Source organism: Paenibacillus marchantiophytorum, assembly GCF_014640555.1.
GTDB classification, from domain to species: Bacteria; Bacillota; Bacilli; order Paenibacillales; family NBRC-103111; genus Paenibacillus_E; species Paenibacillus_E marchantiophytorum.
Genome location: NZ_BMHE01000033.1, coordinates 1 through 57671 on the forward strand (window position 1 = coordinate 1; position 57671 = coordinate 57671).

Genomic DNA, 57671 nt, shown 5'->3' on the forward strand with positions numbered 1-57671 from the left:
CGGTGTGACGTATGTGTTGGAAGATGCAATGCACGGCGCTAACAAAGTCAACAGTGTTTCCGTAGATGCAGTGACGGGTGTGATCTCAGGCGCAGTAGCTGGAGACAGCTTCGCACTGAAAGCCATCACGGCAAATGGGAAGTCCGTAACAACCTTCATCAACGTAGTAAACTAAGCCTATGCAAGAGAGAAAGAGACCCGAGGGGGTCTCTTTTCTTATGTCTATCTATAGTAATAAAAAAGTTCAAATAAGCTGAAAAAGAAATTTTTAAAAACTTTTGTTTAAACCGCAACTTTTTTTTGTGGATTGCGTTTAATACTTTGAAAGAAACAAAAACCTAAATTATTCGTTTTATAAATTAAATACTAAGTGCTGAATTGCAAAAATAATCCTTTACGACGCAATTCGACCGTTGTATAATATGTACTGGTATGACTGTCAACTCTTATTTAACTAGTTTACTAGTTTCTGCGTGACTTTTTTGTGTCACAAACGAACTTAGTTATATTATGCTCTAACTCTGGAAAGGGGGTGAACCAAACAATGAGTAAATCGAGCTCAAATATTGTTAGATTCGAAATAAAAAATAATAATAAAGATATTCAAGGAGGAGAAAAAAAGGTTATGAAAAAAAGTTTATCCGTAATTCTCACTACAGCAATGGCATTATCCATGTTTTCTTCCGTAGCATTTGGTAAAACATCTGCTGATTTCACAGATCTTAAGGATCTTGACGCAGCTACAAAAGCAAAATTTGATGCACTAATCAGCGCAGGTATCTTCGACGGCACAAGCGAAACTACTTTCGGTCTGAAAGAAGAAATGAACCGTGCTCAATTCGCGAAAGTCGCAGCTTTGATCACAGGTATCGAAGTTAACAAAGATTTGAAAACTTCAAGCTTCTCCGACGTTAAATCCGATGATGCAGCTAACGGTTACGCGCTTCCTTATATCGAAGCTCTTAAAACTGCTGGAATCACTGATGGTTATGGCGTAGGTACTTACAACCCAGCTGGTAAAGTAACAAAAGAACAACTTGCAACTTTCTTGGTTCGCGTTCTAGGTAAAGATGCTGATGCAAAAGCAAAAACAGGAACTGATACAACAGTTACTGATTGGGCTCAAGGCTATGTAGCACTTGCTCTTGAATTGAAACTTCTTCCAGCTGGCGCTGACAGTAAATTTGGTGGCCAAGCAAACGCAACTCGCGACTTGCTTTTGACTGGTGCGTACGAAGCAAAAGCACAATACGTAGCTCCAGGTAAAATTGCAGTAACTAGTGCAAAAGCAACGGGTGTTCAAAAAGTAACTGTAAGCTTTAATAAACCAGTTGATACTGACAAAGCGACTTTGACTTTGAAAAAAGGTAGCGTCGAAGTAGCAGTTAATAAAAAATTTGCTGATGATAAAAAATCCGTTGAATTGACTTTAAAAGACAACGCGAAAATCGGTGCTGCTGACTATACAGTAACATTGGGTGGTTTAGATGCTGCTTCCGTAGGAACTGCAGAAGCAAAATTCACTGGTGAAGCTGAAGTTCTAAAAAGCATTGACTTTGGAACAGCGAGCGATACAATTGCTCAATCCGAAAAAGCAAGAGTAAAAATCCTTGCTAAAAACCAATACGGTGAAAATACATCTCTCTCTGCAGGAAGCTTTACTGCTGTTACCTCAGGCTTTGATTCTTCTATTACAAAAGACAATACAGGTACACTTGTAATAACAATCGATACCGCTAAGTTGAATGGCACTAATCCAACAACACTTCCTGGATCAACAATGATTCCTGTATATGTATACGAGAATGACTCCCGTATTTCTGCACAAAAAACATTTAAACTTGGAACAGCTCCATTTGTTTCTAAAGTTGAATTCGGAACAGTAAAATATGGTGAAGGCAAAACTGGTCTTTCTGCTAGCGGTGACGTAGCTACAATTCCAGTAACTGAATTTGATCAATACGGTAATCCTGTAGCAAAAGATTCCAAAGCTGTTTCTAATGAAAATGTAATCGTAACTCCATACGCTGAAAAAGTGAAGGCAGAATACGATGATTTCGATCACGACAATTTCGGAGAAGTTCGTGTTTCCTTGACAGGAAATGTAGAAACATCTGGCGACTACACAATTACAATTTATGCTGGTTCCTCATCTGCAACTGCAAAAGTTTCTGTGAAATCAACAAAACTTGCTACAAAAATAGCGTTTGGTGAATTTACAGGAACATTGGCTGAAGGTGATACTACAAAAGATCAATACATCCCAATCGATGCTTACGATGCTGACGGCAACAAATTGTCTGCAGATGATATCGTTAGTGAAGACAACCTTAAAAGAATTAATGTATCTGCTACAGGCGTAGCTTTAACAAAAGCTGGTGTAGACGGCAACGTTGAGATTGTTAAGAGTGGCGAGCATAAAGGACAAATCTATCTGAACAAAGTTACTGGAATTAATGGTAATTCTGCATACTTTACTGCTTACATTGCGACTGCTGGTGCAAACAGCTATGTAAACAAAAGTATTAAAATCGATAGAGTCCGTACACCTGATGCTTTTAAAGTAGATACTGAAGCGGATAAAAAAGGTATTAATGGCGCTAGTGATGACTTCAAAATCCTTGTTGTTGACCAATATGGCAGCACAATGGATTCCGTTGGAACAGTTAACGAGGGTGGTAACACAGTAACATATCAAGTTTATGTTGAAGCTACTGCAACTAAAACTAAAGATGCTAGCAATGTTGATCAGGCTACATTCCTTAAAATCAATGGTCAAACTGATAATACTGTTGCAACTGATTTAACAGGTGAAGTAGGATCTAAAGATCAAACCTATACTTCCGCTCAGTTTGCTAAATTCAACAAAGGATTTAACTTTACAGCTACTGGTACAACCGGTAATGGTGGTAAAGTCGAGTTCAAAGCTACTCTTCAAAAACATCTTTCAAGCGATGCTGCAGGTAAATGGAGAGACGTTTCATCTATTAGCAGAGATTACACATACTTGAGCAATACTGCCGATTTAACGTACTCGGTTAATAGCATTACAACTCTGTTTGCTGCAAAAGATAGCGGAATTGTACCTACTGACAAAAAAGTTGCTGCTGATAGTACTGTAGCCAAGAAGATTGCTGTAACAGCTAAGGATAGTTCCGGTAACACTGTTCATCTTCCTAACGATCGCATTGTTTCAGTAACAAGCTCTAGCTATGATGCAGCATTTGCAGATATAGTTGGAACTCCTGGTACTGCTACTGGATGGGTACTTGGTAACAAAGCAGGTACTGCTAACGTTAATGTTATCTACCAAACAATTAAAGGTGATCAAAAACAAACTAGCGTAGCTATTACTGTTAAGAGCGATGCGGTTGTTGTTGACAAATTTACCGCTGGTAACAGCTCCAAAGATTTCTTACTCTCTGCAACTACACCTTTAACAGCTGCTGAGTTGATCGATCTTAAAGTTGTTGACAACTATGGTATCGAGTATAAAACAACTAAAATCACTAGTTTCTACAATTTGATCGGCGTATCTTATGTTCTTGAGAAAGTAGATAAAGCAGCTGGTAAAGTTGGTATAGTAACTGTAGATTACAAAACTGGTGTTATTGCTGGAGCAGAACTTGGCGATATCTTAACACTGAAAGCAGTTTCTGCTAACGGTAAATCCGTAACAACGTTTGTAACTGTTAAATAATAATATTTTCAAGCAGAAAGATGACCCGTAAGGGTCTCTTTTTGCTTTTAATTAATAGAGGGGTGAAAATATCTATGTTGAAAAAAAAGTTTTATAATTGCGGTATCATAATTTGCATCTTTTACATAATTGCATTACCTACTTCCCAAGCCGAAGCTCCAACCCCCGGCTCATCCACCGATCCAGTAATCACCAAAAGCTACTTCGACCAGAACACCTTAAGCGAAGCAAAGGTGAAAGAGCTTGTCGCAGCGGCGCTAGCTGCCAATGGTGGCAGCCAACCGAGCGCAGGAGGCACTGGTTCTACGCCAGCGACAATGAAGGTTGTCCAGTTACAAAATGGACAAACACTTTACGCCGGTGCTGGCGCTGAGTTTATCGTGCGAACCGGCAGGGTACTCGCCGTGAGCAACGATGACAACGGCATCCCGGATGTAACGGGAGGCAAGGATCTACCAGCGGGGACTGAAGTCGCGCTGAATCATCTCATGATTTTCCCAGCCGAGGGCCGCGGTATTAAGCCATCGCCTAAGAATACGGCGGATATTTACGTCATGGTCCGAGGTAGTTATCTAATTTTGAATGCTGATGGTAGTAAAGTGACGCAATAGATGTATGACTCTACTCCTCCATAATTTTACCCATTATGACAACTTCTTATGCGGTTTGTGCCCAGCATTTTAGCCATACTAGAGATGTGCCCATTAAGAGCACAGCCTTAATAAAGCACTAAAAAGCACTTCTGGGACAACACATACTCTAAGGAGGCGAATAGTATGGCTAGAGGTAATAAAGTGGTTCCTGAATCAAAGAAGGCACTGGATGTTCTAAAGTATGAAATCGCTGCAGAGTTAGGTTTGCCTGTAGGTAAGCAAATGTCGTTGAACGCCGACACGGAGTTTGCAACAGAACTTGGGGCTATTCCATCGAGCTCGATTAAAGAAGATTACTGGGGCCACATCTCCTCTAGAGATGCAGGTGCAGTAGGTGGGACTATTACGAAAAGACTAATTCAACGTGCAGAAGAAGTGCTCTTTTCGCTATAACTACGGGCTTTATTCATAATATCTTTATGTTTCATGCATTGACACTAGACGACAAATAAAGTAAGATAACTAATTGAAGGTCAATATTTAATTTAACCTTTTCCAATCGGGAAAGGTTCATTTTTTTGTTGTCTTTATTCATGATTTACGTGTTTTTATTATTTGTTGTACTAGTGCGGAATTCAACAATCTTGTCAGCGCTTGAGCGCAAAAGAGGGATTCCGTTTGGCGTGAAAAGCTGCCGAGAAAGCCGGGCCCACTTTTTTTCATATAGAGGCATCGAGTAGAAGCTTTTCAAACATACTAAATAGATATTAGGAGGATGAATATTATGGCGCAAGTACGTGGACGTCGTTTATTTACATCCGAATCCGTAACAGAAGGTCATCCAGATAAGATTTGTGACCAAATTTCTGACTCGGTATTGGATGCTTTTCTTGCCAATGATCCGAATGCTCGTGTAGCATGTGAGGTATCTGTGGCAACTGGTTTGGTTTTGGTAATCGGTGAGATTACATCAAGCTCTGAATATGTAGATATTCAAGCAATTGCTAGACAAACGATTAAAGAAATTGGGTACACACGTGCGAAGTACGGTTTTGACTCCCAAACATGTGCGGTTCTCGTTTCATTGAATGAACAATCCCCTGACATTGCACAAGGTGTTAACAGAGCACTTGAAGCAAGAGAAGGTTCTATGTCCGATGAAGAGATTGAAGCAATTGGCGCTGGTGACCAAGGTCTAATGTTTGGATTCGCGGTTAACGAAACTCCTGAGCTTATGCCGCTTCCGATCTCCATTTCTCACCAACTGGCTCGTCGTTTAACAGAAGTTCGCAAAAACGGTACTTTGCCATACCTGCGTCCTGATGGAAAAACACAAGTAACTGTTGAGTATTTAGATGATAAGCCTGTTCGTGTTGATGCAATTGTTGTTTCTACACAGCACAGTGAAGATGTAACTTTGGAGCAAATCCAAAAAGACATCAAAGAACATGTTATCAACCCGATCGTTCCAGCTCACTTATTGGATGCGAACACAAACTACTTCATTAACCCAACTGGTCGTTTTGTTATCGGCGGACCGCAAGGGGATGCTGGTTTGACTGGCCGTAAAATCATCGTTGATACGTATGGCGGTTATGCTCGTCACGGCGGCGGTGCTTTCTCTGGTAAGGATCCAACAAAAGTTGACCGTTCTGGTGCATACGCAGCTCGTTATGTTGCCAAAAACATCGTAGCTGCTGGACTTGCGGAAAAATGTGAAGTTCAACTGGCTTACGCAATTGGCGTAGCTCGTCCGGTTTCCATTGCTGTTGATACTTTCGGAACAAGCAAAGTTAGCGAAGAGAAGCTCGTTGAGCTTATCCACAAAAACTTTGACCTTCGTCCTGCAGGCATCATCAAAGAGCTTGACTTGCGTCGCCCAATCTACCGTCAAACAGCTGCTTACGGTCACTTTGGCCGTAATGACCTGGATGTTCCTTGGGAGCGTACAGACAAAGCTGAGACTTTGAAAGCACAAGCTTTGGTTTAAAATAGATTAGCCGTCCTTCAGGGGCGGCTTTTTTTATTCTTAAAAAAGGGAACAAACGTTTGATTGTTTGGTTAATATATGGTATATTTTATAAGTAATCAACACAAAGACATATTGCTATACAAAATGTGATATACTTGGCTAACAGAAAACTTGTTTAGGGACAAGCAATGGACGGGAGTGATGATATTGGATAATGATTTGAAAGAGATGCTTTCTACTTTACTTAAGGCTGAGTTGTCACCGGTGATAAAGCGGTTAGATGGGATAGACTCTCGATTAGATGGTATTGATTCTCGACTAGATGGGATAGACTCCCGACTAGATGTAATCGATTCTCGACTAGATGCGATCGACTCCCGACTAGATGTAATTGACACTCAACTAGTTAGTATTGATTCTCGGTTAGACAGACTGGAACTAGTACAGTCTCAAATCAAACAAGCTGTACTCGAAACCAATGAAACGGTTAAGAGGATGGAAGTTATTCAAGAACAGCAGCACGAAATTATCCAACTGTTATCCGCACGTTCCATTGAACATGAAGCTAAAATAAAACGCATCCTTTAATATATAGCCCCGCATCTCAAGCAGAGAGCAACTCCGGATAGGAGGAGCTCTCTTTTTGTTTATGTTCACTATTTTGTGACGTATAAATACAACTTCTCTTCTATCGTAACTTTTTCCATAGTTTTAGAGTCTATATAGATATCGCTAAAAAGATAGATACTAGACTTAGACTGAAAGAGGAGAGTGGAAAAGCAACATGACGGTACAGAGGCAAGTAGGGTTAGGTGCGCTGGCTTGCGCATTGGTGTGGCAATTGGTTGCAGGAACGACGGTCTACGCGGCAAGTCCGACGTTGACACTTAGTTCACAGGAAACAATTACATCAGGTGCAGTAATGAAGAATTACATTTGGACAACAACGAGAAGCAATAAGGATGTTTCGGTAAACGCCAATGTGGTAGAGGTAGATTTGACGAATCCGAACGTTAAGATAGACGCGATGGCAGGGACGAAGAATCAATTTACGAAAAACCAGAGTGTGCTTGGTATGGTGAAGGATACTGGAGCTGTAGCTGGTGTGAATGGGGACTTTTTTAATACACAGGCGGAAGGTGTGCCAGAAGGCGCACAAATTACGAATGGGCAAGTGATGGCGACGCCAGCGAAGATATCCGGGTTATATTCATTTGCGATTACGAAGAGTAATCAGCCTATCATTGATATTTTTGACTTTCAAGGCAAGGTAACGGCCAAGGATGGTACTTCATTTGAGCTTGGCGGTGTGAACAAAACGTATTACTGGGATGATAATGATGTCGCGATGATTGCAGACGGACTTTTTCTTTATACGAGTGCCTGGGCAATGACACAGCGTGCTGTGGATGGGACGCATGTTCCAACAGAAGCACTTATTCAGAACGATATCGTTAAGGAAATTGCTGTGGATACCAATGTAAAAATGATCGCTCCCGCAGATGGATATATTCTCAGAGGTTCAGGACTTGCCAGGGAGTTTATCGTTAATCACCTCAAAGTTGGAGATAAAATCACGACCAAATATGATATGATTCCGCATGATGCTTCTCAGACCTATGATTGGAGAAATTTCAAAATGCTAATCGGCGGAAGTACATTACTTATCGATGAGGCGAAGCCTAGTTATTTTACGCGTAATATTGGTGATTTCAGTGGGTACAGCCCTAGATCTCGTACAGCAATTGGCTATTCGAAGGACATGAAAACAGCATATATTGTTACGTCTGACAGGAGCGCAGGCAGCGCAGGAATGACGCTTCCTGAGCTTCAGCAATTTATGATTGGCGCTGGGATTTGGAAAGGGATGGTTTTGGACGGAGGCGGATCTACACAGATGGTATCGAGACCGTTGGGGGACTTTGATCCTAAGCTTGTAAACAAAACGGAGAACGGTAATCAGCGATCTGTAGTGAATGGTGTTGGTGTATATTCGACAGCGCCAAAGGGTGATTTAAAGGGACTTATCTTAAAGGGCCAAAACATTTTATTCATGAATGAACCCAGCACTTATCAATTCAAAGCTTATGATGATTATTATAATCCAATTTTAGTAGATGGGATTGTTCCACAGTGGAGCACCTCCACAACCAACGGATCTTTTAAAGACAATGTTTATACACCATCAACGACTGGTAAAACTCAAATTACCGCAAAATCAGGTAAAGGTTCAGCATCCATTGATGTTGAGGTCGTGGGTAGAGATCAAATTACAGCGATGACTTTCAATGCAGGGTCGTTTTCGCTAACTGAGGGCGGAGACTTCAAGCTGCCTATCGGTGTGACCACAAGAAGTGGAGCAACTCGGGATTTACCCGCGGCCTCTGCAACATGGGAACTTAGTGGGGTTAAAGGGTCACTGAAAGATGGGGTTCTCCATGTAGATAGTGCGTCTGGATCACAGGCAGCTCAAGTTATCGCCAGATATGATGGGTACAGCACGATGGTGACATTGCCTATTGGTCAAGAGAAGTCGTGGTACGATGTAGATAAATATGCAGTCATGACGACAGGGGACAAATACCCTGCAGAAGTAGTTTCTGCGGTGAATATTGCACAAGATAACGGGAATAAGAATCTTGAGATTGCTTATGATTTCACAAAAGGAACAGGAACGAAAGCGGCATACGCGAGATTTAATGGAACGAGCGGTGCTCCTATTGAAGGTGAACCAGAGTTTATTACAGCGAGAGTGCTTGGTGATGGAAGTTTTAACTGGGTACGAGCAGAGGTTGTTGACGCGAACGGCGTTACGAATTTAGTGAGTTTTACAGAAAATATGAACTGGACTGGCTGGCGCAAATTAACAGCGGACGTGTCGGATCTCAAATATCCGCTCAAAATCAAAAGTGTTTATGTGGCCAATCCGGCTAATGGGCAGGATGAAAGAGCTTCAAAAGGGAAAATTAATATTGATGATATTTCATTTATTTACAAGGGCCAACTGACATCGTTGCCGAAAAATACCGTAAAGTTGACTGTAAATAAAAAGCAAGTGACATTGAATGATAAACCTCTTACATTAGAGCAAGCGCCTACCATCGTAAATGATAATACACTGATTCCGCTCCGTTTTGTTACAGAAGCGCTTGGTGGAAACGTAAAGTGGGACGAAAAAGAACGTAAAGTTACGGTCATTCGCGGGGATAAATTAATAGATCTGTGGATTGATAATTCAGACCTAATCGTTAATGGGCAGCGTGTGACAGCAGAAGTAGCACCCAAAATTATGAATAATGTGACAATGGTCCCATTACGCCTCATTTCTGAGAAATTAGGCTTTAAAGTAGGCTGGGAACCCAAAAATTATGGGATAACATTGGAATAAATAGTGCTAGAAGTACACTTCAAATTGTCAGAACTATGGTACAATAATGGGTAGACTAATTTCTAATTTTGTTTATTAAAAGGAGCTCGTTTCATTTGCAGCCAGACGCTATAGATCGTGTCATAAAAAACGCAATTAACGTCATGGAGAGCAGCAAGTATCAAATGTTTGAAATCGCTGAAGCCTCTCGCTTCGAAAAGGAATCACTGATTCGGGAACTCGAGGAAATTAAATATGAGACGAGTGTAACGATTGAGCTGGTCGATAAGTTAGAGAAGGATTACAAGCGGTCTCGCATTCGACTCACAGAGGTCAGTCGTGACTTCAATAAATATCGTGAGGAAGATATTAAGATCGCCTATGAAGCAGCTATTGCATTTCAATTACAGCTTACAATAGCTAGGGAAAAAGAAAATAACCTGAAGACCAGACGCAACGATCTACAGATGCGCACCAAAAATGTGGACAAGCAGGTGGAGCGAGCCGAAACGATCGTTTCACAGATGAATGTCGTCCTAGAGTATTTATCGGGTGATCTTAATCAGGTGACTCGTATATTGGAATCTGCTAAGAACAGGCAGTTACTCGGTTTGAAAATTATTTTGGCGCAAGAGGAAGAACGAAAGCGTATCGCACGTGAAATTCACGACGGGATGGCTCAAACGTTAGCTAATGTTGTGCTTCGTACAGAAATTGCTCAACGTATGCTTGTTAAAGACGACATTCCCGCCGTCAAGGAAGAATTGGTTGATTTAAAAGGTCAAGTCAGAGGGGGGCTTGAAGAGGTTCGTAAGATCATCTTCAACCTCCGCCCAATGGCGCTGGATGATTTGGGTATCGTACCGACTTTACGTAAGTATGTGCAGGATTTTGAAGAGAAGTATCGCATCCGTACACAATTTAATCTCGTAGGCAAGCAGACTCGCATTCCATCTGGGCTTGAAATTGCTATTTTCCGACTGGTACAAGAAGCTTTATCTAATGTAATTAAACATGCGAAAGCTACTTTCTTATCTGTTGAGCTCACCTTGGAACCTGATCAAGTTCAAATCTACGTGGTAGATAATGGGATCGGATTTGACGTGCCACAGACAGAGCAGAGAATAGCCAAAGGGAATAATTTCGGATTGCTGGGCATGCGCGAGCGTGTTGAGTTATTGGAAGGCTCAATGGTTATTGAGTCCGAGAAGGATTCAGGAACCAAAATTACGATGCTAATCCCTATTGGCGGCGGTGCAGAGAACAAGGAGGAAAATCAGAATGGACAACACGGCGAGTCATAAACGCAATGTACGTCTCGTCATTGCAGACGACCATCAATTGTTTCGTGAAGGTGTTAAACGGATTATTAATATGGAAGATGATATGGAAGTCATCGGTGAATGTGGTGACGGGATCCAGGTTATCGAGCTTTGCAATCAAATTACCCCTGATATTGTACTGATGGATATCAACATGCCTCTGGAGAACGGTGTTGTTGCGACGGAGCGGTTGAAGTTGATTTTTCCAGATATCAAAGTTATTATTCTTTCCATTCATGATGATGAGAGTTATGTATTTGAAACTCTCCGCAAAGGAGCATCAGGCTACTTGCTCAAAGACATGGAGGCAGAGTCGCTTATTAATGCGATTCGTTCTGTTGTGGCGGGTCATGCCTATATCCACCCTAAGGTTACGGGTAAATTGATCAATCAGCTCAGACGGATGACCTATTTGGACGATGTAGGGGTAGTAGGAAATGGACAAGGTGTGAAAGATTCAGCTTTAAAATACATACATAATGCAAATAGCCCACTAACCAAGCGGGAAGCAGAAGTGCTTCGACTTATGGCCGAGGGGAAAAGTAATAAACTGATTGGTGAATTCCTCTTTATCAGCGAGAAAACGGTTAAAAATCACGTCAGCAGTATTCTTCAGAAAATGGAAGTAGATGATCGGACACAAGCTGTTATTATCGCGATCAAAAATGGTTGGGTAACTTTGTAGACTCCTCTTGTTGGAACCCCTATTCCTTATTTCGCATACATTGCAAATAAGGGAGGGATCCGTTATGTGGATTGGATTACTTTGGATCTTGGGATGTTACGGAATCAGCATCGCTGTGCTCCACCTATTGATCGGAAACCGCAAGGGCAAAGGCAAGAAGCCGACTAAAATTTTACTTGTTACCAAAAATAATCAGAATCAGATTGAATGGTATATTCGCTCTTTGTTTTTCTTCTCGCGAGTCAAAGGGAATGAAGTGACGGCGACGATTTTCGATGAAGGGTCGTCCGACGATACGAGAAAAATCATTGAGCGGCTGTCCCACACACATTCGCTAAAGCTAAACCAGGGGGCGGATAGTAGTTCTGTAGATGACTACTTAAGCCGAAATGAGCATGAAGCTTTGATTGTGGTGCATCTGAGCAATCGTGAGGATCTCGTTAAGTTTCCAGTTGGTTTGCAGTAATCGGTTACAAGTACTTAGTTAAAAAGAGAGTAAGGTGAGCAATGAAGGTTCAACTTTACGCAGTTTGTTTAGGGACAACGTGGAAGTGGCAATTTTCCATTCACACGAAGACAGACATCCACTTTTGGTTCGAGCATTACGCAGCCGACGCCGGCCTCGTACTGTTCGAACCTTTTATTTCGTTAGGGCAGGGTGTGCGGTTGCTGCAGAGCCTCGGAAAAGAAGAATCATTTGTAGTAGAGAGTGTTGAAGTAAAAGCAGAAACTATGTTGAAAAGGCTTCGCACTCATGCGTATGAGTCTGGTATAACGCTGAGTAAGACACTCGATATGTCTATAATTAATTATGAATCTTGGAAACAGGCGAGCGCATTGTTAATTCTGGAGGTGGGCGTATATAACAGTATTGTTGAAGCATGCAGCGGTAGATCGCTACTCGTGGATGAAATCCATCAGGTATTAGAGGGTATTGGGGTAAATTGCGAGGCAGAAGACGTGTGGTTGTCTTATTTACAGTTAGCGCATCTTAACGGTGATTTGGATTTAGGAAATGGTCTGAAAATTGTCGACATCCGAGAATGGCGTCAATGGTTTAAGAAGAGGATTATTTATAGCTGCAATCGTTGTGGGAGTGGAGATGAGCGGATGTTTTGGTCGGCCTGCATCCATTGCGGACAAGAATGTCCTTATTGCGAGGAGTGCCTTACGATGGGGCGTGTTCGGTTTTGTTCTTTGCTCGTTAGCGGGAGGTCATCGAGAGAAACGAGAGTTGTAGTTTCGGAAGATTTCTATGCCTATATAGAGCCATGGGGGCTAAGCAGTCCACAAGCGAGAGCATCGCTGGAGGGTTTGCAATATATTAGCGGAGCAGGAGCTAAGGTGCAAGAACGAGGCGCGAGGAGCTTTGTGGATCCTAAGCCATCAGCTCCGCGTAAGTTTTTGATCTGGGCGGTTACTGGGGCTGGGAAGACGGAGATGATTTTTCCCTTTATCCACTATACGGTGGCCAAAGGTGGACGAGTTCTTATCGCAACACCACGCAAGGACGTGGTGTTAGAGCTTCAACCGCGTATCGCGCATGCCTTCACGGGCTACAGCGTTGTTACGCTGTATGGAGGAAGCGAGCAGCGATGGGAGCAGGGCCAGATCACGATCGCGACAACGCACCAACTGCTGCGTTTTCACGAGGCCTTTGATCTGGTTGTTATTGATGAGATTGATGCGTTTCCTTATCACAACAATCCCATGCTTGCCTACGCCGCGTCTAAAGTCTGTAAGCCTAGTGGCGTCAACATTCTACTTTCGGCTACACCGCCGAAAGCAATCAGACGTGCTGCTGAGCGAGGACAGCTGCCGCATGTTCGGGTGCCTGTTCGTTACCACAGGCACCCCCTGCCAGTACCTCAGCTAATCGCTGTACCCAGTTTGAGGAAATCACTACAAACACAGTCCATACCGAGGACATTGTTTAATAAAATAGAGGTCTCCGTTGATCGAGGAGCACAAGTATTTATTTTTGTGCCTAACATCCAATGGGTAGAGCCTTTGGTCGATCTACTAAGAAGCTTATGGAAAAGTACTACTGCCATACGCATAGAGGGGACCTCATCCAAAGATCCCTCTCGAAGCGACAAAGTGCAAAGTTTTAGAAACAGAGAGATTCGACTGCTTGTGACTACGACGATTTTAGAGCGGGGTGTTACTGTACCTAAGTCTGATGTGTTCATTCTAGACGCAGATTCGAGACTGTTCGATGAAGCAGCACTCGTTCAGATGGCAGGACGAGCGGGAAGATCGAAGGATGATCCCGCTGGGATGGTCTATTTTGCAGCAAAAGAAATGACACAAGCACAAAAGGAGGCAATTCGACAAATTCGACATATGAATCGCATCGCGAGTAAGCAAGGATATTTAGTTGGGGGATGAATGATGAGACGGAAAAGTAAGTCAGGTATATGGATAAGAAAAGTATGGAGAGCTATTGGGACCATGAAAACTGTGATTAGTCCGTTGAAGGAGGAGTGTTTGTTATGTAAGAAAATCAGTGTACTTCAATCCAGGCAAATGGCATTATGCAACTCATGTTACGAGTATATTCCATGGATTCGAGATGTACATTGTCTAACATGCGGACGCTCAGTGAGATGCGCGGACTGTCAGCGCAGGCAGCTAACTTATTTTTCGAAAAGTCGCAGTGCTGTAAAATATGATGATAGGATGAAGGAGTTGCTGGCCCGCTACAAGTATCGAGGGGACGAACGTATTAAATCAGTGATAGGCTGCATGTTGGTTCACGCATATCACCTCTTATACATGGAAGAACTATCCGAGAAATCAAATCCTAAACGGGGGATTATTACTTTCGTACCTGTGAGCAAGCTTAGAATGCAGGAGCGGGGGTTTAATCAAGCAGAACAAATGGCAAGAGAGTTGGGTCTTAGATTGAGATTGCCTGTACAGGCTCTTCTTCAACGTGCTAAGCATACGGATAAGCAAAGTTTCAAAAGCAGAAATGAACGTTTGGATGATTTGGAGCATGTGTTCGAAGTGGATTTATCGGTGGCATATCAAATAGACCTGAAATCAATTGATGTCATTATTCTCTTGGACGATGTGTATACGACAGGCAGCACGATGAATCAATGTGCCAAGGTACTGAGAGAGAACTTCTCGGCAGAGGTGTACGGCTTAACGTGGGCTAGGTAAAGAAATACGTTCCCGATCAATAAAATATTATTGTGCAAACGCTGTCGAATTACTGTAAACTGGAATTATTAACTTGGTAATGGGGAATAATAGAAGGAGGTAATACAAATGGGAATGAACGTCGCTAATTGTCCACGCTGTGGTAAAATATTTGTAAAAGGCTTCGCTGAGGTATGCCCGCACTGCGTGAAAGATCTGGAACAGCAGTATGATAGATGTCTGAAGTTTCTTCGTGAGAATAAAGGGATCAACATCCACGATTTAAGTGAAGCAACGGAAGTTTCAATTAAACAAATCACGAAATTTATTCGCGAAGGTCGTATTTCCATCGTGCATGCACCTAATATGTCCTATTCTTGTGAAGTTTGTGGAATATCGATACGCGAGAATACGATTTGTGAGGGCTGCCGTAGTAAGCTTGTGAAGGATGTTAAGAATAATTCCGAAGACGAGCGGCGCAGACAAGAACAAGCGAATAGGGACAGCAAAGTGAGTTTTAAAATTCAAGAACGCCTGAAGGATCGGCATTAATTTAGAAATAGGTCTGTAGAGATATAAAGTTTCATATATGAGATGCCGATAATAGTTCTAACGATTATCGGCATTTTATTTTTTAGGTCAGAGAACATAGGAGTGTTACAGTATGAAAATTAATGACAATCAACGAGTCGGAGCCATTAATCCTTATAAAAAAGCAGGAGATGCGGCCTTCACTCAAGCTGCTGGCAAGAAAGGCAAGCCAAAGGACCAAGTTGAAATATCGGCAGAAGCCAAGGAACTTCTTGGAGCATCTCGCACAGAAGAACAAACACTTCGCATCGAGCAGTTGAAGACATCTGTTGCTTCTGGAACATATCATGTTGATGCGGGCAAAATTGCAGAGAAACTTCTTCCCTACTTGAAATAGTATGTTAACAACAGATAAGAGCAGGTGACGATCATGTCCATACAACCTTTGTTAGACACGATGGATAAGCTTCAGGAAGCGCATGAAGCCTTGCTTGAACTTGCCAAGGGTAAGACGCCGGTTCTGATAAGCAATGACATCGATCAACTGAATATGATTGTGAATCGGGAGAACAAGTGGGTAAGAGCGATTACGGAAGCGAACCAGCAACGGATTCAAATCATCGGCTCTTACTTAATATCTAGAGGATATAATCCTAACCCTAAGATTACGGTCGGCGATTTAATTAAAGTTATTTTTAAAGCTGAAGAGAAACAAGCGCTTATGGAAGCTCAGCATAAGTTGCTTGCTACTATAGAAGATCTGAAAGCGAATAATGTTATCAATCAGCAACTTATTGAGCAATCTTTGTCATTCGTCAATTATTCGCTCGACCTAGTTATGGGTCCGCCGGAAGATGATTTGGTATACCGAAATCCGAATCAGGCAAGAAGCGGGAACAGGCTGGGGATGTTTGATCGAAGAGGTTAACAATAAGAGGTAGTGAATTAAATCAGAATACCCAAGTAGGGCATAGGAGAGGGAAACCATGAGATCGACTTTTGGCGGAATTGAAATATCCAAGCGGGGGATCCTTACACAGCAAGCTGCACTAACAACGGCTGGACATAACGTTGCTAATGCCAACACGCCGGGCTTTTCACGCCAGGTTGTCAAAATGGTTGCTGCCGAACCTATCGAGGCGCTGAGCCTTCAACGTTCCACGATCCCAGGTCAAATGGGACAGGGTGTCGAATTTACAGAAGTAAAACGAATTCGCGAAGCGTTTCTCGATAAGCAATATGCGAATGAGAATAAGAGTTTAGGGGAATGGACCGTTAAACAGGATACTTTGGAAAAGTTGGAGGCTATCATTAATGAACCCTCCAATACAGGCCTTCGCCAAGTATTAGATAACTTTTGGAATTCTTGGCAAGAGCTGAGTAAACAGCCGGACAATCTTGAGACTCGGGCTGTTGTGAAGGAAAGTGCTCTAGCTGTAACGGATGCCTTTAATCATGCGGCGAAGCAACTCAAAGATCTTTCTTCCGATTTGAACGACAATATTACCGTTAAAGTAACCCAAGTGAATACAACTTTGAAACAAATCGCGGGTTTGAACAATGAGATTTTTCGAGTAGAAGGATTGGGCAATAACGCGAATGACCTTCGTGATCAACGGGATTTGCTTGTAGACGAATTATCCAAAATTATAAATGTTTCTGTACAAGAAGAGTCCAGTGGCTACCACGTCAAAATGGGGAATCAGGATCTGGTTGTCGGTGATACACCAACGGATTTCACGGAAGCTGTTGCAACAGGTGCGTATCCAACTGATTTGGCGAGCGGAGAATTATACGGTCTGATGTATTCCAACGTTCGATATGTAGATGAATACCGAAATCAACTGAATTCTATGGTTTCGACGATTGTAACTAATGTAAACGATGTTCATAAGCAAGGTTACACATTGAAGGATACACCGCCTACTAAGGGAGGCGAGTTTTTCACTCCAGTTGCTAATTTTGCGACAGCTGCAGAGACGATGAAAGTTAGTGCGAATATTACGGATAATGTGGAGAATATTGCTGCATCATCTAGAACATATACAGATGCCAGTGGTGTGGAAAGAGTTGTAAAAGGGAACAACGAAAATGCGCTTGCGCTTGCCGGCATCAAAAATACAAAGTACAATTTCGACGGTTCTGGAGTAACGAAAATTATCCTCAACGGTGGCACGTTCGACGAGTTTCTTCGTGCGGTTGTATCGGAAATCGGTGTTCAAACACAAGAAGCAAAGCGTCAAGTATCGAACCAGAAGATTCTAGTCGATCAAGTAGATGCAAGACGTCAATCGGTGAGTGGTGTTTCTCTTGATGAAGAAATGGCCGATATGATCAAGTATCAGCATGCATACAACGCTGCAGCTCGTTCTCTAACCACATTCGATGAAATGCTGGACAAAGTTATTAACTCAATGGGTACAGTAGGCAGATAGTCTACTGGCATACTTTAGATACGGGGTGAAATTGCAATGGCATTACGCGTAACGCAAGGCATGCTCAATACACAACTCCTGCGTAATTTGAACGGGAATTTGTCACGTATGGATAAAATGCAAGATCAACTCTCGACTGGTCGTCGAATTAACAAACCTTCGGATGACCCGGTAGGAATCAGTTTTTCGATGCGCTACCGTAGTGATCTTGAAACGAATGATCAGTACCAACGGAACGTAGATGCGACAGTTTCATTTCTTGATTATACGGATACGATGTTGGATCAGACGGGCAGTGTTCTCCAAAGAGCTCGCGAACTTGCTGTTAACGCGGCTAACGGAACGAACTCGGAAGAGTCCTTGAACGCAATGAAAACCGAGATCGATCAGTTGTATAATCAACTTACGAATATCGGGAATAGCCAATTCAATGGAAAATTTGTGTTTAATGGACAAATCACGGACAAAGCTCCATTTCCTGACCCAGACAATGCAGCTAAAGCGATAACCGATAACGGTGAAATTAAGTTCGAAATTGGTGCTGGAGTTCAAATAGCAATGAATAAGACGGCTGAACAGATCTTTGGTAAATCTGGGGATCAAAATAATGCCTTTCAGATTTTGAAGGATCTATCAACTGCCCTTTCATCTGGCACTCAAGCGGGTATTCAAAAATCAATTGAACTTATGGATCAACGTTTGAGCGGTGTACTGGGGGCGAGAGCTGATGTCGGTGCTAAAACCAACCGAATTCAATTGGCTGAGGATCGTTTGAAAGACATCGGAATTAACTTACAGAGCTTACAATCGAAGACTGAGGATGCTGACATGTCCTTAGTAATAACTAACCTCAAAATGGAAGAGAATGTGTATCAAGCTTCCTTATCAGCAGGATCCAAAGTTATTGTACCGACTTTAGTTGACTTTCTTCGCTAAAATATTTCGTTAGGAGGCGGTTGTTATGCCTAGTATTCCCCAAATACAAATTAGCCAGCAACCGGCTCTTATTGGTATTGATGCCGATTTAGGTACACAGGATATCAGGCAGCCGCGTCCAACCTATGAAATGCAGGTCGAACGGCCCAAACAGGATATCCGTCAGCCTCGAGGCGAGCTAGAGATTGACCAGAGTCGTGCCTGGGATGCACTTGGTCAGGGACCGATTCTAACTGCGCTTAGCCGAATTTACTCTCAGTGTCATGAAATCGCCATGCAAGGGATCGCGCGTCGAGTAGAAGATGGCAATCGTATGGCAGCTATTCATCTTGGTGGGAACGCTATTGCGGAAATCGCCAAAGAGCTTAGTGTTAGCCGCCCACAATTCGACTATTATGGAGAAGCTGGTTATGACAACGTGGATATTACGTATACAGCGCATAAAGCCGAAATTAATGTCACAGACGGCAAAGTCAATGTCAACGCACAAGTAAACAAACCGGAGATTGAATACAACCGGGGTAAGCTTGATATTTATATGAGGCAGTACCCTAAGGTGGATATTACAGCGCCACAAATTGATTTCAAAACATAAAGAGGTATAATCAAGCTATAGATGAATTCTATGGCTTTTTTTATTTGATTACTTCTAAGAGAAGGAGTTAAGATCATGAAAATTTCCACCTTATTTTTTGGCGAGTTAGAGGTTATAGACGAAGAAATTGTTACCTTCACACAGGGTGTGCCCGGATTCGAAGAGTTAACGCAATTTACATTGGTTCAACCTGAGGATAGTGCTCCTTTCTCATACATTCAATCCGTCCAGGAAGGGGATCTTTCCTTTGTAGTGACGGATCCTTTCCTTTTCTTTAAAGATTACGATATCAGCTTACCTGAGGCTCTGCAGGCCGAACTCAAAATTGAGCAGCCTGAGGATGTCCTGGTATGGACAGTTGTTACGGTGAATCATGATTTTTCTAAAATTACACTTAATCTATTGGCGCCGATTATTTGGAATGTGAAGACGAAGATGGCCAAGCAAATCATTCTGCATGACTCCGAATATAACACGAAGCATGAAATTGTGTTGAATGCTGACAGTGATGAAGCTAGTGAACCAACACAAGTGGAGGGGTGAGGATATGCTCGTACTAGCCAGGAAAAAAGGCGAGTCCATTATGATCGGAGATAACATTGAGATCGTTATTCTCGGAAGCGAAGGGGACACGATTCGTGTCGGCATCAGTGCTCCTAAACAAGTTGAGGTTTATCGGAAAGAGATCTATCAGAACATTCAGGAATCGAATAAAGAGGCGACAGCTAATAAAATTAGTCCTTTAAACCTAAGTAAATTACTCAAAAGAACCAAGTAAATCAAGGTGTCGGCCATAGGTCGACATTTTTTTTATTTTAGCTATAAACTTTCGAATACGCTGCGACGATATATATAACAACGGGCCAACAAGCTGGGCGGCCGACCCGCTTGTAACCTAAAATAAATCCACATGGATGTGGATCAAACGAACCTTCAGGAGGAAGAAAACAAATGAGAATTAATCACAATATCGCAGCAGCGAACACTCACCGTCAATTAACTGGTAACACAGCTAATGCAAGCAAATCCCTTGAGAAATTGTCTTCCGGTCTTCGTATCAACCGCGCTGGCGACGATGCAGCAGGTCTAGCAATCTCCGAGAAAATGAGAGCTCAAATCCGCGGTTTGGATATGGGAGCTAAGAATGCTCAAGATGGTATTTCCTTGATTCAAACAGCTGAGGGTGCATTGAACGAAACTCACTCCATCCTACAACGTATGCGCGAATTGGCTGACCAATCCGCTAACGGAACGAACACAGCTGACGACCGTGCAGCTCTTAACGAAGAAGTTAAGCAGTTGAAAGGTGAAATTGACCGTATTGGTAATACAACTGAATTTAATACACAGAAATTGTTGAACGGCGCACTGAAATCCGCTTCCGGAGCAGGTGTTGGTCAAAACACTACTACAGGATCACAAGTTTCTAAACTTACAAGTGGAGTAGCAACAGCAACAGCTACAATGGCTTTAACTCCATTGACAACAACTGATTTTGCTAAAGAGACTTTGAATATTGATGGTAACGATATTGAAGTAAACTGGCAGAACCTAACAACTGATGAGCAAAATCTCATTACAAGTGGAACGGGACCAGGAGCCACTGCTACATCTTCCAATAAAGCTAAAGATCTTATTGTTCAAAAAATCAATGAGGCAATTGATGCTTCTGGTAAAAGCGTAGCGCACATAAACGGATATGTTACTGGCGGTAGTCTTGTTCTCGAGAGTGGAAGTGCCGGTACGGATTCTATCGTTAAGACAGCCGCTCCTACATCTATCGTTGGAAAATCTTTAGCTGCTGGTGGTACTGGTGCTACTGCGGGAACTAACAATTATAATTCAGGAGCAGTTATTGCTACCGATAAATTCAACTTTGATATTAATGGTGTAACTATGCAAGCGACAGGTGTTGTTGCTGGCACAGGTAATACAATGGCTGCAGTTGCAACTTCTCTCCAAACTGCTCTTAATGCGGCTATTGCTAAAGCAAATACAGCAGCAGGTGCAGCATCAATTAATGATAAAGGCTTTATCTCCGACGTTAAAGTAAACGCGACTAAAGACGGTCGTTTGGAAATCATTAGTGAAACAGGTCCTGTTAACGTCTCCGATCTTCAAGGGACAACAACTGCTAAAGACCTTGGTATTAGTTCTGCACAAACGGATGCATCCGGTAATGGTGGAGTAACGTTCCAAATTGGTGCTAATAAAGGTCAAACTCTCCAATTCGGAATTGGTGACATGCGTTCCGCAGCACTAGGAGTTGCTGGTGTAGACATCACTACCTCTGCAACTGCTTCCAATGCGTTGACTCAGTTAGATACTGCTATTAAAAATGTTTCCTCACAACGTTCCAAAATGGGTGCTGTTCAAAACCGTTTGGAGCACACGATCAATAACTTGCAAACAGCTTCTGAGAACTTGACTGCAGCTGAATCACGTATCCGTGACGTAGACATGGCGAAAGAAATGATGGATTTCACTAAAAACAACATTCTTTCTCAAGCAGCTCAAGCAATGTTGGCTCAAGCTAACCAACAACCACAAGGTGTTCTTCAATTGCTACGTTAAGTTATAACAAAAAGGGATTTCGGTTTAACCGAAATCCCTTTTTTAGTTATATTTATATCTGAGGTAAATACAATGCGACAGGTGGTATAAACATTGTGATAAGAAAAATGAGTGCATTAGTGCAGGATGGAATATTGAGATTGATCGCAAAACTTAAAAATATAGTAAAATTAGAGAGATACTTCGTCAACACGGATTATCGAATCTTTTATTAATAAGAAATCTTGGAAGCTCATCTGATGAAAATTATGCAAAAATCTTAATGACTGAAGATAAAAGGTGTCCATTCCTAGATTCCGAAAAATTATGCGGTATACAAAAAAAGGTGAAGATTACCTATCGGCTACATGCTTCAGAGTTTCCACTATACAATAACAAAATTGATGGAGTTATAGAGCAGTCGGGCACGATGTCGTGTCCAGAAATAGCAAGACTAGCCCTTCTTAGATACAAGAAACCTCCAACTGAACAATAAAAATAAAATACTACCTATTTTTGGGATATATGCATTTTTTCAAGAGAAAACACAATTAAAACAATATAACGAGATTAATGGGGTAATAATTAAATATACAAATCTAACTTTATTAAGATTTCAGGGCGGTAATTTTAATCAAAGATTTTTAGAGTGTTATGCAGAGAATAATTATCAAGAAGCATATAATGGTTTATATTTGCCATTCATGTCTAGTCGGGAATATATATTAGAAAATTATCATGTTAATTATATATATAAGAATATGTTTCCAATTTGGAGTATTTAAATGACGTCATGAAAATACTTAGTAAGAATCAATATACGAGTATGTCATATATGGAAATTTTAATCAGAAACTAATAAATACTGTGTTCTTTTAAACCGAGCAAATCATGAAAAATATTTTTGAAAATTCTAATATAAATAGTTCCTCCTTCCGATATAAAAGATATATGTATATCTTCGGATGGGGGTTTATTCTATGAGTATCAATAGCCCAATTGGTGGGTTTGGTAATTCTGGCGGAGACAGCAGGCCGGTTTCTGAACCAGTTAAGGTTCACAAAGTGGATGAGATCGGGACAAATAATGCAGCAGCATTTATTGCATCCAGTATAACGAATACCTCTGAACTCAAACAAGCGGAGATGCAAGGAGAAAATGTGACGATTAGTGATGCTCAGGTAGTAAAAGCTATCGAACATGCAATCAAAGCAATTCAGGGCCGAACGACATCACTCGAATTCTCTATTCATCAAAAAACAAAGTTGATCTCAGTCAAAGTATTAGATAAAGATACGGGTGAAACTATTCGTGAGATTCCACCGGAAAAGAGTTTAGACTTTGTCGCAAAGCTTTGGCAAATGGCTGGAATTCTGGTAGACGAAAAGAGATAAAATAAGAGCAATGAGGTGAAAGTATGGTAACTCGTTTAAGTGGTTTCTCGAATTCCGGTATTGATATCGACGATACAGTTAAAAAGCTAATGAAAGCTGCTAAAATTCCGCAAGATAAATTGAAACAGCAAAAGCAATTATTAGAGTGGCAACGTGATGATTATCGTGCGATCAATACGAAAATTTTGACTTTTCGTAGTGCAGCTTCTGATATGACTCGTCAAGCGGCATTTCAGACTAAAAAGTCGACTTCGGCCGATGATAGTGTAGTTTCGGTGACTTCAACGGCTACAGCTCCAGAAGGAATCTATTCTATTAAGGTTAACAAATTGGCAACTTCAGCCTCAGTGACATCGGAAGCCGTTGGCAAGTCATCAGATAAGGCACTGCTCAATACGATTGACGCAGCCTTCACCAAAGCAGCAACGTTGTCGATTGGTGGAGAAAAGGGTACGGCTACTGTGGTCATAAAGCCAACCGATACGATTGCTGGCTTAGTGGCTGCAGTTAACGGTAAAACAAGCACAACAGGTGTAACGATGAGTTATGATTCTACATTAGACAAATTCTTCTTTGCCTCTTCATCAACAGGCAGTAAAGCAGGCATAGATTTAAAAATGGACAGTGAAGAGAACGGCCATAATCTCCTAACGTCTGTAATGAAGCTTACAGCAGCTTCAACACCACTATCAACAGACGTGGTAGATAAAGCTAAAGTAATTACTGGTACGCAAGCTTTTGCAACGGGTTCTGCTACATTAATAGATGGTTCAATGGCAACGCCTCAGAAATTTCATATGGAAGCTAACGGTCAGATATTGGATTTCGATGTTAGTAAAACAACAACAGTAGGTCAGTTAATTGACCAAATTAACAGCTCTGATATTGGTAAATCTGGTGTGTCTGCTTATCTAGATAAGAATAACAAGCTTGCTTTTAATAATCCCGATAAGACTAAGCCGGTTACATTTACAGACGGTACTAGTGATGCTTACAATTTACTTGATAAGCTAGGGGTTAAAACACCGACTGAAACTACGGATTTAGACTTTTCATCGTTTAAAATTACCGGTCAAAAAGCGGAAGTAGAATTTAATGGTGCAACTGCTCAGTATGATACCAATACTTTCTCTATTAGCGGTATGAATATTACCATTAAGAAAGCCCAGGCTACAGGTGCGACTGCCGTTAATATCACGAATACTCGTGATGTGGATACTGTCTTTAACTCTATCAAATCTTTTGTTGACAAATACAATGAATTAATAGATACAGTAAACACAAAATTAACAGAGAAGAAGTATAAAGACTTTACACCTCTTACGGATGATCAACGTACGGCTATGAAGGATGATCAAATTACGACTTGGGAAGCTAAAGCAAAAAGTGGAACTCTTCGCAGTGATTCGTTGCTAACTAGCGGGTTATCTTCTTTTAGATCTGCTTTCTCAAGTGCCATCGAGGGACTGCCAGTAGGAAACGCCAAAACGTTATCCCAAATTGGTATCTCCACTGCAAACATCAGTGGTACTAGCGTTTCAGGCAGTTATCTTGAGAACGGTAAAATTTATATCGACGAGGATAAACTGAAGAAAGCAATTGCCGAGAAACCGGACGAAGTTATGGCATTATTTATAGCTAATGATGGAGTGAAGGAAACGGATAAAGGCGATGGCTTGGCTAGGCGCTTATCCGATAAAGCAGATGCTTTGTTTAAAAATATTTCGGCTAAAGCAGGAATAACGAGCAGTGTAGATACAAGTTACCTAATGGGCAAGACCTTAAAAGATATGAACAAGCGTATTGATAATTTCAACGATAAATTGGAAGATCTTGAAAAACGTTACTATAATCAATTCACATCCATGGAAAAGTACATGAATCAAATGCAAGCACAAAGTGCGAATTTAACCAAACAAATGGGCGGCTAATAAGAGTCCTACTTTAAACTAGGGGGAAATAACCATGATTCAAGCCCAACGCAATAAATACTTGGAGAATACGGTACAAACGGCAAGCCCAGCACAGTTATTAATTATGCTTTGTGATGGAGCCATTCGATTTTGCCGTGCAAGTATTGAGGCTTTGAAAAGTAACAACTACCAGGACGCTAACACCAACCTAGTCAAGGTACAGGACATTATTAGCGAGTTCTCTATTACGATTGATCGTAATGCTCCAATCTCAGGGGATTTGCTGAAGCTGTATGAATATTTCACGCATCGACTGATTGAAGCAAATATGAAGAAGTCGACAGAGCCTGCTGAAGAGGTTCTAGGTTATCTTGTCCAATTGAAAGAAACTTGGATGCAAGCTGCTAGACAAGCCAATGGAAGCGGGGCATCAGCCTCAACGCCAACCGGAGCTTCTTATGGATAGGCTGGTAACAGATCTTGAGCAGCTTACGCAACAAGGATTAGCGGAGCTAGTGACGATGGATGCTGAGCGTCTTGGGGCATTTATGGAGCAGCGAAGTAACATTATGACGGCACTTTTACAAGTTACTTCTACTTCGACGAATAAAGAGGCTTACAAGGATCGTATTCAAGCTGTTCTAAGTCTAGATCCCATATTTCTTCGTAAGTTGGAACAATTTCGTGATGAGGCAAGCTCTCAGCTGACCAAGTTAGACACAGGCAAGATCCAACGCAACGCCTACGACACCCATTACGACCCAGAAAGCTATTTTTTCGATCGAAAAAAATAAGATACACAAAACCTCTTGCCGCGGCAAGGGGTTTTTACTTTTCTCCCTGTATTCAAGCTTCTGTGGACAAAAGCATTCAACAAAATTAGGCTTGTGTATAAATCAACCCAAAAGAGCCTTGCTTATTCCCTAGACTTATTTCTCTATCCTGTGGATAATGTGCACAAACCTGTGTATAACTTTGTTAATAAAGTGTAAATAAGCCCGCCACGACAAGTTTCTACAAATTTCTCACTTATCCACGACTTGTATATACGCGAATTTTCTAAATATTTAATTTATTGTTAAGTTTGAAATTGACAGGTCAAGCGCAGGGGTGATATAGTCGAAAAGTAAGGGCTTACATTTTTTAAGACGAAGGGATTGTGTACGTTATGCAAGGTAAAGTGAAATGGTTTAACGCGGAAAAAGGTTATGGTTTCATTGAACGTGAAGATGGTGGGGATGTGTTCGTGCATTTCTCAGCGATTCAATCTGAAGGGTTCAAAACGCTGGACGAAGGTCAAGCCGTTGAGTTTGACATCGTAGAAGGCGCACGCGGACCACAAGCAGCTAATGTAAGCAGACTATAACCATTCGGTACGAGGTACCGCTTGTATACATCTAAGAGCACACTCTAGGGAATACTCCTAGGGTGTTTTTTTTGCACAGCTTAGCGCGGAATTTAAAGGAATTATGAAGATGAGGGTGGAATGTAGTATACTGTAAGTAAGGAAGGGAGATGTTTAACTATGATGATTAGCATACGCGGAGAACACCTTGAAGTAACTGAAGCCCTTAGGGACTATGTGGACAAGAAATTGACCAGACTTGAGAGGTATTTTGAAGCCCCCCTTACATCTGATGTACAAGTGAAATTAAGTGTGATTAAAGGGCTGCAATCCATTGAGGTTAGCATTCCACTGACGGGCGTGCTGCTCCGAGCTGAGGAACGCAATACAGATATGTATGCTTCCATTGATTTAGTTGTGGACAAGTTGGAACGTCAAATTCGCAAACACAAAACGAAAACGAACCGCAAAATTCGCCAAGATGGCGGGAAGCGTGACCTATTTAAAGTCGAAACTTCTGCTGTCACCTATGTGGATGAGGAAGAAGATTTTGAATTGGTTCGGAACAAACGCTTTGATTTGAAACCGATGGATGTGGAAGAAGCGATTCTTCAAATGAACATGGTTGGGCATAGCTTCTTTGTTTTCTCCAATATGGACACAGACACGGTAAATGTCGTTTATAAACGCAACGATGGTAAATACGGACTTATAGAGCCAGCTATTTAAGAAGTTTAGCCCTTATACTTTCCCCTAAAATGAGCTTGATTCGATTCTGTCGAATTAAGCTTTTTTATATGCATTCATTTTAAACTTCGAATCAATACTACTTAAATAAGCAAGAAGCTGATCTTTTTACAGGATATGGACAGTTTATAAGTAAGTAGGCATGAGCGTTTGTTGCGGCAAGGCTGTCAAAAGTGGTACAATTTAAGGATACGAATGCAATAGAAAGGGGTTCACCGATGCTAGGACTAGTGAAGAAAATTTTTGGTGATTCCAATGAACGGGAAATTAAACGGATGGTTAAAGCTGTTGATTACATCAATGAGCTTGAGGCTACTATTAAGCCGCTATCCGATGAAGAATTAAGAGGCAAGACAGTTGAGTTCAGAAACCGCTTGGAAAAAGGCGAGGAACTGGACGATTTGCTGCCTGAAGCTTTTGCTGTTGTTAGAGAAGCGGGTTTGCGTGTACTAGGTAAACGTCATTATGATGTTCAACTTATCGGAGGTATGGTGCTGCATGAAGGCCGTATCGCGGAGATGCGAACAGGGGAAGGGAAAACGCTCGTAGGAACGCTCCCTGTATATTTGAACGCTTTGCTTGGCAAAGGGGTTCATGTGGTTACGGTCAATGACTATTTGGCACAGCGGGATAGCGGCGAAATGGGCCAGATCTATGAGTTCCTTGGTTTGACGGTTGGGGTAAATCTGCATGATTTATCTCACGAAGAGAAACAAGCTGCTTATGCTTGTGATATTACGTATGGAACGAATAACGAATATGGTTTCGACTATCTTCGTGACAACATGGTGCTTTACAAAGAGCAAATGGTTCAGCGGCCGCTTTATTTTGCGGTTATCGATGAGGTTGATTCCATCCTGGTCGATGAGGCGAGAACACCGTTGATTATTTCCGGACAAGCTGCGAAGTCTACGGATTTGTATTACGCGGCTGACCGTTTCGTGAGCACTTTGAAAGTAGAAGAAGATTACACAATAGATATTAAAGTGCGTTCCGTAGCTCTTACTGAAGAAGGGGTAGCTAAATCGGAGCGTGCATTCGGCATTGAGAACTTATTCGATCATCAGAATGTGAATATTAATCATCACGTGACCCAAGGGCTTAAAGCACGTTTCATTATGAAACGCGATGTGGATTATGTGGTACAAGATGACGAAGTCATGATTGTTGATGAATTTACAGGCCGTATTATGACAGGCCGTCGTTATAGCGATGGGCTGCATCAGGCGATTGAAGCCAAAGAGCAGCTGCAAGTTCAGAATGAGAGCATGACGCTGGCAACGATTACGTTCCAGAACTATTTCCGGATGTACCGCAAGCTGGCGGGGATGACGGGGACAGCGAAGACGGAAGAGGAAGAGCTCAAGAAGATTTATGGTCTTGAAGTTATCATTGTTCCGACGAACCGTCCGATGATTCGTAAGGATATGCCGGATGTGGTGTACAAGTCAGAAATGGGTAAATTCAGAGCAGTTGTTGAGCAAATCTTAGAGCGCCATAAGCTGAATCAACCGGTTCTAGTCGGTACCGTTTCAATTGAGAATTCCGAGGTCTTATCGGATATGCTCAAGAAGAAAGGCGTTCAGCACAAAGTATTGAATGCGAAGTATCATGCGGAGGAAGCTGAAATCGTAGCACGCGCAGGTCAACCGGGCTCTGTGACGATTGCGACGAACATGGCAGGCCGCGGTACGGACATTGTGCTCGGTGAAGGCGTACATGACGCAGGCGGACTGCATATCATAGGTACAGAACGTCATGAAAGCAGACGGATCGATAACCAGCTGCGCGGACGCGCAGGCCGTCAAGGCGACCCTGGTTCTTCCCAGTTCTACCTCTCCCTAGAGGATGAACTGATGAAACGCTTCGGCGCGGAGAATATCATGGCGATGATGGACCGCCTCGGGATGGAAGAAGATCAACCGATCGAGAGCAAATTAATTTCCCGCGCAGTAGAATCGGCGCAAAAACGCGTAGAGGGCAACAACTTCGACGTGCGTAAAGTCGTTCTTCAATACGATGATGTAATGAACCAACAGCGTGGTATTATCTATAAACAACGTCGCGAGCTTCTGGAGTCCGACAACATTCGTGAAGTTATTGAAGGTATGATTACTTCTGTGATTGAGCGCGTGGTGAAAGCGCACTGTCCCGAAGAGCAGATTCCGGAAGAGTGGGAAGTTCAAGAAGTGGCTAACTTCGTGAACAACAATTTGCTGCATGATGATGCACAAATTACGGATCAAGATCTATGGGGCAAAGAGCAAGAAGAGGTTATTGAATTTATTCAAGCTCTTGTCAGCAAACGATACGACGAGCGTGAAGAAGAAATCGGCGCTGAATTCATGCGTGAATTCGAGAAGGTTGTCGCTCTTCGTGCGGTAGACAGCAAATGGATGGATCATATTGATGCCATGGATCAGCTTCGCCAAGGTATCCACCTTCGTGCATACGGCGGTACGGATCCGCTTCGTGAATACCAATTTGAAGGTTTCGAAATGTTCCAAGAGATGATTGACAACATCCGCGAAGAAGTCGCGATGTATATCATGAAAGCTCACGTTCAAAGCAACCTGGAGCGCCAAGCGGTAGCCGAAGGTCAAGCGGTGGATACGAAGAACGAAGCTGGCGGCAAGAAACCACTGGTGCGCGGCGAAGAGCAGCGTATCGGGCGCAACGACCCATGTCCTTGCGGCAGCGGGAAGAAGTTCAAACAGTGCCATGGCCAAGGCAGCTAAGCAGGATTACCCGGCTGCGGCTAATTAACCCGAATTGCAGGGGCACAAGAGAATAAAGAGGTGTAAGACATGCTAGAACCAGAAGTGAAGCAAGACTTAAGAGAAACAGCAAAGCGACTAACTGAATTACGGGGGTCTCTTTGACTTAGATCATAAGTTGGAAGCGATCGGGGATTTTGAGGAAAAAATGGGGGCGCCGGACTTTTGGGATGATAACGAACGTGCCCAGAAGACCATCGCTGACCTCAACGTCGTCAAAAGTGTTGTTGATGAATTCAACGGCTTCTCGAACGCGTTCGATGACCTGCAGGTCATGGTCGAGCTTGAGGAAGAGGAAGCCGATACGGGGTTGGCGGCCGACATTGAGGATGGCATCGCCGCACTTATGAAGAAGCTCGAAACGTTCGAGCTTGGTTTATTGCTGAATCAGCCGTATGACCGGCTGAATGCCATTCTTGAGCTGCATCCCGGTGCCGGCGGCACCGAGTCGCAGGACTGGGCGGAGATGCTGCTGCGCATGTACCGCCGCTGGGCAGAGAAGCGGGGCTATAAAGTCGAGGTCCTCGACTATTTGCCCGGCGACGAAGCCGGCGTGAAGAGTGTCACGCTGCAGATCACAGGCTTCAATGCCTACGGCTATTTGAAGGCGGAGAAGGGCGTGCATCGGCTCGTCCGCATCTCGCCGTTCGATGCCTCAGGAAGGCGTCACACGTCCTTCGTGTCGTGCGACATCATGCCGGAGATTGAGGACGATACAGAGGTTGAGATCCGCACCGAGGATCTCAAAATCGATACGTATCGTGCCAGCGGCGCCGGCGGTCAACACATCAACACCACGGATTCGGCCGTGCGGATTACGCACATGCCTACCGGTGTCGTGGTGAGCTGTCAGCAAGAGCGCTCGCAGATCAAGAACCGCGAGAAAGCGATGAAAATGCTCCGCTCCAAGCTGTATGAGAAGAAGATCGAAGCGAACTTAAAGCACTTGGCTGAGATTCGCGGCGAGCAATCCGACATTGGCTGGGGCAGCCAAATTCGTTCGTATGTGTTTCATCCCTATAGCATGGTCAAAGATCACAGAACTTCGGCGGAGACAGGTAATGTAGGCGCGGTTATGGATGGAGATCTCGATACGTTCATTGATGCTTATCTACGTCATCAGATTCGGAAGCCGGATAGTGAAGTGTAGTTGGAACAGGGCGCATTATGCTGCGCTCAGGAACACTGCGCATACCTGAAGCCATAGACGATCATCCTACACCTTAGAAGGTGTAGGATTTTTTGTGAGAGGAGGGCTGCTCGTGCCCAGAAAAGAACCGAGGATACGGATCGGAAGTCCTTCCCATACCGTATTGGAGTATACGTTATTAATTATTGGCTCGCTTATCATGGCCGCGAGTTTTAATAGTTTTTTGAATCCGAATCAGATTGCCACTGGAGGGGTTTCGGGGATTTCAACCATCGTGCAGCATATGACGAATCTGAATCCTGCGATTACACAGTGGGCATTAAATATACCCATTTTCCTATTAGCGTTGTGGTTGCTGGGTGGGCAGTTTGGGGTGAAGGCCGCGGTTGGATCGGTTATTTTTCCGCTATGTGTCCTGTTAACAAGCCATCTAGGCGTACCTACTCAGAATCCTTTATTAGCAGCAGTCTATGGCGGGATGGGAGTTGGGCTTGGGTTAGGCATCGTTTTTCGCGGACGCGGTTCGACGGGTGGATTGGGTTTGGCTGCTCAAATCCTGCATAAATACTCCGGTTTAAGCCTAGGTTTTTCGGTAGCCGTTTTTGATGGTTTAGTCATCATAAGCTCAGCTTTGATTTTCACACCGGAGAATGCGCTTTATGGTATGATCGGGTTGTTTGTCACAACGAAAACGATAGATGTCGTACAACTAGGCTTCAACTATGCCAAAGTAGCCTTTATCATTTCGGACCATACGGAGGCTATTCGCAAAGCGATTTTATATGATTTGGATCGGGGACTTACCGAGTTGAATGGATCGGGAGGTTTCACGGGGGAATCCCGCACGGTTATGATGGTGGTCGTGAAACAGAACGAGGTTAGCCGTTTGAAAACGTTGGTGCAATCGGTGGACCCGCAGGCTTTTGTGATCTTGAGTGAAACGAATGAGGTGCTGGGCGAGGGTTTCAAGAGACATGCTTAGCTTAGGGAATAGTGGAGGAAAGCCGCACTCGAGTGCGGCTTTTTTTGGAATGGGGTAAGCGATAGGGGATCGGGTGTGTTTTGTGTATAACTATACTCATTCGCAAATATCTTGTGGGTAAATTGTGGATAAGCTGTGGATAAGGCCAGTAGTTACCCACATTCGAGCCAACTCGTCTAGCCCACATAGACAAAATTTGCTTGTTTGCCGTTCATTTTGGGATAATAGAAGCATTCCGTAATATGATTCTGTTTTCGGGGTTTTTTATGCAAATGATGCGTGAATTTGATGCATATTATGTATATTTTCGCGGAGATAATCGGTTTGCGCAGGCCTTTGCGATAAATCCAAAAAGTCCTTGAAACGGCCTGATAAAAAACCGATTTATTGTCAAAAAACGCACAAAAAAATTGATTGAGTTATTATGTATACGACTGTATAATAATACATATATTTTGAGGACGTCTGGGGGAAATTCAAATGAGTCACGGCATAAGAGCGGCTATTATTGGTGCCACAGGGTACGGTGGTGCAGAGTTAATTCGTTTATTGCAGGCGCACCCGTTAGTTCAAGTAACTTCGGTGATCTCGACTTCGAATGCCGGAGCACCGCTTGCGGAGCATTTTCCGCATTTGCAGGAAATCGTTCTGGATGTGCTGGATGTATTGGATGTTGACCTTATCGCAGGCAAAGCAGATGTTGTTTTCCTGGCAACGCCAGCAGGTGTGAGTGCAGAACTTTCACCCAAATTATTGGCAGCTGGATTGAAAGTTATTGATATTTCTGGAGATTTGAGATTGAAGTCGTCTGCGGATTATGAAAAATGGTACAAAAAACCGGCCGCTTCCGAAGAGACGCTGGCTCGTTCGATCTACGGTCTGTCCGAAGTGTTCGGGGACGAAGTGAAAGGGAGCGATCTGATCGCCAATCCTGGCTGTTATCCAACAGCTACGCTGCTTGGTCTGGTACCTGCTGTTGCAGCGGGCTGGATCGACCCTTCGACGATTATTATTGATGCTAAATCCGGCGTGTCCGGTTCTGGGCGAGGCGTGAGCTTGGGTGTTCATTATTCCGAAGTGAATGAGAATTTAACTGCATATAAAGTGAATAAACATCAGCATATTCCGGAAATCGAGCAAGCGCTCGGTCGGATTGTCGGCAAGCCAGTGATTACAACGTTCACCACGCACCTTGTGCCGATGACTCGTGGTATTATGGCTACGATGTATGCCTCTGTGAATGGAGAGCATGCGCTGGAAGATTTCGTAGAGCTGTATAGCCAGTATTATGAAGGCAGGAAGTTTGTGCGTATTCGCAAGAATGGCAAACTGCCTTCAACGAAAGAAGTATTCGGCTCGAACTATTGTGACATCGGTTTTGCTGTGGATGAACGTACAGGACGTGTGACGATTGTTTCGGTCATTGATAATGTGGTGAAAGGCGCCGCAGGTCAGGCGATTCAGAATTTAAATATTATGCAGGGCTGGGACGAAACGACAGGGCTGTTGTTCGCACCGGTGTATCCATAACGCGAAGATGAGGATAGGTGAAGAACGAACATGCTAGAGCAAGGTAGCTTTACTGTCGTGCCAGAGGGCACGGTTACGACGCCGAAAGGCTTTCGTGCAGGCGGTCTGCACTGTGGATTGAAGAAGACGGAGCGCTATGATTTGGGCGCAATCGTCTGTGAAGTGCCAGCGGCAGCGGCGGGTGTGTACACGCTGAACGCATTCCAGGCGGCGCCGCTTCGCGTGACGCAAGAAAGCATCGCCCACAGCGGCAAGCTGCAGGCGATGATCGTCAACAGCGGCAACGCCAATGCGTGCACCGGCGAGCAAGGCGAGCAGGACGCGCGTGCGATGCGCGCCGCCAGCGCGAAGGCGCTAGGCGTGGCGGAGCATCACGTCGGCGTGACGAGCACTGGCGTCATCGGCGAGTTATTGCCGATGGGCAAAGTTCTTAGCGGCATCGAGCAGCTGCCGGGCCGTGTGAAAGCAGACGGCGGCGAAGACTTCTGCCAATCGATCCTGACAACGGATCTTACGCAGAAGATGACGTGTGTCCGTGTTGTGGTGGGCGGCAAGGAAGTCCATATTGCCGGGGCAGCCAAGGGTTCGGGGATGATTCACCCGAACATGGCGACGATGCTCGGTTTCATGACAACCGATGCGCCGATTGAGAGCGTACACCTGCAGCAATTGCTGAGCAGGATTACGGACAGCACCTTCAACATGATCACCGTTGACGGAGACACAAGCACCAACGACATGGTCGTGGTGATGGCTAGCGGGCTGGCCGGCGGCGAAGCTTTGAATCCGGAGCATCCGGATTGGGAAGCGTTCGCGGCAGGGTTCCAGTACGTTGGCGAATACCTCGCCAAAGCGATTGCGCGCGACGGCGAAGGCGCGACGAAGCTGATCGAGACGACGGTCATCGGCGCAGAGAGCGAAGATGCGGCTCGCAAGATCGTTAAGTCGATCATCGGATCGAGCTTGGTGAAGTCGGCTGTTTATGGAGCTGACGCGAACTGGGGTCGGATCATTGCGGCAGTCGGATACTCCGGTCAGCCGGTGAACGTAAACACGGTCGATATTCGCCTTGGCGATATCGCGGTGTTGGAGCAGTCTCGTCCAGTGAAGTTTGACGAGGAAGCGGCGCTTGCTTATTTGAAAACAGACACGATTCAAATTCACGTGAATTTGCATATGGGCACTGGCAAGGCAACAGGCTGGGGCTGCGATTTGACATATGATTATGTGCGGATCAATGCGGCTTATCGCACATAAGGAAGCAAAGGGGAACGAACGGCTGTGAAGAACAATTGCTTTGTGATGAAATGCGGCGGGAGTACGCTTGCGGCTTTACCGTCCAGCTTTTTTGAAGATATGCGTCAGCTTCAGGAGGAAGGTATCGTGACTGTCATCGTACACGGCGGCGGTCCGGCAATCTCTGAGACGCTTGGGAAGCTCGGTATTGAGTCAGGATTCGTGAACGGTCTGCGGGTGACGAGTGAAGCGGTGTTGGACGTTGTGGAGATGGTGCTTTCCGGCCAGATCAATAAGGAAATCGTTCGCCGTATTCAATTGACGGGTGCAGCAGCGCTCGGATTGTCCGGTGTAGATGGACATTTGATCGAAGCGAAGCCGGTGGCGAATAGTCACGAGGTAGGTCTGGTTGGCGATGTAACCAAGGTTAACGCTGAGTTGATTCAAGGAATCGTGAATATGGGCTATATTCCGGTCATTGCACCGGTTGGACTTGGCGCAGATGGCGGACAGCGTTACAACATTAATGCGGATACGGCAGCAGGAGCTGTTGCATCTCATCTCGGTGTGGAGCAGATGGTTGTTGTGACAGACGTTCCAGGCATCATGAGTACGGTGGACGGCGAGAAGCAGGTGCTGCCGGTTGTAAGTGTAGCAGAGATTGAAGACATGATCGTGAGCGGTGAGATCTACGGGGGCATGATCCCTAAGGTCCGCGCAGCGATTGCTTGTATACAGGGTAAGGTGCAGGAAGTTGTTATCGTGAATGGTTCTGAGCCGAATGTGCTGAGTAAAGTGCTGAAGGGCACTGGCATTGGTACGCGGATTGTGCGTTAGCAGGAATTTCGCGCTTAAAGTGTGCGAATCCACGCTTTGGGCGAGACGCGAGAGTCCGTAAGGCTGATTTACAGCGTTAACATAGGCGAATGGCTGAATTTGGATGGGTTAAGACTGAATTTCGCGCTTAAAGTGAGCGAATACACGCTTTAGGCGAGACGCGAGAGTCCGTAAGGCTGATTTACAGCGTTAACATAGGCGAATGGCTGAATTTGGATGGGTTAAGGCTGAATTTCGCGTTTAAAGTGAGCGAATCCACGCTTTGTGCGGGATGCAAGGGGCCATAAGGCTGATTTACAGCGTTAACACAGACGAACAGCAGAATTTAGATGCGTTAAGGCTGAATTTCGCGCTTGCGCACTGAAATAACCACTAAGGAGGGAATGTACATGACAGAAACGGGAAAAAGCTCGCTCTTTCCAACTTACGCCAGATATCCGATTACATTGGTGAAGGGGGAAGGCAGCCGACTGTGGGATGACACAGGCAAGGAGTACATCGATCTGATGAGCGGCATCGCGGTGACGAACCTCGGACACGCGCCTCAAGCGGTGAAGGAGAAGCTAATTAAACAGCTGGATCAGCTTTGGCATGTGAGCAATCTTTTTCATATTCCGAATCAGGAGAAGCTGGCTACTTTGCTTACGGACAACAGCTGTGCGGACGCGGTATTTTTCTGTTCCACGGGTGCGGAAGCGAATGAGGCGGCAATCAAGTTAGCGCGTCGCTACTCGCAGAAGGTGCTGAACAATGGTCGGTATGAGATTATCACGTTCAACATGTCGTTCCACGGACGTACGCTGGCTACACTGACCGCTACAGGTCAGGAGAAAGTGAAGGAAGGCTTCCATCCGCTTCCTGGCGGTTTCGTTTATGCGCCTTATAACGATATCGAGGCTGTACGCAGTCTCGTGAATGATAAAACATGTGCGATCATGCTCGAAATGGTGCAAGGCGAAGGCGGCGTTCTGCCGGCCGATCCGGAATTCGTGACGCAGATTGCTGAGCTTTGCAAACAAGAGAATTTGCTGTTAATTGTGGATGAAATCCAAACAGGTATCGGACGCACGGGCAAATTATTCGCGTATGAGCACTACGGCGTGGAGCCGGATATTTTCACCTTGGCCAAAGGTCTTGGCGGTGGTTTCCCGATTGGTGCTATGCTTGGCAAGGCGCATTTGGCTGAAGCTTTCAGCGCTGGCAGTCACGGCTCGACGTTTGGTGGAACACCGATTGCGACTGCGGCGGCTCATGCGGCTTTGGACACGATTATTTCGGAGAAATTGTCTGAACGTGCAGCCGAGTTAGGCGAGTACACGGTGAAGAAGCTGGAAAGCAAGCTGGCCGGCAATCCATTAATCGCGAAGATTCGCGGCGTTGGACTTCTTATCGGCATCGAATGTACACAACCAGCTGGAGACATTATCAGCGAGATTCACAAACAAGGTGTGCTGGTTATTCCGGCAGGGCCGAACGTGATTCGTTTGGTGCCGGCTTTGACGATACCGCAAGCAGATTTAGATCAAGCACTCGACGTAGTGTGCGGTGTCCTCTCCCAGAAGGCATCGACCATCAGCAGCATTTAGACAGAGTTAAACGTAGAGAGGTTGGATGAAATGAATAGTACCTTACAAGAAGAAATGGCTGCCCAACTGAAGGGCAAAGATTTTCTTGCTTTGGTTGATTATACACCGGAAGAAATCGAATACTTGATTCACTATGGCATCGAGCTTAAACGCAAGCAGAAGGCCAGAGAGCCTCACGCTGTTTTAGCGGGTAAAACGCTGGGGATGATTTTCGAGAAATCATCGACGCGTACGCGTGTATCTTTCGAAGTCGGGATGTACCAGCTCGGAGGTCAGGCGTTATTTTTAAGCAAAAATGACCTGCAGCTTGGACGCGGAGAAACCGTTTGGGATACAGCGCAAACGTTGTCGCGTTACCTGGACGGCATTATGATTCGTACGTACGAGCATCGTAAAGTGATCGATCTTGCGCGTGGATCAACGGTTCCAGTTATCAATGGGCTGACTGATTATGCGCACCCTTGCCAAGTGATGGCCGATTATCAAACGGTTCTGGAGAAAAAAGGCCGCTTGAAAGGGATCAAGGTTGCTTACATCGGTGATGGCAACAATATGGTTCATTCCCTGATGATGGGCGCGAGCAAATTGGGCATGGACTTCGCGATTGCTTCACCGGAAGGGTATGACCCGGACCAGGAAGTAATCCAGATTTCCAAGGAAAATGCTGCGCAATCCGGCGGCAGCGTGCTGCTTACGCGCGATCCGCGCGAAGCGATTGAGAATGCCGATATCGTCTATACCGACGTATGGGCAAGCATGGGCTTTGAAGCGGAGCAGCAGGAACGCGAAGTCGCTTTCAAAAATTTCCAAATCAACGAAGCACTGGTGAAGTATGCGAAACAAGATTACTTGTTCATGCACTGCTTGCCTGCCCACCGTGGGGAAGAAGTGAGCGAGGGCGTCATTGATGGCGCGCATTCGATCATTTTTGACCAAGCAGAGAATCGTCTTCATGCGCAAAAGGCTATTATGGCCGCGACAATGATATAATTGCTAGCAATCAGCAGAATTAGAAACGGAGAGATTAGTAGACATGGCTAAGGAAAAAATCGTACTCGCTTATTCCGGCGGACTGGATACATCGGTAATTTTGAAATGGTTAAAAGAGACTTACGACGCGGAAATTATCGCTTTCACAGCGGATATCGGGCAAAAAGATGAGCTCGACGGTCTGGAAGAAAAAGCGCTGAAAACCGGCGCATCCAAAATCTACATCGATGACCTGCGCGATGAATTCGCGAAGGATTTCATCAACACGATGTTCCAAGCGGGTGCTCTCTATGAAGGGCAATACCTGCTCGGCACGAGCATTGCGCGTCCGTTGATCGCGAAGCGCATGGTCGAGATCGCCCGCGCTGAAGGCGCAACAGCGATTGCGCATGGCGCAACCGGCAAAGGGAACGACCAAGTGCGCTTCGAACTTACAGCAGCGGCGCTGGCGCCTGAGCTGTCCGTTATCGCGCCTTGGCGTTTGGAACAATTCCGCGAGGAGTTCCCAGGCCGCGCAGAGATGATCGCCTATGCCGAGAAGCATGGCATTCCGGTAACGGCATCGGCGGCGAAGCCGTATTCCACAGACCGCAACCTGCTGCACATCTCCTTCGAGAGCGGCATGTTGGAGGATCCTTGGTTCGATGCTGCGCATGACGACAACAAAGGCATGTACGTCTTGAGCGTAGCCCCAGAAGACGCTCCGAATGAAGCGGAATACATTGAGCTTGAGTTCGATAAAGGTGACTGTGTGGCTATCAACGGAGCCACATTGACTCCGCTGCAAGTGATGGAAACCTTGAATGAAATCGGCGGCAAGCACGGCATTGGTCGTGTGGATATGGTGGAAAACCGTTTCGTTGGCATGAAGAGCCGCGGCGTGTACGAAACTCCGGGCGGTACGATCCTCTTCACGGCTCACCGCAAAATGGAATCCCTCACAATGGACCGTGATGTGATGCACCTTCGTGATTCCTTGATTACGAAATATGCGACACTGGTCTACAACGGCTTCTGGTTTGCGCCGGAGCGTTTGGCGATCCAAGCGCTTGTGGCAGAAAGCCAAAAGAACGTTTCAGGTACAGTGCGTTTGAAACTATACAAAGGCAATGTAATCGGCGCTGGCGTCAAAAGCCCAGTATCCCTATACAACCCAGATATTGCAACGATGGAAGCAGATCCGACGAAAGCATACGATCAAGGCGACGCAACTGGTTTCATCCGCTTGAACGCGCTTCGTTTGAAAGTATCTTCCGGCGTGGAGCAAAACGCGAAGAAATAAGTTCGCAGTCTTTCAAGGGCTTTCCCACTGTGGAAAGCCTTTGGGCTGTCTATTTGAGAGGGGTAGTGCAACGTGTCAAAGCTTTGGGGTGGACGATTTACGAAGCAAACCGACCAATTGGTCGAAGAATATACAGCATCGATTACATTTGATAAAGAGTTGGCTGAGGAAGATATTCAAGGCAGTTTGGCGCATGTGACGATGCTGGGCAAATGCGGTATTTTGCCTGCTGAAGACGTAGAGAAGATCAAAGACGGCCTGCTGCAAGTTCAAGGCATGATCCGCCGCGGCGAACTTGAGTACACGATTCAGAATGAAGATATTCATATGAATATCGAGAAAACGTTAATCGACCTGATTGGTCCTGTTGGCGGCAAGCTGCATACGGGCCGCAGCCGCAACGACCAAGTGGCAACGGATATGCATCTCTACCTGCGCAAGCGGGTTGTCGAGTTTGTTGGGCACCTGATCAAGCTGCAGGAAGCACTGATCGACCAAGCCAAAAACAACATTGATACGATTGTTCCGGGTTATACGCATCTACAGCGTGCGCAGCCGATCCTCTTCGCACATCACTTGATGGCTTACGTCAGCATGTTCCAGCGCGACTTGGAGCGCTTGCAGGACAGCTACAAGCGCGTAGATATTTTGCCGCTTGGCGCTGGCGCGCTCGCCGGCACGACGTTCCCGATCGACCGCCATTTCGTGGCGGAGCAGCTTGGGTTCGGACGCGTGTACGAGAACTCCCTGGATGCGGTCAGCGACCGCGATTTCATCCTGGAGTTCCTCTCTAACGCGTCCATGATCATGATGCACCTTTCTCGCTTCAGCGAGGAGATGGTGCTGTGGTCTTCGACCGAGTTCGCCTTCGTCGAGCTCGACGATGCTTTCTGTACCGGCAGCTCGATCATGCCGCAGAAGAAGAACCCGGACGTGGCGGAGCTCGTCCGCGGCAAAACCGGCCGCGTCTACGGCAACTTGTTCGGTCTGATGACCGTGCTCAAGTCGCTGCCGCTGGCCTACAACAAGGACATGCAGGAAGATAAAGAAGGCATGTTCGATACGGTTCGCACCCTGCAAGGGGCGCTGCAATTGTTCGCTCCGATGGTCGCTACGATGAAAGTCAATACGGATCGTATGAGACAAGCTGTTAACCAAGACTTCTCCAACGCTACGGATATTGCGGATTACCTTGTTAACAAAGGCCTGCCTTTCCGCCAAGCGCACGAAGTGATCGGTAAAACAGTTCTGTACTGCATCCAGAACCAAAAATATTTGCTCGACATGAGCATCGAGGAATTCAAAACGTTCTCCGAACTGTTCGAATCCGATATTTATCAAGTTTTGCAACCGGAGCAAGTGGTCAATGCGCGTAATGTCTTTGGTGGAACAGCAAGCAACCAAGTGACAGAAGCGATTGCTCGCGCGGAGCAAGTTTTGGTTCAATCCAACGAGTGGCTGCGAGCTTTTCTAGAAAAAAGCAAATAAACAAAAGCCTTCAAACTCATCGGTTTCGATGGGAATGAAGGCTTTATTATTAGTTGTTGGTTACTGAGATGGAACCCGTATCGGTTTGAACTTTCACTTGTTTGCTGCCATCACCGATGGAACCTTTGGCCGAATGACGCCCACTATTCTCGTTGCGCTCCATATTGACACCTGGGATAGTTAGATTAACATTGCCTATATCCGATCTTAAATCAAAACTTGCGTTCTTCGGAGCGGGATCCAATCTAAGGCGAATGCTGCCTACGTCCGATTGCAGCGAAACGGAATCACCGATATCGTTTAATTTCGCTGTGATACTACCGGTATCTGTTCTTAAAGCCACATTGCCCTGACCATTGTCGACGGTAATGCTTCCTGTATCCGTTCGTAGATTAAGCTGCTTTCCTTCATAACGGTCTATTGAAATATTGCCTGTATCTGTGGATGCTTCCAAGCTTGCCGCTTTGATTTCTTTGAGATGAATAGCTCCTGTATCGGAAGAAATGGTGATAGCTTTGAACATTTTATCGGGAAGGGAGATTTCTGTTTTTAGCTGTTTGCCGCGACTGGCAATCAGGCTTTTTAGCTCGGACAAACTAATGCCAATATTAATTTGATTTTTTTTATGCGTAGCAACATTTACCCGCCACACGTTATTTCCTTCCGTAGCTGCATCAATGACGCAATCTTGGGCAGCCTTTTCCCCTACTGTTCCTACCAAGTGCACTTTAATTTCATCGGAATTGCTCGGAACAAAGGTGATCCCGGAGATATCATTTTGGAGAATTAACGTATCGATGTTAGCGGCGGAAATTTTCTTTTCGATATCGATGTTGACTATTCCCTCGTTCAGGTCGACGCTTTTGAAAGAGACAGCTGCTCCAATAAGCCCAATGGCCAAGCAGGCAAAACCAATCAGCAAGAAAAATTTAGGTCCACGTTTCATGGCTTACGCCCCCTTTATCAATTTGGCATTGAATTGGATATAGGTCCAAGTGAGTTTGAAGAATACTTTGAACAGCCAGGAGCTGAACGTCGTTAGAATGATTCCCAAGCCAAACAAAGCGAGCATGGCAAATCCGATAAAGCGCATATCGTTGTCGAAGGCTCCCGTAAAGGTAGTGAGAACTTCGATGATGGGTGCGATAATTAGCGCAAAGCCTGCAACAAATAACGCGATCAAGGTCGCGAATATACCGAACCAGGGTCCAACGATGAAGATAAGGTTGAAGAAACCAAGCCCAATGCTGACGATAATCGCCTTAATTCCCGTCTCTGGCTTCACCGGATAAGGATGGGGGGCATTATTTGCATACGGGTTCGTTTGATAAGGCGGCGTATACGGCGGAAATCCGTTCGTTTCAGGGGCCTTGGTAGGTGCCGGTGGTGGTGTTGGTACTGATATTGGCTCCTGCTTGGTATATGCCTTCTTCTCTACGGGCTCAGTGAATGTGCTGCCTGATGGCTCCTTTTGGCTGCTTGGCGCTTCCTTCTGCCCATCCCACTGAGGTACGCGCGGGTAGCCTAGCGATTGAGCTACATCGTCCTCCTGTTTCCCGTTTTCAAGTGCTTTTTGAAATAATTCTTCATAGACAGACAATATATTTTGGCGCTCCTTCTCGGGAAGTCCACGCAGTCGATAGTTTAATTCTTTGAAATAATCGATTTTACTCATCGTCTAACCTCCTGTTTGCTATTCCGTACTCTCATCATAATAAAAAAAAGTCATAGTGACGTAGTAACTACAGTCACATGACCTTAGTAATTAACGAAAGGAAGGTCCCTTTACCCCATCTTCGAGGATTGGCTGCTTGGATTCATTGGGCAGGCCTTCTTCCGGTTTGATATCACCACGATTGGCTGCGATTAAGGTAGGGACTGGTGAATACTGATCCTTAGAGATGAGTTCTTTTTTCACAAGTATGCCGTTTTCCTTCTTTGTGCGATAAGTTTCTACTTTATAGCCAGCTTTACCGATGCTGACAGACCTAGTAGCTCCAAGCGGGAGGCTCGGATTATGCAAGTATTTAATTGGTGGCTGGATGGTTTCCACTATAGACGAGTCGATATCGTATGTGATTCCTGGTGACATATGTCCGAAAAGTTTTACGGTAACCGCCTGATCTGTGGTAATGGTTCGTATTAATAAATACGTATCTGTATTATTGCGAAATTTGAAGTTAATATAACCGTTGGCAAAAGTGGCATCCTGCCCAAGCGGGACATAGCTAACGGGCAGCGAATGATTGCGCCTTTCTATAATTTCAAGGCCACTTCGCAGAACAGCATTATATAGGGTCGTTGACACTTGGCAGATACCGCCTCCGATACCTGGGACGAGCTTGCCGTTGAGAATAACCGGGGCTTCCTTGTAGCCATATTTGGCCTCGGTTTGTGCAATGATTTTGCTATAGTCAAAGGTTTCTCCTGGGGCCATGAGCAAATCCTGAATGGAATCCGCTGTCGAGCGAATGTTGTGAATGCGGCCTTCCCCTGATGTTGGAAAAGAGGTCGTGAACTCTGATATTTTACCATCGATGCCTTGCTGCTTCAAATTCTCAACGGTTGTGGGCGGACTTTCCTCGTATAGAGGAAGAGTCAGTCGTATGGGAGCGGCATTGTGAATGGTCGAGACAGATGGCGTGACTTCTTGCAAGTGTTCGGATAAGTGGGCAAAGTCGACACGCAGCACTTTTCGCTCGCGTTCATAGAGAATTGAATCTTGTGGGGTCACTACTCTTTTGGCTGGAGCGGGCTGCTGTGCATAGAGCGTTTGCCAAGCCTCTTTTACCGCGGCACTGAGCTGTGTTTCATTGACGGAAACCTCTAATGGGATAGCGGCATGGCGTAGTGTCCAGCGAGCTTGGATGCGATGGAGAGGGGAACTTTGGAACAGTTGTTCAAGGGAATTTGAGAGCGCTTCAGTTTGATAATGAATACCTAGCTGACCTAGTGTTAATTGTCTGTTGGGGATATCAGGGTAAGAGGTTTCTATTTGAATTGGATAGGCAATGAGCAGCTCCAGTCGTTGTCTCAATTGTTGTTGGAAGGCTTCATAGGGCATACCTCCGACACGCCAGCCTGCAACAGAGAAATTCGCTGGTAGAGTAGCCTGAGATCCGTAGACATAGAGAGCTATGCCAAAGGCGCTTAGCAGTCCTGCGAGAATCGATGCAAAGAGGGTAATTTTTGCGAAAGGGTATGACATGTCTAGTGGCTCCTTTACATACGAATGAGTTACGGGCATGTACTACCATATGTATCTTCTTTGGCATCATTTTATTACTAAATCCTTATTCGGGTGAATTATGTACAAATCATGTTATAATGACGGTATTCCGCATGAATTTCAATGCGTTTTTAGAAGGAATATCCGCTTTTGTGTCGAATGGATATAGGCTATCAATAAAGCAGAGAGACTTTGAGCTCCGCTCAAAGATCCCTATATTAGGATGTGATATTGTGATCGAAATGCAGGACGTATGGAAAACGTACTCCAACGGCACTCATGCATTGCGAGGGATTAATGTAAAAGTGGACCGCAACGAGTTCGTTTATGTTGTTGGACCTTCCGGCGCAGGTAAATCGACATTTATGAAGTTGATGTATAGAGAAGAAAGGCCGACCAAAGGGCAGATATTCGTCAATGGGTTTAATCTAGAAAAGCTGAAACAACGCAAGATTCCTTATTTGCGCCGCAATATTGGCGTCATCTTTCAGGATTATCGCTTGCTTCCCAAGCTGTCTATTCTTGAAAATGTAGCTTTCGCTATGGAAGTTATTGAAGCGCCTAAGAAACAAATCAAGAAACGCACGATGGAAGTGCTCGAGCTTGTGAAGCTCAAGGACAAGGCGAATTCGCTGCCGTCACAGCTTTCTGGAGGCGAACAGCAGCGCGTAGCGATTGCCCGGGCAATAATTAACAACCCATCCGTCATTATCGCCGATGAACCGACAGGAAATCTCGACCCCGAAACATCATGGGGCATTATGAAATTGATGGAGGAAATTAATTTCCGCGGCACGACGATAGTCATGGCTACGCATAACAAAGAGATCGTGAATACGATGCGTAAACGAGTCATTGCAATCGAGAATGGCCTTATTGCTCGCGACCAGTTACGGGGGGAATACGGCTATGAAGATTAGCACGGTTGCGCGCCATTTGCGAGAAGGCACAAGAAATGTGGTCCGAAATGGTTGGATGACATTTGCTTCGATCAGCTCTATTGCTATTTCTTTATTGATTCTAGGGATTTTCGTTCTTATCACGTTGAATGTAAACGATATTGCCGCCCAGATTGAAGATCAGGTAGAAATTAATGTGTATCTCGAGGTTAATACTTCGCAAGAGCAAATTAATACGTTACAATCCCAAATCAAAGGGATCAACGAGGTCAAGTCGATCAAATTCGTTTCCAAAGAAGAAGGATTAGTGTATTTGCGCGAGAAGCTTGGCGATAGCGGGAAAGCCTTGCTAGATGGATTCGAGGGTGACAACAACCCACTGAACGATGCTTTCACGATTGAAGTGGATGATCCGAGAAATGTAGCCGCGGTTGCTGATCAAATTAGCGCTTTGAACATCGGCAAAGATCCTAAGCCCATTTATAAAGTGAACTACGGCAAAGGCACGGTGGAAGCTTTATTTAAAGTGACGCAAATTGCTCGCTGGGTTGGCTTTGGCATCGTGATTTTATTGTCTTTCACAGCTGTTTTCCTGATTGCCAATACGATCAAAATTACGATCTTAGCCCGTCGCAAAGAAATTTCGATTATGAAAATGGTGGGGGCGACGAATTCGTTTATTCGTTGGCCGTTCTTTATAGAAGGCGCCTTGCTTGGTTTCATCGGCTCGGTTATTCCGGCCGCGCTGATCCTGGGGGGCTATTGGAAGCTGCTTCATCTAAGTTCGTTGAACTTGAACTTGCTTATGATTGAATTGACGCCTTTTGGGAGGATTGCTCCTACGATGGCGGTGCTATTGTTAGGGATTGGAATGGTTATTGGGATCTGGGGTTCCCTAATCTCCGTCCGCAAATTCCTTCGCGTTTAAGTGGTGGCTAAATAAGCCCACTTTGATAACGAAGTTGAACTTGAAGCTTATTCGGCATCGAATCTTGAATGAAAATGGGGCACTGTGGTACTCATGTAGCTAGCTACACTCCGTTCCTCCTGCCCTCATTTTCATCCAACCTTCTCGGTTCTGAAAGCCGATTTTTAAAGCTTTTATTTATGTTTTCATAGATTCAAAGATTAAGAGATTCGCAGAATACAAGATTCATAATGATTCATCAGGTAATTGAGGATGGGGAGGCTACGTGCTTGAAGAAGAAGATTCTACCCTTGGTGTTGACACTTGGGATTGCGGCTTCGCTTGCGGTTCCATATGCGGGATATGCCGCTTCTACAACGGAGAAGATCGATCAGCAGTTGACTCAGCTTAAGAAACAGAAGGCGGAAGCGCAGCAGAAGGCGAGTGACGCACAGAATCAAATTACCAAGGTACAGACGGAAAAAGATCAGACGACGAAGGATATGAATACCCTTCTTAATCAGGTCAATGAAGCTAGCAAGAAGCTGACGAATTTAAATGAGCAGATTGATCAAGTTACGGATCATTTAGAACTGAATGCCAAGCAATTGGACGAAGCGGTTGCGCGCGTGGAAAGCCGCGACAGCATGCTCAAATCCCGTGTTCGCTTAATGTATATGAATGGCTTTGTTTCTTATATGGACGTGCTGCTTAGCGCGACCAGTTTTAATGATTTCTTGAATCGTATAGAAGCTTTGAAGTCGATTGTGAATCAAGATAAAGAGATACTAGTGTCGAATAAGAAAGATAAAGAAACAGTCACTCTGAAGAAGGAAGAAACGGAGAAGCAGCTTGAGCAGGTGAAGGTTCTGTACGCCAATGCGGATGCCCTTCGAGATGAACTGCAAGCCAAAGAGAAGGCTAAAGAAGTTAAGATTGCCTCTTTGTCCAAGCAGGAGAAAGTTCTCGAAGATATTTCAGAGGAAAGCGATAAGCAGATTACGCAAATTGCGAAGCAGGAAGCGGATCTTCAGGAGAAGAAGCGGGCTGCCAGCAAAGCTAAATCTCCTTTTACCTACACAGGTGGGAAATTGGGCTATCCATTAGCGGCTCAAGCGCCTCTAACCTCTGATTTCGTTGATCGGATTAATCCGGTAACAGGCAAAGCAGAGAGTCATAAAGGCATCGATTTGGGGGCTCCGAAAGGGACGGGCATTCTGGCTGCAGAGAATGGTTCGGTCATTTATGCCTCATGGATGAACGGTTATGGCAATTGCATTATTGTGGACCATGGCAATGGCCTCTGGACGTTGTATGGACATATCATGAATGACGGTATCTATGTCAAAGTCGGAGACGTCATTAAACGCGGGCAGAAAATTGCCGGTGTTGGCTCGACGGGACAATCGACAGGAAATCACTTGCATTTCGAGGTCAGACTCAATGAAGTTCCTAGAGATCCTAAACCGTACTTACGCTAGGACAACTTGGTTATAAAATGGGAATAGCTTGTCATATACTACAAACAGGCGAACTCAAATGGGTTTAGGAAAAAGGTGGTGTATCACGCTTTGCAATTCAAAGGTCGCACGGTCATTGTATTCGTATTGTTAGCTATGTTTGCGAGTAGTATTGTCACACTAACCATTGTGGATTCTTCCTTCTCGTGGGGACGTAGTGAGAAGCCTGTGGGAAGTAAGGCTGCGGCGACTTCGGGCTCTACTGGACTTTCGAGCAAGGAACTGAGCAAGATTTCAACAACCTTTCAACTCATTGAAAGCAAGTACTTGAAGCAGCCTGATCATGATAAGTTAGTCAACGGCGCTATTAATGGTATGCTGGAGTCTCTCGAAGATCCGTTCACTGTCTATATGGATCAGAAAGAAGCGAAGCAGTTCGATGAAAGCATCACCTCATCGTTTCAAGGGATTGGAGCCGAGGTTTCGATTGAAGAAGGCAAATTCGTGATTGTCTCTCCAATTAAAGGCTCGCCAGCGGAGAAAGCTGGGATTCAAGCGAAAGATGTCATCGTCTCTGTGAACGGGGACAAGTTGGATGGCTTAACGCTGAACCAAGCGGTTATGAAGATTCGAGGGCCCAAAGGCACACAAGCCAAACTGGATTTACTGCGTCAAGGTGCGGGAGATCCCGTTCAAGTGATTGTCGTGAGAGATAACATTGACGTTGAAACCGTGTATGGTGAAATGATGCAGGATCAAATCGGCAAAATCGAAATTCGTCAGTTTTCATCCAACACGGCTGTACGCTTCGCTGAAGAGCTGAAGAACCTCGAAGCCAAAGGGATGAAGGGGCTTGTCATCGATGTGCGGAATGACCCAGGCGGCCTCTTGAACGTCGTGGTAGATATCGTGAATCCATTCGTGAAGAGCGGCAAGCCGATTGTTCAAGTTGAGAACCGCGACGGAAAGCGCGAGCCTACGCCTTCCACGGGTACAGGCAAGAATTATCCAATTTCGGTTCTGATCAATAAAGGGAGCGCGAGCGCGTCAGAGATTTTGGCGGGAGCGTTCCAAGAAGCTGTTGGAAGTAAAATTGTTGGTGAAACCTCCTACGGAAAAGGAACAGTTCAAGTTACTTTCGAGAAGGAAATGGGCGATGGCAGCAATATTAAGATGACGGTGTATAAATGGTTGACGCCGAATGGCAACTGGATTCATAAAACGGGCATCTCGCCGGATATCCCTGTTGAGCAGCCTGGTTATTTTAAAGCGGCTCCGCTTTCCAAAAAAGGCGTTCTCAAACAGGATACAACGAGCGATGACGTGAAAAACTTGCAGCTTATGCTTGCTGGTCTAGGTTTCAATCCGGAGCGATCCGATGGTTATTTCAACGATAAGACAGTTACAGCAGTTAAAGCATTTCAACGGACGAACGATCTGCCTATGACGGGTGAAGTTGACGTAGAGACAGCGAGCAAGATCGAGAAATCGATTCTTGCGCAAATCCGTGAACCTAAGAATGATCTGCAGCTGAAAGCGGCGGTCAGTCAGATTCAGAAGCAGCTCGGGAAATAATTATGGGTCAGATAATGGAAATCCGTTAGGTATGGCAGGAAAAGTACGGTTTGTAGTCGAAATGAGATAGGAAGGTTGCTTAGGGGCAGCCTTCCTATTTCTTTTATCCGAGGAGCCCATATGGATGTGTTGACTCAATTTTTGGACAGGCTGCTGCAGGCCGTTGGGCAGTTGTTTGTGAATCCTTTCTACTATATAGGCATTTTATTTATCGTCTTGCATTATCGCAAGCAAATACAGATGGAACGCAAGTTATTTCACACTCGTCTTCATTCGTTGCTGAATGAGACTTGGCGCACCATTCTTTGGGGTTGGATCGGGGGTATCGGCGCTTCGATTGTCATGCTTTTCGTCGGGGTTAGCATTGAGGCGGATGTCATTATTCTGTTGTGGGTGTTAACCGCTGTTCTTGTGCTGTTTCGTGTCCGATTTATCTGTTTGGCTTATGCTGTGGGAATTCTGGGAATTGCCCAAGTTCTGTTGTCTTGGCTGCCAAGCGAAGCTATCCAGGGGGCATTTCCCGTCTTTGAAATCGTTGCTGGCGCAGATATCCCTTCTTTGCTGGTGATCGTAGCCGTTCTTCATCTGCTGGAAGGCTTTCTGGTTGGATTCCAGGGAGCGCGGATGGCAAGCCCTCTTTTCCTTGAGGGGAAACGCGGGCAAATCGTCGGGGCTCAGCAACTGCAAGGCTTCTGGCCCGTCCCACTGTTCCTGTTGGTGCCGCTAGCAGGAGGCAATTCGGCAGGACTTCCTTGGGAAACCCTGTTTGGTTCGAACCTTGCCTCCGGATGGACGCTGCTTGCTTTCCCGGCGATGATCGGTTTCACGGAGCTGACGATTTCGAAGCTGCCGCGCAGACAAGCTCGCTTTAGTGCAAGTATGCTGTACCTTTACGGTCTTATCCTGTTCGGTGCGGCAATGTTAGCCCATTACTGGTCGCCGATTGTGCTTGTAGCAGCGGTGCTGAGCATTGGTTTGCATGAAGGATTGATCCGTTATAATCAATGGTTGGAAGCGAAGCAGATTCCGTTCTACGTGCATTCACAGCGAGGACTTATGGTCTTATCGGTTGTACCTGGGAGCCCAGCACAAGAGCTTGGCATTCAAGTGGGCGAAATTCTGCATAAAGTGAATGGTCACAAGATCAAAACAAAAACCGATTTACATGTTGCGATGGGATTGAACTCAGCGTTTTGCAGGCTGGAAGTGTTGAATGAGCAGGGCGAAGTACGCTTCCTGCACCGTGCCTTATATGCAGGTGAGCACCACCAGCTAGGCATTATTCTGGCACCTGATCAAGAGGCTCTTTACTTCACAGAGCATCGCCCAGTGCATTTATATTCCTATTTGCGCGGGAAACTGACCGGGCTGTTATCCAATGATTCAACGAAATCTATGTAAAAGAATGAAGATGCTGTCCCATAAGTAACAAATTAGATTTGTGGGACGGCCTGGAAATTTAAAGAGGAGCTAAGCATACAAGCCGCTTAGCTCCTTTGTTTTTGGCGTCCATCGCATTTTTCTTTGCTCGGGCGTTTTTCGGTCTCAAAGGACATCCTCAACTGAGATGAGGGACTGTTTCAAATCCCGTTAGCGCCTCCGCCCCTGCTACTACCGCCTCTACCCCCGCCCCCACCTCAGCTCCCGCACAATCCATCTGTCACTTTTAGAGAACTGTATTAAGCTTATATACGAGAAAATATCCTCTTTGGCGATCTAATGAACTGAATTGGCGTTATCGAGCAGTTTATAGGCGGAATAATGATCATTTTCATGATATAACGGGATGGGGATTCATTAGATTTTTCAAAAGCCCGATTTTGATCAAATAAAGGGTATTGGGTTCGTAAGAGGCGCTTGCTGCACTTTGGGCGCCCTACCATATGGAGTGTTTCGCTGCTCTGAGAATAAGGTAGTTGAAGGTTCGAATGGCGACTGCCGACGCCGAAAAAAGGAGCTAAGCGGATACAAGCCGCGTAGCTCCTCTTTCATTTTTTCCAACGAATGAGTCTGTCCCGGTCATCAACAATAGTTGTTTTTGGGATAGCCTCTTCCGTTATTTAATAACAGTTGCTGGAGCCAGTCCATCACGGAGGACAATGATTTCCACGCGGCGGTTTTTACTGCGGTTCTCATCGCTGGTGTTAGGGACTTTGGGCATTGTATCGGCATAAGCCGTGGCAATGAATTTATTATTATCAAGCTTGGCCGTATCGCTGAAATAACGAAGGACAGAAAGGGAGCGGGCAAAGGACAAGCCCCAGTTGTCTTTGAGTGGCGAACCGGGAGCCAGAGGCAAGTTGTCCGTGTGCCCCTCAATGCTTACCTTGCTATTCAGCGTTGGGAAGAGGGAAGCAAGCTTTTGGAGAATGGGCGAGGAGGCGGGTTTCAGATCCGCTTTGCCCAGGTCAAAAAGGAATAAATCGTTCAGTGTGATCGCCACACCACGCTCGGTATCGCTAGCGGATACCTGAGCCTCCAAATTTTGATCCTTAATGTAAGCTTGGATTTGTTTTAAGAGATCTTGGAGTTCCTTTTCGCGCTTTTCTTTCTCGCTTTGATCAGGCTTGGTTTTATCCTTCTCTTCCTTCTGTTCGGCTAAGTTTTGCTTCGTATAATCTTTGTCCTTGCTGTCAGAGTCCCCCTGTTTAGGAGTCATTTGACCGCTGATCCCGTGGCCTTTATCTAGAACCGAATCGGCTTTCTGGAACTGCATGTTTAATACTTGCGCCAAAACGGCATACTTTTGAACATCCACTTTACTCATCGCATACATAATGATGAAGAATACGAGCAGCAAGGTGATTAAATCCGCATAGGTAATGAGCCATCTCTCATGATTAACATGCTCTTCGTGCTTCTTACCTCTCCGCGCCATTGTTGCCTTCCTCCTCTACCACTGCTTTTTTGGACCTTGATTTATCGTGGAGGAAGGAATTTAGTTTTTTCTTAATTAACTGAGGGTTTTCACCAGCTTGCAGGGCAAGAATGCCTTCGAGCATCAGTTCCATTTCGGATACCATTTCTTTGCCCCGTACTTTGATTTTGTTGGCAATAGGAAGATAGATCAAGTTGGCGCTCATAACACCGTACAAGGTTGCTGTGAAGGCAACGGCAATCGCAGGTCCCAAGCTGGACGGATCATCGAGGTTGCCGAGAACGTGAATAAGCCCCATGACCGTACCGATGATCCCCATAGTAGGCGCGTAGCCGCCGCCAGCTTCGAAGATTTTGGACATATTGTCAACTTGATGCTCGATCGCATCCATTTCAAGCTCTAGGATCTGCCTGGTTAGCTCAGGATCGGTACCATCTACGACCATAAGCAAACCATCTTTCAAAAAGGGGTTTTGATGCTCCTGAGCACGCTGTTCCAAAGCCAGTACACCTTCTCTGCGAGCAATCGAGGCCATATCTACCAATTCATCAATGGTTGCGGCTGGATCCTTCTTGGCTTCTTTGAAGGCGATGCCCAGTGCTTTGGGAATTTTGGATAAAATAGAGAGGGGGAAGCTGATAGCTACAGCTCCGAAGGTCCCGCCGAACACGATCAGCATAGCGCTTGGAATAATTAGGGAACTAATGTGCCCTCCATCCCATACGTAGCCGCCAATTAAACCTACTAGACCTAATACTAATCCTAAAACCGTTGTCAAATCCATGACTTTACCACTCCTAATTAGCATAAAAAGAATAGGGATTCTACAAGCAGCCTGATAAATTCTATGGTGTCTCATCCTAATGGCGACAGGCTTTAACAGATATTGCTGTTTGCATCCATGATTCAAAAAGGGTATAATGGAAAAACCAGAACAAACATTCTTATGAGGAACGGTTCAAATTCCTTCATATAATGGTCGTGCAAGTTCCATAGACTTCTTTATCGGATATTACAAATGGAAAATGAATAGGATAAAAGTTCGATTTATTTCAATAAGTGTAGGTGATAAGTGATGAATGATCTTGTTGTTAGCTCTAAGAAGTTCGAGCTCGTATCTGATTTTTCTCCACAAGGCGACCAGCCTCAAGCTATTGAGGAAATCGTCCAAAGTATTCAATCTGGAAAAAGACACCAGACGCTGTTGGGAGCGACAGGAACAGGGAAAACATTTACAGCGGCGCAAGTAATTGCCAAGTTGAATCGCCCAACCTTGATTATTGCCCATAACAAAACACTAGCTGCACAATTGTGCAGTGAGTTCAAAGAATTTTTCCCTCATAACGCCGTCTCCTATTTCGTCAGCTACTATGATTACTACCAGCCAGAAGCCTACATTGCCTCCTCTGACACTTACATCGAGAAAGATTCCAGCATTAATGAAGAGATTGATAAACTTCGCCATTCTGCGACCAGTTCCCTATTCGAACGACGCGACGTTATTATCGTTGCGAGCGTCTCGTGTATTTACGGATTGGGTTCGCCAATCGAATATGGCAATATGCTGCTTTCTTTGCGTGTAGGGATGGAGAAATCGCGTAATGAGATTCTTCATAAGCTCGTAGACATTCAATATCAGAGAAATGATATGAATTTTGTCCGCGGGACGTTTCGTGTGCGCGGGGATGTCGTTGAGATTTTCCCGGCATCGCATGGCGAACAAGCGGTAAGAGTAGAGTTGTTCGGCGACGAGATTGAGCGAATTACAGAAATTAATGTGCTGACCGGTGAAATCATTGGCGAACGCGAACATATCGCGATTTTCCCTGCGTCTCACTTTGTGACGCACGAAGATACGATGAAAGTCGCGCTCGTGAATATTGAACGGGAGCTGGAAGAGCGGCTTGCTGAGTTGAATGAGCAAGGAAAGCTGCTCGAAGCTCAACGATTGGAGCAACGGACGCGTTACGATATGGAAATGATGCAAGAGATGGGCTTCTGCTCTGGTATCGAGAACTACTCGGGACCGTTAACTTTCCGTGAGCGGGGGGCTACGCCTTATACACTAATCGATTATTTCCCGGACGATATGCTGTTTATGGTCGATGAGTCGCACGTCTCATTGCCGCAGATTCGCGCTATGTATAATGGCGATAGAGCAAGGAAAGAAGTGCTGGTTGACCATGGTTTCCGGCTGCCTTCTGCGTTGGATAACCGCCCCCTGCGCTTTGAGGAGTTTGAGGAGAAAGTTAATCAAATTTTATATATATCAGCAACACCAGGGCCCTATGAGTTGGAACATTGCCCAGAGATGGTGCAGCAAATTATTCGTCCTACGGGCTTGTTGGATCCGATTATTGAGGTGAGGCCAACAAAAGGCCAGATCGATGATCTGATTGCGGAGATTCATGATCGGATTCGTAAAGACGAGCGAGTGCTTGTAACGACATTGACCAAGAAAATGTCGGAGGATTTGACGGATTACTTCAAAGAAATCGGGATTAAAGTCCGATATTTGCATTCAGATATTAAAACCTTTGAACGGATGCAGATTTTGCGTGATCTGCGTTTAGGAACTTTTCATGTTCTTGTAGGGATTAACTTGCTTAGAGAAGGACTTGATTTACCAGAGGTCTCCTTGGTTGCGATCTTAGATGCTGACAAAGAAGGCTTCCTGAGGTCAGAGCGCTCGTTGATTCAAACGATCGGCCGTGCTGCGCGTAACTCCGATGGCCGTGTCATTATGTATGGGGATAAGATTACGGATTCCATGCAAAAGGCCATCTATGAAACAGGGCGCCGCCGGAGCTTGCAAGAGGCGCACAACGAGAAGCTCGGCATTACGCCACAGACGATTGCCAAGAAGATTCGCGACGTCATTGAAGCTACAAAAGTGGCGGAAGAGAAAGCCGATTACTTGGCTGATGTGAAAGGCGCGAAGATGTCGAAGAAGGATCGCGCTTCATTGATCGAGCGTCTGGAAGGCGAAATGAAAGAAGCTGCGAAGAATCTGCAGTTCGAACGAGCGGCACAACTGCGTGACGCTATTATGGAAATGAAAGCTGACGCCTAATTCGGCGTCAGCTTCACATAGGAGAGGAAGGGTAACGTGTCTAGAGACCAAATCGTCATTAAAGGAGCTAGAGCTCATAATCTCAAAAATATCGACGTCACGATCCCACGTGATAAGTTCGTTGTTCTAACCGGCTTAAGTGGTTCAGGGAAGTCGTCGCTTGCCTTTGATACGATTTATGCGGAAGGGCAGCGCAGATACGTAGAATCTTTGTCTGCATATGCCAGACAATTTCTAGGGCAAATGGATAAGCCGGATGTGGATTCGATTGAAGGATTGTCACCAGCGATTTCAATTGATCAGAAGACGACGAGTCGTAATCCACGTTCCACGGTTGGAACGGTCACAGAAATTTATGACTATTTGCGCCTGCTTTATGCGCGTATTGGGCGTCCGCATTGTCCAACTCACGGCATCGAGATTACCTCGCAAACCGTGGAACAAATGGTAGATCGTATTATGGAGTATCCGGAGCGCACGAAGCTCCAAATTCTTGCTCCACTTATTTCTGGTCGCAAAGGTGAACATGCCAAGTTGTTTACCGATGTACAGAAACAAGGCTTTGTGCGGGTACGCGTGAACGGTGAAACGCTAGATCTAGCTGAGAAGATTGAGCTGGATAAGAATAAGAAGCATACCATCGATGTCGTAGTTGACCGTATTGTTATTAAGGAAGATGTAGCAACGCGTCTTGCGGATTCCTTAGAAACAGCCCTGAAGCTGGCTAATGGTCGTGTTATCGTTGATATTATAGATAAAGAAGAATTGATGTTCAGCCAAAATCTAGCTTGTCCGGAATGCGGCTTTAGTGTAGAAGAACTGGCGCCAAGGATGTTCTCGTTTAACAGTCCTTTCGGCGCCTGTCCGGAATGTGATGGACTGGGCAGTCAAATGATCGTTGACCCGGATTTGCTTGTACCGGACATGAAGCTGACGATCGAAGAAGGTGCCTTCGAGGCTTGGGCAGGCAGCACGTCCAACTATTATCCTCAGTTTCTGGCGGCCGTTTGCGAGCATTATAAGATTCCTCGTAATATTTCTGTATCTGAGATCACCGCTGATCAATTGAAGGTTATTCTCTACGGGACGGGCGGCGAGAAGATTCGCTTCCGCTATGAGAATGATATGGGAGCGACGAAGGAAGCGTTAGTGCCGTTCGAAGGGATTATTCGTAACTTAGAGCGCCGATTCAAAGATACGTTCTCTGAGGGGATTCGCGAGCATATACAGACTTATATGAGCACGAAGTCATGTCCTAAGTGTAAGGGCCAACGTCTGAAACCAGAAACGTTAGCCGTAACCATTAACGGCAAGAACATTGCTCACGCAACCTCGCTTTCTATTGGAGAGGCAGAGGAATGGTTCAAAGGGCTTGACCTGAATGAGAAAGAATTGACGATCTCCAATCTGATTCTCAAAGAAATCAGAGCGCGTCTAGGCTTTCTTGTGAATGTGGGTCTTGATTACCTGACGATGCATCGTGCAGCTGGCACGTTGTCAGGCGGAGAAGCGCAGCGAATTCGCTTGGCAACACAGATTGGATCCAGCTTGATGGGCGTTCTCTATATCTTGGATGAGCCTAGCATTGGGCTCCATCAACGGGATAATTCGCGTCTCATTCAGACGCTTGAGCATATGCGCAACCTAGGGAACACGCTGATTGTCGTGGAGCATGATGAAGACACGATGATGGCAGCCGATTATATTATCGATATCGGTCCAGGCGCTGGTATCCATGGGGGACAAGTTATTGCACAGGGAACGCCTGCTGAACTCATGGAAGATGAGAATTCTCTAACAGGCCAGTATATGAGCGGCAAGAAGTTCATTCCTATTCCAGCTGAGCGGCGCAAGCCCAATGGGAAGTGGATTGAAGTTAAAGGCGCTAAGGAAAATAATCTGCGCAATGTTTCGGCCAAAGTGCCACTTGGTGTTTTCACTTGTGTCACGGGTGTTTCTGGCTCAGGCAAAAGTACACTTATTAACGAAATCTTGTTCAAAACGCTGGCCCGTGATTTGAACGGTGCCAAGGTACGACCAGGCGAACACAAAGAAATCGTCGGGCTTGATCAAATCGATAAAGTAATCGATATCGACCAATCGCCGATTGGTCGTACGCCTCGCTCCAATCCAGCGACGTATACGGGTGTTTTTGACGATATTCGTGATGTTTATGCGAATACGAATGAGGCTAAGGTGCGCGGATATAAGAAGGGCCGCTTCAGCTTTAACGTGAAGGGCGGACGCTGCGAGGCGTGTCGCGGGGACGGCATTATCAAGATTGAGATGCATTTCTTGCCTGATGTCTACGTGCCATGCGAAGTGTGCAAAGGCAAGCGGTACAACCGTGAGACGATGGAAGTGAAATACAAAGGCAAGAGCATTTCGGAAGTGCTGGAGATGACCATCGAGGACGGTTGCGAGTTCTTCAAGAACTTGCCGCGTATCCACCGGAAGTTGACGACGCTGCTCGATGTGGGGCTGGGCTACATGACGTTGGGCCAGCCGGCGACCACGCTGTCAGGCGGCGAAGCCCAGCGTGTGAAGCTTGCTG

Annotated in this window: 49 protein-coding genes (1 of these 49 running past the window's edge); 44 read left to right on the top strand and 5 right to left on the bottom strand. The window is 45.2% G+C overall.

Annotated elements, in window-relative coordinates; all coding sequences use genetic code 11:
• The first annotated feature begins 544 nt into the window (after positions 1-544).
• The 37 genes from IEY34_RS24520 (at position 545) to argH (ending at position 41096) form a co-directional block, all read left to right on the top strand.
• Entirely contained in the window at positions 545-3700 is a 3156-nt protein-coding gene (locus IEY34_RS24520; protein ID WP_189016272.1) for an S-layer homology domain-containing protein, read from the top strand.
• 74 nt (positions 3701-3774) lie between these two features.
• Complete coding sequence (locus IEY34_RS24525; RefSeq protein ID WP_189016274.1) at positions 3775-4311, top strand: hypothetical protein; 537 nt, start codon at positions 3775-3777, stop codon at positions 4309-4311.
• 165 nt (positions 4312-4476) lie between these two features.
• Complete coding sequence (locus IEY34_RS24530) at positions 4477-4746, top strand: alpha/beta-type small acid-soluble spore protein (RefSeq protein ID WP_079415167.1); 270 nt, start codon at positions 4477-4479, stop codon at positions 4744-4746.
• Positions 4747-5077: 331 nt separating this feature from the next.
• The gene (gene metK, locus IEY34_RS24535) at positions 5078-6283 is read left to right on the top strand and encodes a methionine adenosyltransferase (protein WP_189016276.1); all 1206 of its coding nucleotides are present in this window, start codon (positions 5078-5080) and stop codon (positions 6281-6283) included.
• Between the two features lie 189 nt (positions 6284-6472).
• On the top strand, positions 6473-6853 hold the full coding sequence (locus IEY34_RS24540) for a hypothetical protein (protein WP_229757826.1): 381 nt from the start codon (positions 6473-6475) through the stop codon (positions 6851-6853).
• Between the two features lie 196 nt (positions 6854-7049).
• Entirely contained in the window at positions 7050-9653 is a 2604-nt protein-coding gene (locus IEY34_RS24545; RefSeq protein ID WP_189016278.1) for a stalk domain-containing protein, read from the top strand.
• A gap of 95 nt (positions 9654-9748) precedes the next feature.
• Positions 9749-10936, top strand: coding sequence for a sensor histidine kinase (locus tag IEY34_RS24550; protein WP_189016280.1), 1188 nt, complete (start codon positions 9749-9751; stop codon positions 10934-10936).
• A complete protein-coding gene (locus IEY34_RS24555; protein ID WP_189016283.1) occupies positions 10914-11639 on the top strand; it encodes a response regulator in 726 nt (241 codons plus the stop codon). The genes IEY34_RS24550 and IEY34_RS24555 overlap by 23 nt, the downstream gene beginning before the upstream one ends.
• 64 nt (positions 11640-11703) lie before the next feature.
• On the top strand, positions 11704-12105 hold the full coding sequence (locus IEY34_RS24560; RefSeq protein WP_189016286.1) for a hypothetical protein: 402 nt from the start codon (positions 11704-11706) through the stop codon (positions 12103-12105).
• Between the two features lie 41 nt (positions 12106-12146).
• Positions 12147-14030 (top strand): ATP-dependent helicase ComFA, encoded by a 1884-nt coding sequence (locus IEY34_RS24565; protein ID WP_229757827.1) that lies wholly within the window; start codon positions 12147-12149, stop codon positions 14028-14030.
• Between the two features lie 291 nt (positions 14031-14321).
• On the top strand, positions 14322-14810 hold the full coding sequence (locus IEY34_RS24570) for a ComF family protein (RefSeq protein WP_189016288.1): 489 nt from the start codon (positions 14322-14324) through the stop codon (positions 14808-14810).
• Between the two features lie 114 nt (positions 14811-14924).
• The gene (locus tag IEY34_RS24575; RefSeq protein ID WP_189016436.1) at positions 14925-15341 is read left to right on the top strand and encodes a flagellar protein; all 417 of its coding nucleotides are present in this window, start codon (positions 14925-14927) and stop codon (positions 15339-15341) included.
• 112 nt (positions 15342-15453) lie between these two features.
• The gene (flgM, locus tag IEY34_RS24580) at positions 15454-15717 is read left to right on the top strand and encodes a flagellar biosynthesis anti-sigma factor FlgM (RefSeq protein WP_189016290.1); all 264 of its coding nucleotides are present in this window, start codon (positions 15454-15456) and stop codon (positions 15715-15717) included.
• 33 nt (positions 15718-15750) lie between these two features.
• The gene (locus tag IEY34_RS24585) at positions 15751-16248 is read left to right on the top strand and encodes a flagellar protein FlgN (protein ID WP_189016292.1); all 498 of its coding nucleotides are present in this window, start codon (positions 15751-15753) and stop codon (positions 16246-16248) included.
• 58 nt (positions 16249-16306) lie between these two features.
• A complete protein-coding gene (gene flgK / locus IEY34_RS24590; RefSeq protein WP_189016294.1) occupies positions 16307-17755 on the top strand; it encodes a flagellar hook-associated protein FlgK in 1449 nt (482 codons plus the stop codon).
• Positions 17756-17791: 36 nt separating this feature from the next.
• Complete coding sequence (gene flgL, locus IEY34_RS24595; RefSeq protein WP_189016296.1) at positions 17792-18691, top strand: flagellar hook-associated protein FlgL; 900 nt, start codon at positions 17792-17794, stop codon at positions 18689-18691.
• Positions 18692-18716: 25 nt separating this feature from the next.
• Entirely contained in the window at positions 18717-19286 is a 570-nt protein-coding gene (locus IEY34_RS24600) for a DUF6470 family protein (RefSeq protein ID WP_189016298.1), read from the top strand.
• A 75-nt stretch (positions 19287-19361) separates the two neighbouring features.
• Positions 19362-19829: a flagellar assembly protein FliW gene (fliW, locus tag IEY34_RS24605; RefSeq protein WP_189016300.1), complete on the top strand. Its 468-nt coding sequence runs from the start codon at positions 19362-19364 to the stop codon at positions 19827-19829.
• 4 nt (positions 19830-19833) lie between these two features.
• Entirely contained in the window at positions 19834-20064 is a 231-nt protein-coding gene (csrA, locus tag IEY34_RS24610; protein WP_189016301.1) for a carbon storage regulator CsrA, read from the top strand.
• Between the two features lie 173 nt (positions 20065-20237).
• Positions 20238-21860 (top strand): flagellin N-terminal helical domain-containing protein, encoded by a 1623-nt coding sequence (locus IEY34_RS24615; protein WP_189016304.1) that lies wholly within the window; start codon positions 20238-20240, stop codon positions 21858-21860.
• A gap of 563 nt (positions 21861-22423) precedes the next feature.
• Positions 22424-22624, top strand: a complete 201-nt coding sequence (locus tag IEY34_RS38235; protein WP_505816939.1) for a hypothetical protein — start codon at positions 22424-22426, stop codon at positions 22622-22624.
• A 195-nt stretch (positions 22625-22819) separates the two neighbouring features.
• Positions 22820-23233 (top strand): flagellar protein FlaG, encoded by a 414-nt coding sequence (locus IEY34_RS24620; protein WP_189016307.1) that lies wholly within the window; start codon positions 22820-22822, stop codon positions 23231-23233.
• Positions 23234-23256: 23 nt separating this feature from the next.
• Positions 23257-25164 carry a flagellar filament capping protein FliD gene (gene fliD, locus IEY34_RS24625; RefSeq protein ID WP_189016310.1) on the top strand — a complete coding sequence of 636 codons (1908 nt, stop codon included), beginning with the start codon at positions 23257-23259 and terminating at the stop codon, positions 25162-25164.
• Positions 25165-25198: 34 nt separating this feature from the next.
• The gene (gene fliS, locus IEY34_RS24630) at positions 25199-25612 is read left to right on the top strand and encodes a flagellar export chaperone FliS (protein ID WP_189016313.1); all 414 of its coding nucleotides are present in this window, start codon (positions 25199-25201) and stop codon (positions 25610-25612) included.
• Positions 25605-25940 carry a flagellar protein FliT gene (gene fliT / locus IEY34_RS24635; RefSeq protein WP_189016316.1) on the top strand — a complete coding sequence of 112 codons (336 nt, stop codon included), beginning with the start codon at positions 25605-25607 and terminating at the stop codon, positions 25938-25940. Before fliS ends, fliT begins: the two co-directional genes overlap by 8 nt.
• Before the next feature lie 374 nt (positions 25941-26314).
• Positions 26315-26512, top strand: coding sequence for a cold shock domain-containing protein (locus IEY34_RS24640; RefSeq protein WP_028556842.1), 198 nt, complete (start codon positions 26315-26317; stop codon positions 26510-26512).
• Positions 26513-26671: 159 nt separating this feature from the next.
• The gene (gene hpf, locus IEY34_RS24645; RefSeq protein ID WP_189016319.1) at positions 26672-27220 is read left to right on the top strand and encodes a ribosome hibernation-promoting factor, HPF/YfiA family; all 549 of its coding nucleotides are present in this window, start codon (positions 26672-26674) and stop codon (positions 27218-27220) included.
• A gap of 236 nt (positions 27221-27456) precedes the next feature.
• Complete coding sequence (secA, locus tag IEY34_RS24650; protein ID WP_189016335.1) at positions 27457-29976, top strand: preprotein translocase subunit SecA; 2520 nt, start codon at positions 27457-27459, stop codon at positions 29974-29976.
• Positions 29977-30045: 69 nt separating this feature from the next.
• Positions 30046-31165 (top strand): peptide chain release factor 2 gene (gene prfB, locus IEY34_RS24655; RefSeq protein WP_189016338.1). Its coding sequence is split into 2 segments (ribosomal slippage): positions 30046-30117 and positions 30119-31165, totalling 1119 coding nucleotides; the frame shifts between segments, so codons are not numbered across the junction.
• A gap of 112 nt (positions 31166-31277) precedes the next feature.
• Positions 31278-32147 (top strand): YitT family protein, encoded by an 870-nt coding sequence (locus IEY34_RS24660; RefSeq protein WP_373291329.1) that lies wholly within the window; start codon positions 31278-31280, stop codon positions 32145-32147.
• Between the two features lie 480 nt (positions 32148-32627).
• Positions 32628-33677 carry an N-acetyl-gamma-glutamyl-phosphate reductase gene (argC, locus tag IEY34_RS24665; RefSeq protein WP_229757828.1) on the top strand — a complete coding sequence of 350 codons (1050 nt, stop codon included), beginning with the start codon at positions 32628-32630 and terminating at the stop codon, positions 33675-33677.
• A 30-nt stretch (positions 33678-33707) separates the two neighbouring features.
• On the top strand, positions 33708-34934 hold the full coding sequence (argJ, locus tag IEY34_RS24670; protein WP_189016341.1) for a bifunctional glutamate N-acetyltransferase/amino-acid acetyltransferase ArgJ: 1227 nt from the start codon (positions 33708-33710) through the stop codon (positions 34932-34934).
• 45 nt (positions 34935-34979) lie between these two features.
• Positions 34980-35750 carry an acetylglutamate kinase gene (argB, locus tag IEY34_RS24675; RefSeq protein WP_189016445.1) on the top strand — a complete coding sequence of 257 codons (771 nt, stop codon included), beginning with the start codon at positions 34980-34982 and terminating at the stop codon, positions 35748-35750.
• 389 nt (positions 35751-36139) lie between these two features.
• A complete protein-coding gene (gene argD / locus IEY34_RS24680; RefSeq protein WP_189016343.1) occupies positions 36140-37336 on the top strand; it encodes an acetylornithine transaminase in 1197 nt (398 codons plus the stop codon).
• A 30-nt stretch (positions 37337-37366) separates the two neighbouring features.
• Complete coding sequence (gene argF, locus IEY34_RS24685) at positions 37367-38326, top strand: ornithine carbamoyltransferase (protein ID WP_189016345.1); 960 nt, start codon at positions 37367-37369, stop codon at positions 38324-38326.
• 43 nt (positions 38327-38369) lie between these two features.
• A complete protein-coding gene (locus tag IEY34_RS24690) occupies positions 38370-39608 on the top strand; it encodes an argininosuccinate synthase (protein ID WP_189016347.1) in 1239 nt (412 codons plus the stop codon).
• Positions 39609-39680: 72 nt separating this feature from the next.
• Positions 39681-41096, top strand: a complete 1416-nt coding sequence (gene argH, locus IEY34_RS24695) for an argininosuccinate lyase (protein WP_189016349.1) — start codon at positions 39681-39683, stop codon at positions 41094-41096.
• A gap of 49 nt (positions 41097-41145) precedes the next feature.
• Here the strand turns inward: argH and IEY34_RS24700 are convergent, their stop codons facing one another.
• The 3 genes from IEY34_RS24700 to IEY34_RS24710 form a co-directional block, all read right to left on the bottom strand.
• Positions 41146-42042 carry a DUF4097 family beta strand repeat-containing protein gene (locus tag IEY34_RS24700; RefSeq protein ID WP_189016351.1) on the bottom strand — a complete coding sequence of 299 codons (897 nt, stop codon included), beginning with the start codon at positions 42040-42042 and terminating at the stop codon, positions 41146-41148.
• 3 nt (positions 42043-42045) lie between these two features.
• Positions 42046-42771, bottom strand: a complete 726-nt coding sequence (locus IEY34_RS24705; protein WP_189016353.1) for an HAAS signaling domain-containing protein — start codon at positions 42769-42771, stop codon at positions 42046-42048.
• Between the two features lie 90 nt (positions 42772-42861).
• Positions 42862-44304, bottom strand: a complete 1443-nt coding sequence (locus IEY34_RS24710) for a VanW family protein (protein WP_189016356.1) — start codon at positions 44302-44304, stop codon at positions 42862-42864.
• 254 nt (positions 44305-44558) lie between these two features.
• On the opposite strand from IEY34_RS24710, the gene ftsE reads away from it, so the two are divergent.
• The 5 genes from ftsE (at position 44559) to IEY34_RS24735 (ending at position 50567) form a co-directional block, all read left to right on the top strand.
• Positions 44559-45245 (top strand): cell division ATP-binding protein FtsE, encoded by a 687-nt coding sequence (ftsE, locus tag IEY34_RS24715; protein WP_189016359.1) that lies wholly within the window; start codon positions 44559-44561, stop codon positions 45243-45245.
• Positions 45235-46152, top strand: coding sequence for a permease-like cell division protein FtsX (gene ftsX / locus IEY34_RS24720; protein WP_189016362.1), 918 nt, complete (start codon positions 45235-45237; stop codon positions 46150-46152). Before ftsE ends, ftsX begins: the two co-directional genes overlap by 11 nt.
• Positions 46153-46421: 269 nt before the next feature.
• On the top strand, positions 46422-47612 hold the full coding sequence (locus IEY34_RS24725; RefSeq protein ID WP_189016365.1) for a murein hydrolase activator EnvC family protein: 1191 nt from the start codon (positions 46422-46424) through the stop codon (positions 47610-47612).
• Positions 47613-47702: 90 nt separating this feature from the next.
• Positions 47703-49166 (top strand): S41 family peptidase, encoded by a 1464-nt coding sequence (locus tag IEY34_RS24730; protein ID WP_189016368.1) that lies wholly within the window; start codon positions 47703-47705, stop codon positions 49164-49166.
• A gap of 120 nt (positions 49167-49286) precedes the next feature.
• Entirely contained in the window at positions 49287-50567 is a 1281-nt protein-coding gene (locus tag IEY34_RS24735) for a PDZ domain-containing protein (protein ID WP_189016371.1), read from the top strand.
• A 655-nt stretch (positions 50568-51222) separates the two neighbouring features.
• Here IEY34_RS24735 and IEY34_RS24740 read toward each other — a convergent pair.
• Entirely contained in the window at positions 51223-52044 is an 822-nt protein-coding gene (locus IEY34_RS24740) for an OmpA/MotB family protein (protein ID WP_189016373.1), read from the bottom strand.
• A complete protein-coding gene (locus tag IEY34_RS24745; protein ID WP_189016375.1) occupies positions 52028-52828 on the bottom strand; it encodes a flagellar motor protein in 801 nt (266 codons plus the stop codon). Before IEY34_RS24745 ends, IEY34_RS24740 begins: the two co-directional genes overlap by 17 nt.
• 291 nt (positions 52829-53119) lie before the next feature.
• Between IEY34_RS24745 and uvrB the strand changes: the two genes are divergently transcribed.
• Positions 53120-55117, top strand: a complete 1998-nt coding sequence (gene uvrB / locus IEY34_RS24750) for an excinuclease ABC subunit UvrB (RefSeq protein WP_189016378.1) — start codon at positions 53120-53122, stop codon at positions 55115-55117.
• A 36-nt stretch (positions 55118-55153) separates the two neighbouring features.
• A protein-coding gene (gene uvrA, locus IEY34_RS24755; RefSeq protein WP_189016381.1) for an excinuclease ABC subunit UvrA crosses the window boundary here: on the top strand, positions 55154-57671 show its 5' portion. 365 nt of this gene lie beyond the right edge of the window; only the first 2518 of its 2883 coding nucleotides appear in the window; its start codon is at positions 55154-55156; the stop codon falls past the right edge of the window.

What these genes read in the sequence shown, in the direction of transcription:
- IEY34_RS24520 (WP_189016272.1), top strand. Translation starts at nt 545, where the DNA reads ATGAGTAAATCGAGCTCAAATATTGTTAGATTCGAAATAAAAAATAAT.
- IEY34_RS24525 (WP_189016274.1), top strand. Translation starts at nt 3,775, where the DNA reads ATGTTGAAAAAAAAGTTTTATAATTGCGGTATCATAATTTGCATCTTT.
- IEY34_RS24530 (WP_079415167.1), top strand. Translation starts at nt 4,477, where the DNA reads ATGGCTAGAGGTAATAAAGTGGTTCCTGAATCAAAGAAGGCACTGGAT.
- metK (WP_189016276.1), top strand. Translation starts at nt 5,078, where the DNA reads ATGGCGCAAGTACGTGGACGTCGTTTATTTACATCCGAATCCGTAACA.
- IEY34_RS24545 (WP_189016278.1), top strand. Translation starts at nt 7,050, where the DNA reads ATGACGGTACAGAGGCAAGTAGGGTTAGGTGCGCTGGCTTGCGCATTG.
- IEY34_RS24555 (WP_189016283.1), top strand. Translation starts at nt 10,914, where the DNA reads ATGGACAACACGGCGAGTCATAAACGCAATGTACGTCTCGTCATTGCA.
- IEY34_RS24560 (WP_189016286.1), top strand. Translation starts at nt 11,704, where the DNA reads ATGTGGATTGGATTACTTTGGATCTTGGGATGTTACGGAATCAGCATC.
- IEY34_RS24565 (WP_229757827.1), top strand. Translation starts at nt 12,147, where the DNA reads ATGAAGGTTCAACTTTACGCAGTTTGTTTAGGGACAACGTGGAAGTGG.
- IEY34_RS24570 (WP_189016288.1), top strand. Translation starts at nt 14,322, where the DNA reads ATGAAGGAGTTGCTGGCCCGCTACAAGTATCGAGGGGACGAACGTATT.
- IEY34_RS24575 (WP_189016436.1), top strand. Translation starts at nt 14,925, where the DNA reads ATGAACGTCGCTAATTGTCCACGCTGTGGTAAAATATTTGTAAAAGGC.
- flgM (WP_189016290.1), top strand. Translation starts at nt 15,454, where the DNA reads ATGAAAATTAATGACAATCAACGAGTCGGAGCCATTAATCCTTATAAA.
- IEY34_RS24585 (WP_189016292.1), top strand. Translation starts at nt 15,751, where the DNA reads ATGTCCATACAACCTTTGTTAGACACGATGGATAAGCTTCAGGAAGCG.
- flgK (WP_189016294.1), top strand. Translation starts at nt 16,307, where the DNA reads ATGAGATCGACTTTTGGCGGAATTGAAATATCCAAGCGGGGGATCCTT.
- flgL (WP_189016296.1), top strand. Translation starts at nt 17,792, where the DNA reads ATGGCATTACGCGTAACGCAAGGCATGCTCAATACACAACTCCTGCGT.
- IEY34_RS24600 (WP_189016298.1), top strand. Translation starts at nt 18,717, where the DNA reads ATGCCTAGTATTCCCCAAATACAAATTAGCCAGCAACCGGCTCTTATT.
- fliW (WP_189016300.1), top strand. Translation starts at nt 19,362, where the DNA reads ATGAAAATTTCCACCTTATTTTTTGGCGAGTTAGAGGTTATAGACGAA.
- csrA (WP_189016301.1), top strand. Translation starts at nt 19,834, where the DNA reads ATGCTCGTACTAGCCAGGAAAAAAGGCGAGTCCATTATGATCGGAGAT.
- IEY34_RS24615 (WP_189016304.1), top strand. Translation starts at nt 20,238, where the DNA reads ATGAGAATTAATCACAATATCGCAGCAGCGAACACTCACCGTCAATTA.
- IEY34_RS24620 (WP_189016307.1), top strand. Translation starts at nt 22,820, where the DNA reads ATGAGTATCAATAGCCCAATTGGTGGGTTTGGTAATTCTGGCGGAGAC.
- fliD (WP_189016310.1), top strand. Translation starts at nt 23,257, where the DNA reads ATGGTAACTCGTTTAAGTGGTTTCTCGAATTCCGGTATTGATATCGAC.
- fliS (WP_189016313.1), top strand. Translation starts at nt 25,199, where the DNA reads ATGATTCAAGCCCAACGCAATAAATACTTGGAGAATACGGTACAAACG.
- fliT (WP_189016316.1), top strand. Translation starts at nt 25,605, where the DNA reads ATGGATAGGCTGGTAACAGATCTTGAGCAGCTTACGCAACAAGGATTA.
- IEY34_RS24640 (WP_028556842.1), top strand. Translation starts at nt 26,315, where the DNA reads ATGCAAGGTAAAGTGAAATGGTTTAACGCGGAAAAAGGTTATGGTTTC.
- hpf (WP_189016319.1), top strand. Translation starts at nt 26,672, where the DNA reads ATGATGATTAGCATACGCGGAGAACACCTTGAAGTAACTGAAGCCCTT.
- secA (WP_189016335.1), top strand. Translation starts at nt 27,457, where the DNA reads ATGCTAGGACTAGTGAAGAAAATTTTTGGTGATTCCAATGAACGGGAA.
- argC (WP_229757828.1), top strand. Translation starts at nt 32,628, where the DNA reads ATGAGTCACGGCATAAGAGCGGCTATTATTGGTGCCACAGGGTACGGT.
- argJ (WP_189016341.1), top strand. Translation starts at nt 33,708, where the DNA reads ATGCTAGAGCAAGGTAGCTTTACTGTCGTGCCAGAGGGCACGGTTACG.
- argB (WP_189016445.1), top strand. Translation starts at nt 34,980, where the DNA reads ATGAAATGCGGCGGGAGTACGCTTGCGGCTTTACCGTCCAGCTTTTTT.
- argD (WP_189016343.1), top strand. Translation starts at nt 36,140, where the DNA reads ATGACAGAAACGGGAAAAAGCTCGCTCTTTCCAACTTACGCCAGATAT.
- argF (WP_189016345.1), top strand. Translation starts at nt 37,367, where the DNA reads ATGAATAGTACCTTACAAGAAGAAATGGCTGCCCAACTGAAGGGCAAA.
- IEY34_RS24690 (WP_189016347.1), top strand. Translation starts at nt 38,370, where the DNA reads ATGGCTAAGGAAAAAATCGTACTCGCTTATTCCGGCGGACTGGATACA.
- IEY34_RS24700 (WP_189016351.1), bottom strand. Translation starts at nt 42,042, where the DNA reads ATGAAACGTGGACCTAAATTTTTCTTGCTGATTGGTTTTGCCTGCTTG.
- IEY34_RS24705 (WP_189016353.1), bottom strand. Translation starts at nt 42,771, where the DNA reads ATGAGTAAAATCGATTATTTCAAAGAATTAAACTATCGACTGCGTGGA.
- IEY34_RS24710 (WP_189016356.1), bottom strand. Translation starts at nt 44,304, where the DNA reads ATGTCATACCCTTTCGCAAAAATTACCCTCTTTGCATCGATTCTCGCA.
- ftsX (WP_189016362.1), top strand. Translation starts at nt 45,235, where the DNA reads ATGAAGATTAGCACGGTTGCGCGCCATTTGCGAGAAGGCACAAGAAAT.
- IEY34_RS24735 (WP_189016371.1), top strand. Translation starts at nt 49,287, where the DNA reads ATGGATGTGTTGACTCAATTTTTGGACAGGCTGCTGCAGGCCGTTGGG.
- IEY34_RS24740 (WP_189016373.1), bottom strand. Translation starts at nt 52,044, where the DNA reads ATGGCGCGGAGAGGTAAGAAGCACGAAGAGCATGTTAATCATGAGAGA.
- IEY34_RS24745 (WP_189016375.1), bottom strand. Translation starts at nt 52,828, where the DNA reads ATGGATTTGACAACGGTTTTAGGATTAGTATTAGGTCTAGTAGGTTTA.
- uvrB (WP_189016378.1), top strand. Translation starts at nt 53,120, where the DNA reads ATGAATGATCTTGTTGTTAGCTCTAAGAAGTTCGAGCTCGTATCTGAT.